Source organism: Novosphingobium sp. ERW19, from assembly GCF_012641315.1.
Taxonomy (GTDB): Bacteria; Pseudomonadota; Alphaproteobacteria; order Sphingomonadales; family Sphingomonadaceae; genus Novosphingobium.
Map to the genome: position 1 here is coordinate 113,932 of NZ_JABAIC010000007.1, position 56,135 is coordinate 170,066.

The 56,135-nt window shown below is 65.7% G+C and carries 53 protein-coding genes (2 of these 53 only partly in view); 23 read left to right on the forward strand and 30 right to left on the reverse strand.

Features of this window, described 5'->3' with window-relative positions; all coding sequences use genetic code 11:
• Positions 1–594: the 3' end of an aldehyde dehydrogenase family protein gene (locus HGI46_RS14555; protein WP_168904815.1), read on the forward strand. 915 nt of this gene lie to the left of the window's left edge; 594 of the gene's 1,509 nt are visible here — the last part of the coding sequence; the start codon falls outside the window, past its left edge; the stop codon is at positions 592–594.
• Between the two features lie 34 nt (positions 595–628).
• Positions 629–970 (forward strand): hypothetical protein, encoded by a 342-nt coding sequence (locus tag HGI46_RS14560; protein ID WP_168904816.1) that lies wholly within the window; start codon positions 629–631, stop codon positions 968–970.
• 17 nt (positions 971–987) lie between these two features.
• Here the strand turns inward: HGI46_RS14560 and HGI46_RS14565 are convergent, their stop codons facing one another.
• From HGI46_RS14565 to HGI46_RS14585, 5 genes are all read right to left on the reverse strand, one after another.
• Positions 988–1,779, reverse strand: coding sequence for an IclR family transcriptional regulator C-terminal domain-containing protein (locus HGI46_RS14565; RefSeq protein WP_144906269.1), 792 nt, complete (start codon positions 1,777–1,779; stop codon positions 988–990).
• A gap of 129 nt (positions 1,780–1,908) precedes the next feature.
• Positions 1,909–3,030: a zinc-binding dehydrogenase gene (locus tag HGI46_RS14570; protein ID WP_168904817.1), complete on the reverse strand. Its 1,122-nt coding sequence runs from the start codon at positions 3,028–3,030 to the stop codon at positions 1,909–1,911.
• Complete coding sequence (locus HGI46_RS14575; RefSeq protein WP_168904818.1) at positions 3,030–3,890, reverse strand: isocitrate lyase/PEP mutase family protein; 861 nt, start codon at positions 3,888–3,890, stop codon at positions 3,030–3,032. Before HGI46_RS14575 ends, HGI46_RS14570 begins: the two co-directional genes overlap by 1 nt.
• Positions 3,891–4,003: 113 nt before the next feature.
• Positions 4,004–5,863, reverse strand: coding sequence for a hydantoinase B/oxoprolinase family protein (locus HGI46_RS14580; RefSeq protein WP_168904819.1), 1,860 nt, complete (start codon positions 5,861–5,863; stop codon positions 4,004–4,006).
• Positions 5,864–5,875: 12 nt separating this feature from the next.
• Positions 5,876–7,924, reverse strand: coding sequence for a hydantoinase/oxoprolinase family protein (locus tag HGI46_RS14585; protein ID WP_168904820.1), 2,049 nt, complete (start codon positions 7,922–7,924; stop codon positions 5,876–5,878).
• A gap of 250 nt (positions 7,925–8,174) precedes the next feature.
• Here HGI46_RS14585 and HGI46_RS14590 point away from each other — a divergent pair, with 250 nt between their 5' ends.
• From HGI46_RS14590 to HGI46_RS14615, 6 genes are read left to right on the forward strand one after another with little or no spacing between them, the layout of a single operon-like run.
• Positions 8,175–8,468 (forward strand): DUF1330 domain-containing protein, encoded by a 294-nt coding sequence (locus HGI46_RS14590; RefSeq protein WP_168904821.1) that lies wholly within the window; start codon positions 8,175–8,177, stop codon positions 8,466–8,468.
• Positions 8,468–9,430, forward strand: a complete 963-nt coding sequence (locus HGI46_RS14595; RefSeq protein ID WP_168904822.1) for a formylglycine-generating enzyme family protein — start codon at positions 8,468–8,470, stop codon at positions 9,428–9,430. The genes HGI46_RS14590 and HGI46_RS14595 overlap by 1 nt, the downstream gene beginning before the upstream one ends.
• On the forward strand, positions 9,427–11,643 hold the full coding sequence (locus HGI46_RS14600; RefSeq protein ID WP_168904823.1) for a molybdopterin cofactor-binding domain-containing protein: 2,217 nt from the start codon (positions 9,427–9,429) through the stop codon (positions 11,641–11,643). The genes HGI46_RS14595 and HGI46_RS14600 overlap by 4 nt, the downstream gene beginning before the upstream one ends.
• 11 nt (positions 11,644–11,654) lie before the next feature.
• A complete protein-coding gene (locus HGI46_RS14605; protein WP_168904824.1) occupies positions 11,655–12,122 on the forward strand; it encodes a (2Fe-2S)-binding protein in 468 nt (155 codons plus the stop codon).
• Positions 12,123–12,136: 14 nt separating this feature from the next.
• Entirely contained in the window at positions 12,137–12,466 is a 330-nt protein-coding gene (locus HGI46_RS14610; RefSeq protein WP_168904825.1) for a hypothetical protein, read from the forward strand.
• Positions 12,463–13,614, forward strand: coding sequence for a class I SAM-dependent methyltransferase (locus HGI46_RS14615; RefSeq protein WP_168904826.1), 1,152 nt, complete (start codon positions 12,463–12,465; stop codon positions 13,612–13,614). Before HGI46_RS14610 ends, HGI46_RS14615 begins: the two co-directional genes overlap by 4 nt.
• Positions 13,615–13,622: 8 nt before the next feature.
• On the opposite strand, the gene HGI46_RS14620 is transcribed toward HGI46_RS14615, so the two are convergent.
• Positions 13,623–15,641, reverse strand: coding sequence for a c-type cytochrome (locus tag HGI46_RS14620; protein ID WP_168904827.1), 2,019 nt, complete (start codon positions 15,639–15,641; stop codon positions 13,623–13,625).
• A gap of 110 nt (positions 15,642–15,751) precedes the next feature.
• Between HGI46_RS14620 and HGI46_RS14625 the strand changes: the two genes are divergently transcribed.
• The 4 genes from HGI46_RS14625 to HGI46_RS14640 all read left to right on the forward strand — a co-directional run bounded on the left by HGI46_RS14625 (position 15,752) and on the right by HGI46_RS14640 (position 19,133).
• Entirely contained in the window at positions 15,752–16,690 is a 939-nt protein-coding gene (locus HGI46_RS14625) for an alpha/beta hydrolase (RefSeq protein ID WP_168904828.1), read from the forward strand.
• Positions 16,691–16,824: 134 nt separating this feature from the next.
• Entirely contained in the window at positions 16,825–18,054 is a 1,230-nt protein-coding gene (locus HGI46_RS14630) for a class I SAM-dependent methyltransferase (protein WP_168904829.1), read from the forward strand.
• A complete protein-coding gene (locus tag HGI46_RS14635) occupies positions 18,051–18,410 on the forward strand; it encodes a hypothetical protein (RefSeq protein WP_168904830.1) in 360 nt (119 codons plus the stop codon). The genes HGI46_RS14630 and HGI46_RS14635 overlap by 4 nt, the downstream gene beginning before the upstream one ends.
• Before the next feature lie 45 nt (positions 18,411–18,455).
• On the forward strand, positions 18,456–19,133 hold the full coding sequence (locus HGI46_RS14640; RefSeq protein ID WP_206065746.1) for a hypothetical protein: 678 nt from the start codon (positions 18,456–18,458) through the stop codon (positions 19,131–19,133).
• 51 nt (positions 19,134–19,184) lie between these two features.
• Here HGI46_RS14640 and HGI46_RS14645 read toward each other — a convergent pair whose 3' ends face one another.
• From HGI46_RS14645 to HGI46_RS22440, 11 genes are all read right to left on the reverse strand, one after another.
• Entirely contained in the window at positions 19,185–20,078 is an 894-nt protein-coding gene (locus HGI46_RS14645) for an MBL fold metallo-hydrolase (protein ID WP_168904831.1), read from the reverse strand.
• A complete protein-coding gene (locus tag HGI46_RS14650) occupies positions 20,078–20,989 on the reverse strand; it encodes a DUF1838 family protein (protein ID WP_168904832.1) in 912 nt (303 codons plus the stop codon). Before HGI46_RS14650 ends, HGI46_RS14645 begins: the two co-directional genes overlap by 1 nt.
• Positions 20,990–21,031: 42 nt before the next feature.
• The gene (locus HGI46_RS14655; RefSeq protein ID WP_168904833.1) at positions 21,032–22,243 is read right to left on the reverse strand and encodes a CaiB/BaiF CoA-transferase family protein; all 1,212 of its coding nucleotides are present in this window, start codon (positions 22,241–22,243) and stop codon (positions 21,032–21,034) included.
• Entirely contained in the window at positions 22,240–23,160 is a 921-nt protein-coding gene (locus tag HGI46_RS14660) for a hydroxymethylglutaryl-CoA lyase (RefSeq protein ID WP_168904834.1), read from the reverse strand. The genes HGI46_RS14655 and HGI46_RS14660 overlap by 4 nt, the downstream gene beginning before the upstream one ends.
• Positions 23,157–23,762: a 3-isopropylmalate dehydratase small subunit gene (gene leuD, locus HGI46_RS14665; RefSeq protein ID WP_168904835.1), complete on the reverse strand. Its 606-nt coding sequence runs from the start codon at positions 23,760–23,762 to the stop codon at positions 23,157–23,159. The genes HGI46_RS14660 and leuD overlap by 4 nt, the downstream gene beginning before the upstream one ends.
• Entirely contained in the window at positions 23,759–25,132 is a 1,374-nt protein-coding gene (locus HGI46_RS14670; protein WP_168904836.1) for a 3-isopropylmalate dehydratase large subunit, read from the reverse strand. Before HGI46_RS14670 ends, leuD begins: the two co-directional genes overlap by 4 nt.
• Positions 25,129–26,145: a zinc-binding dehydrogenase gene (locus HGI46_RS14675; RefSeq protein WP_168904837.1), complete on the reverse strand. Its 1,017-nt coding sequence runs from the start codon at positions 26,143–26,145 to the stop codon at positions 25,129–25,131. The genes HGI46_RS14670 and HGI46_RS14675 overlap by 4 nt, the downstream gene beginning before the upstream one ends.
• 4 nt (positions 26,146–26,149) lie before the next feature.
• On the reverse strand, positions 26,150–27,778 hold the full coding sequence (locus HGI46_RS14680; RefSeq protein WP_168904838.1) for an FAD-binding oxidoreductase: 1,629 nt from the start codon (positions 27,776–27,778) through the stop codon (positions 26,150–26,152).
• Between the two features lie 129 nt (positions 27,779–27,907).
• The gene (locus tag HGI46_RS14685) at positions 27,908–29,302 is read right to left on the reverse strand and encodes an FAD-dependent oxidoreductase (protein ID WP_168904839.1); all 1,395 of its coding nucleotides are present in this window, start codon (positions 29,300–29,302) and stop codon (positions 27,908–27,910) included.
• Complete coding sequence (locus HGI46_RS14690; protein ID WP_168904840.1) at positions 29,299–29,658, reverse strand: hypothetical protein; 360 nt, start codon at positions 29,656–29,658, stop codon at positions 29,299–29,301. The genes HGI46_RS14685 and HGI46_RS14690 overlap by 4 nt, the downstream gene beginning before the upstream one ends.
• The gene (locus HGI46_RS22440) at positions 29,655–30,893 is read right to left on the reverse strand and encodes a class I SAM-dependent methyltransferase (protein ID WP_346766739.1); all 1,239 of its coding nucleotides are present in this window, start codon (positions 30,891–30,893) and stop codon (positions 29,655–29,657) included. Before HGI46_RS22440 ends, HGI46_RS14690 begins: the two co-directional genes overlap by 4 nt.
• 59 nt (positions 30,894–30,952) lie before the next feature.
• On the opposite strand from HGI46_RS22440, the gene HGI46_RS14700 reads away from it, so the two are divergent.
• The 7 genes from HGI46_RS14700 to HGI46_RS14730 are packed head-to-tail and all read left to right on the forward strand — an operon-like array spanning position 30,953 to position 36,722.
• Entirely contained in the window at positions 30,953–31,303 is a 351-nt protein-coding gene (locus HGI46_RS14700; protein WP_240946788.1) for an REDY-like protein HapK, read from the forward strand.
• Positions 31,300–32,121, forward strand: a complete 822-nt coding sequence (locus tag HGI46_RS14705) for an SDR family NAD(P)-dependent oxidoreductase (RefSeq protein ID WP_168904843.1) — start codon at positions 31,300–31,302, stop codon at positions 32,119–32,121. Before HGI46_RS14700 ends, HGI46_RS14705 begins: the two co-directional genes overlap by 4 nt.
• 1 nt (position 32,122) lies before the next feature.
• On the forward strand, positions 32,123–33,505 hold the full coding sequence (locus HGI46_RS14710; protein WP_168904844.1) for an MmgE/PrpD family protein: 1,383 nt from the start codon (positions 32,123–32,125) through the stop codon (positions 33,503–33,505).
• Positions 33,506–33,562: 57 nt separating this feature from the next.
• Positions 33,563–34,453, forward strand: coding sequence for a VOC family protein (locus HGI46_RS14715; RefSeq protein WP_168904845.1), 891 nt, complete (start codon positions 33,563–33,565; stop codon positions 34,451–34,453).
• Positions 34,453–35,295, forward strand: coding sequence for an alpha/beta hydrolase (locus tag HGI46_RS14720; protein ID WP_168904846.1), 843 nt, complete (start codon positions 34,453–34,455; stop codon positions 35,293–35,295). The genes HGI46_RS14715 and HGI46_RS14720 overlap by 1 nt, the downstream gene beginning before the upstream one ends.
• Positions 35,296–35,299: 4 nt before the next feature.
• Positions 35,300–35,962, forward strand: coding sequence for a hypothetical protein (locus HGI46_RS14725; protein ID WP_168904847.1), 663 nt, complete (start codon positions 35,300–35,302; stop codon positions 35,960–35,962).
• Positions 35,963–35,993: 31 nt separating this feature from the next.
• The gene (locus HGI46_RS14730) at positions 35,994–36,722 is read left to right on the forward strand and encodes a DUF3108 domain-containing protein (RefSeq protein ID WP_168904848.1); all 729 of its coding nucleotides are present in this window, start codon (positions 35,994–35,996) and stop codon (positions 36,720–36,722) included.
• Positions 36,723–36,822: 100 nt separating this feature from the next.
• Here the strand turns inward: HGI46_RS14730 and HGI46_RS14735 are convergent, their stop codons facing one another.
• The 3 genes from HGI46_RS14735 to HGI46_RS14745 are packed head-to-tail and all read right to left on the reverse strand — an operon-like array spanning position 36,823 to position 40,629.
• Positions 36,823–37,647 carry a cupin domain-containing protein gene (locus HGI46_RS14735; RefSeq protein ID WP_168904849.1) on the reverse strand — a complete coding sequence of 275 codons (825 nt, stop codon included), beginning with the start codon at positions 37,645–37,647 and terminating at the stop codon, positions 36,823–36,825.
• A 4-nt stretch (positions 37,648–37,651) separates the two neighbouring features.
• The gene (locus tag HGI46_RS14740; RefSeq protein ID WP_168904850.1) at positions 37,652–38,995 is read right to left on the reverse strand and encodes an MFS transporter; all 1,344 of its coding nucleotides are present in this window, start codon (positions 38,993–38,995) and stop codon (positions 37,652–37,654) included.
• Positions 38,995–40,629, reverse strand: coding sequence for an alpha/beta hydrolase (locus HGI46_RS14745; RefSeq protein ID WP_168904851.1), 1,635 nt, complete (start codon positions 40,627–40,629; stop codon positions 38,995–38,997). Before HGI46_RS14745 ends, HGI46_RS14740 begins: the two co-directional genes overlap by 1 nt.
• 175 nt (positions 40,630–40,804) lie before the next feature.
• Here HGI46_RS14745 and HGI46_RS14750 point away from each other — a divergent pair, with 175 nt between their 5' ends.
• Together HGI46_RS14750 and HGI46_RS14755 are read left to right on the forward strand one after the other, a co-directional pair.
• A complete protein-coding gene (locus HGI46_RS14750; protein ID WP_240946789.1) occupies positions 40,805–42,082 on the forward strand; it encodes an MFS transporter in 1,278 nt (425 codons plus the stop codon).
• Positions 42,083–42,234: 152 nt separating this feature from the next.
• Positions 42,235–42,972: a GntR family transcriptional regulator gene (locus HGI46_RS14755; protein ID WP_346766740.1), complete on the forward strand. Its 738-nt coding sequence runs from the start codon at positions 42,235–42,237 to the stop codon at positions 42,970–42,972.
• Between the two features lie 101 nt (positions 42,973–43,073).
• Here HGI46_RS14755 and HGI46_RS14760 read toward each other — a convergent pair whose 3' ends face one another.
• The 6 genes from HGI46_RS14760 to HGI46_RS14785 form a co-directional block, all read right to left on the reverse strand.
• A complete protein-coding gene (locus HGI46_RS14760; protein ID WP_168904852.1) occupies positions 43,074–44,087 on the reverse strand; it encodes an NAD(P)-dependent alcohol dehydrogenase in 1,014 nt (337 codons plus the stop codon).
• Positions 44,084–45,010, reverse strand: coding sequence for a polysaccharide deacetylase family protein (locus HGI46_RS14765; protein WP_168904853.1), 927 nt, complete (start codon positions 45,008–45,010; stop codon positions 44,084–44,086). The genes HGI46_RS14760 and HGI46_RS14765 overlap by 4 nt, the downstream gene beginning before the upstream one ends.
• A complete protein-coding gene (locus tag HGI46_RS14770; protein WP_168904854.1) occupies positions 45,007–45,894 on the reverse strand; it encodes a polysaccharide deacetylase family protein in 888 nt (295 codons plus the stop codon). The genes HGI46_RS14765 and HGI46_RS14770 overlap by 4 nt, the downstream gene beginning before the upstream one ends.
• A complete protein-coding gene (locus HGI46_RS14775) occupies positions 45,894–46,574 on the reverse strand; it encodes an isochorismatase family protein (protein ID WP_168904855.1) in 681 nt (226 codons plus the stop codon). The genes HGI46_RS14770 and HGI46_RS14775 overlap by 1 nt, the downstream gene beginning before the upstream one ends.
• Before the next feature lie 134 nt (positions 46,575–46,708).
• Complete coding sequence (locus HGI46_RS14780; RefSeq protein WP_168904856.1) at positions 46,709–48,940, reverse strand: TonB-dependent receptor; 2,232 nt, start codon at positions 48,938–48,940, stop codon at positions 46,709–46,711.
• A gap of 75 nt (positions 48,941–49,015) precedes the next feature.
• A complete protein-coding gene (locus HGI46_RS14785) occupies positions 49,016–50,302 on the reverse strand; it encodes an MFS transporter (protein WP_168904857.1) in 1,287 nt (428 codons plus the stop codon).
• Between the two features lie 315 nt (positions 50,303–50,617).
• On the opposite strand from HGI46_RS14785, the gene HGI46_RS14790 reads away from it, so the two are divergent.
• Together HGI46_RS14790 and HGI46_RS14795 are read left to right on the forward strand one after the other, a co-directional pair.
• The gene (locus HGI46_RS14790; protein WP_168904858.1) at positions 50,618–51,661 is read left to right on the forward strand and encodes a DUF1838 family protein; all 1,044 of its coding nucleotides are present in this window, start codon (positions 50,618–50,620) and stop codon (positions 51,659–51,661) included.
• 183 nt (positions 51,662–51,844) lie between these two features.
• Complete coding sequence (locus tag HGI46_RS14795) at positions 51,845–52,915, forward strand: LLM class flavin-dependent oxidoreductase (RefSeq protein WP_168904859.1); 1,071 nt, start codon at positions 51,845–51,847, stop codon at positions 52,913–52,915.
• Positions 52,916–52,934: 19 nt separating this feature from the next.
• Here HGI46_RS14795 and HGI46_RS14800 read toward each other — a convergent pair whose 3' ends face one another.
• The 4 genes from HGI46_RS14800 to HGI46_RS14815 form a co-directional block, all read right to left on the reverse strand.
• A complete protein-coding gene (locus HGI46_RS14800) occupies positions 52,935–53,813 on the reverse strand; it encodes an alpha/beta hydrolase (protein ID WP_346766741.1) in 879 nt (292 codons plus the stop codon).
• Positions 53,814–53,878: 65 nt separating this feature from the next.
• A complete protein-coding gene (locus HGI46_RS14805) occupies positions 53,879–54,307 on the reverse strand; it encodes a hypothetical protein (RefSeq protein WP_168904861.1) in 429 nt (142 codons plus the stop codon).
• Entirely contained in the window at positions 54,259–55,251 is a 993-nt protein-coding gene (locus tag HGI46_RS14810; protein WP_168904862.1) for an alpha/beta hydrolase, read from the reverse strand. The genes HGI46_RS14805 and HGI46_RS14810 overlap by 49 nt, the downstream gene beginning before the upstream one ends.
• 25 nt (positions 55,252–55,276) lie before the next feature.
• Positions 55,277–56,135, reverse strand: partial view of an MFS transporter gene (locus HGI46_RS14815; RefSeq protein ID WP_346766742.1) — the 3' portion only. 512 nt of this gene lie beyond the right edge of the window; the window shows 859 of its 1,371 coding nt (coding positions 513–1,371); its start codon lies off the right edge, out of view — the gene reads right to left on this strand; it ends in the stop codon at positions 55,277–55,279.

Here is a 56,135-nt window from a genome sequence, read left to right on the forward strand (position 1 = left end):
AACTGCATGGCCGGAACGCGCATCTTCGCGCATGCCGCAATCCATGATGCGCTGATGGAAGGCGTCACGGCGTTCTGCAAGGTGATGACGCTGGGCCACGGCCTTGACCCCGCAACCACGCAGGGACCGATGATCTCGGACGGGCACGCGGCCAAGGTCATGGGCTATATCGAGCGGGCCAAGGCCGATGGCGTGACCTTGGTTGTCGGGGGCGAAAAGCTCGACCGGCCGGGCAACTTCATCCAGCCCACGGTGTTCAGCGGCTGCGACAACGCCATGCCGCTGATGCGCGAGGAAATCTTCGGCCCGGTCATGGCCGTGCAGAAGTTCGAGAGCGACGATCTGGACGCCATTGCCGCCCTTGCCAACGACACGCCCTATGGCCTGTCGGGCAGCGTGTGGACGCGCGATCTTTCGACGGCGCACCGCCTGGTCAAGCGCATTCGCGCTGGCCAGGTCTCGATCAACTGCCACGGCGCGGTCGGCACCAACATCCCGTTCGGCGGCTATGGCCAGTCGGGCTGGGGGCGCGAGTTCGGTCAGGAGGGGCTGGACGCCTATCTTGAAACGAAGGCCGTAACGGCACGGCTCTGATTGCGCGCGGGCATGGTTGCTGTAAGGCAGCCAGATGGCCCGCAAGCATTCAAAACATGGTCGCTACGACGACTTCGATACCCCGGACGAGGAAGAGGCGCCGCCGCCGGTACCCTGCTGGCTGTGCGGACGGCCAACCGGGAGCACCATCGTCTGGCATCACCCGATCCCCAAGAGCCGGGGCGGGCGCGATACCGTGCCGATGCACGGCATCTGCCAGCAGACGCTGACGGTGAACTTCACCAATTCCGAACTGCAGCGCATCGGCATGGATGTCGAAAAGCTGCTCGACAACCCGGCGATCCGCAAGTTCGTCGACTGGGTGGCGAACAAGGACCCCGACTTCACCGCGACGATTGCCAAGAAGCAGCGGTAATGCGGGGCCTTTGAGCCTCAGGCATTCCCCATCGGCACGTTCGACAGGTCGTGGCTGATCGCTGCGGCTGTGGCCTTGAGGTCGTCGAGGTAGGTTTCGAGCGCGGTCGAGAGCTTCATGGCGGCGACGAAGAACACCATGGTCATGGCGGCTTCGAAGTGGCCGTTGCGGAAGATCGGGACGGCGATCGACGAGGTCTTGCCCGGTGTCAGGTTGAAGTGGTTGCGGCCCTGCACGGCATAGCCATCGGCGCGGATGCGTTCGACATCGAGGCTGACTTCGGCGGTGGCGAGATAGTTGAGGTCGATATCCTGCGAGACGCGCATGAAGCGCAGGATCATCTCGCGCTCTTCCGGATCGGCAAAGGCCATCGAGACCTTGCCCGACGCGCTGTCGAGGATCGGCAGGGTGAAGCCCGGGTAGTAGTGCTCGAAGGTGAGCGATGAGTTGGCGTGGGTGCTGTCACGCAGCATCATCTCGCGGCCGACGCGGATGGCGATGGAGACCGGCCAACCGGCGCGGGCGGTAAAGGCGACGATGTGCGGGCGGGCGATGCGGACCAGTTCATCGTCGTGCTGGAAGCCGGTGGCCAGCGTCTGGACGAGGGCAGTGGCGCGGTAGCGCTTGCGGGCGGGTTCCTGCTCGATCAGGCCTTCGTAAAGCAGGGTCTGCACGATGCGGCAGGCGGTGGGATAAGGCACCTCGGCGGACTTGGCGATTTCCATCATCGAGAGCGAGCCGTGGCGGTTGATTGCCTTCAGCGCGGCGATGGATCGCGTGATCGACCGGATAGGAACGCCTTTTTCCATTGTACGACTCCCCTTGGCACTCTGTGGTTGGCCGCAGAGTGACAAGAGAATGTCATTTAACCGAATTGTTCAAGGAATTATCCGCCTGTCGGATAAACCTGTCCCCAATTCGGAACAAACATCAGCACCTCACCATCCGGGAACGATGACCTGACGGACGGCCTTGCCCTGGGCAAGCTTGTCCATGAGGTCGTTGATTTCCTCCAGCGGGCTGACCGAGGTAAGGAGCTTTTCCACCGGCATCCGGCCTGCCTTCCACAAGGCGATGTAGCGCGGAATGTCGCGCGCCGGGATGGACGAGCCCATGTAGCTGCCCATCAGCGTCTTGCCCTCGGCGACGAGAGACAAAGCATTGATTTCAAGCATTTCCGTAGGGTTCGGCAGGCCGACCGTGACGATGCGCCCGCCGCGCTTGGCAGCCTTGTAGGCTTGCGCCAGCACGGCTGCCTTGCCCACGGTTTCGATTACCACGTCGGTGCCGAACAGCGGCTGCTCCTCGCCCGGAGCGACGGCGGCAGCGGCGCCGAGTTCGAGCGCGAGCGCGCGCTTTTCCGGCGAAGGATCAACCGCGACGACCGGCTGCGCCCCTGCCGCCAGCGCGCCGAGCAGCGCGGCGAGGCCGACGCCGCCGAGGCCGAAGATCAGCACCGACTCGCCGGGCCGGACTTGCGCCGTGTTCATCACGGCGCCGACGCCAGTGAGGACGGCACAGCCGAACAGGGCTGCGGTCTCGGGCGGAATGTCCTTGTCGATCTTTACCAACGAGCGGCGATCGACCACGGCCTGCGTGGCAAAGGCGGAGACGCCGAGGTGGTGATGCACGCCCACACCGTCACAGGACAGGCGCGAGCCACCCTGCATCAGTTCGCCCTTGCCGTTGGCGGCAGCGGCATTGGCGCAGAGGTAGCCCTGTCCCGAGGCGCAGGAGACGCAGTGTCCGCATGAAGGCAGGAAGACCAGCACGACGCGGTCGCCCACTGCCAGCGAACCATCGCCTTCATCGCCCAATGCCAGCACTGTAGCGGCAGCCTCATGACCCAATGCCATCGGCATCGGGCGCGGCCGATCACCGTTGATGACCGAGAGGTCGGAATGGCACAGGCCCGCTGCGTCAATCCGCACCAGCACTTCGCCGGGCTTCGGGTCGGCCAGTTCGAGAGTCTTGACCTCGAGCGGCTTGTTCACCGCATAGGGGGCAGGGTTGTTGCCGCTCTGGTTGAGGACGGCGGCGGCGATGCGGCGTGTGGTCATCAGCCGGCCTTGCCCCACTTCTTCTCGAAGGCCCACACGTCCTCGAATCCGATCAGCGAGCAGAACTCGGAGAAATCGAACAGGCCATCGGGCTGGCCGACGCCGTTGTCCTTGAGATCGCGCAGGACCTTCTCCATCGCAGCCGCAGCGGCAAGGCTGGTGAGCGAGGGGTAGATGGCATAGGCATAGCCGATCTCGGCCAGCACTTCGGCGGGCGGCACCGGCGTCTTGCCGTGGTTCGACATGTTGGCCATGCAGGGCTTGTCGAGCACGGCGCAGGCCTTGCGCATTTCCTCTTCGCTGTGGAGCGCTTCGGGGAAGAGCACGTCGGCCCCGGCCTTCGAATAGGCTTCGAGGCGGCGCAGCACGCCATCCAACCCTTCGCTTTCACGCGCATCGGTGCGGGCGATCACGACGAAGTCCTCGCTTTCCCGCGAATCCACGGCGACCTGGATCTTCTCGACCATGTCCTCGGTGGAGATCAGGCGCTTGAACGGAGTGTGGCCGCACTTCTTGGGGAATTCCTGATCCTCGATCTGGATCGCGGTAACGCCCGAGGCTTCGTAGCCTTTCACGGTGTGGTGGACGTTGAGCAGGCCACCATAGCCGGTATCGCCATCGGCAATGACCGCCGCGTTCGACGTGCGCGCCAGCGTTTCCATGCGGTTGCGCATCTCGGTGTAGGTGGCGATGCCGGCATCGGGCAGGCCCCAGGCCGAGGCGGTGAGCCAGTATCCGGTGCCATAGACGATGTCGAAGCCGACCTTGTTGGCGATCACCGCGGTGATCATGTCCTGGATGCCGGGGACGACGAAGAACTTTCCGGAGTTCAGTTTCTCGCGGAGGATGGGATTGGCCACGGGTTTGATCCTTATGCGTTGTCCATGCCCACCCCGCTGCGACTAACTCCGCCTTCGGCTCCGTAAGTCTCGCTCCCCTCCCGCAAGCGGGAGGGGTTGGGGGTGGGCTCCTGTTAAGCGTTCGCCCAGCGCGGCGCCTTGGGGGCGGGGAGGCCCGTCTCGGCAAGGCAGTTGGCGCGCAGGGTTTCGATGTCGGGACCGAAGTTGAACACGCCAAGCTCGCCGCGTTCGGCGCGCATCTTCGTGCGCAGGGCTTCGGTGGCAGCGGCATCGACTGCGCCGTCCTTCAGCACCACGCCATAGCGCAGGGCGCCCTTTTCGGTGACGAGGCCTTGCTTGAGTTCGACCGCCAGCAGTTCGGGATCGCGTTCGAGCGGGTCGCCCCAGCCGCCGCCGCCCCAGGTGATGAAGTGGAGGCGATCACCCGGTTCGACCGGATAGTCTTCCAGCTTGTTGCCGACGACGATCTCGGTGCCATCGGCCTTGACCAGCACCTTGCGCGCACGGGCGCCCGGCTCGCCGCCGTTTACGCCCCAGGGCGGCACGAACCAGCGGTCATCGTGGATGGCGATGGTGCCGGCTTCGAGGAACTTGTAGACCATGTCGATCCCGTTGCCGCCACGGTGCAGGCCCGCGCCGCCCGAATCCGGAACGGTCTCGTAGCGCTCGATCACCAGCGGGAAGTAGCGCTCGAGGAACTCGTTGGGCACGTTGGTGAAGCCGGGGAACAGCGAGTGGCCGTCGGGGCCATCGCCCAGCGGACGGCCGGGGATGCCGCCGAAGCCGATCTGAAACAGCTGGAACCACTTTCCGGCCTTGTCGGTGCCGGCGTAGAACAGGTGCGGCGACGAGGAGAAGCCGGCGGCGTTGAGAAATTCCGGCGTCTTCTGGCCGAGCAGCCCGCCGAGGATGTCGAACAGGCGGCCGAGCACGTGGGTGCGGCCCGAGAGCGCGGCGGGGAACTTCGGCTTGAGCAGCGACCCTTCGGGGATGCGCACGTCGATCAGGTCGTAGTAGCCGTCGTTGAACAGGATCTGCGGATCGAAGATCATGATCATGTAGATGCCGAAGAACATGCGCATCATGTTCTCGTTGAGCAGCATGTTGATCGAAGCCTGGCTCTGCGGATCGGTGCCGGCGAAATCGAGCACCACGCGGCCGTCCTCGCGCCACATCGTGCACTTGATCTTGTATGGGCCATAGCCCAGGCCGTCGTCGCAGATGTAGTCTTCGAAGCTGACCTTGTCTTCGCTGATCGAACTGGCGATCAGCTGCTTCATCGCACGGTGGTTGCGTTCGAGCAGCATCGACGTGGCCGAGGTGAACACGTCGTCGCCGAAACGCTCGGCCATTTCATAGACGCGGCGCGCGGCGACGCGGCACGAGGCGATCAGGGCGTTGAGGTCAGCCTTGCACCAGTCCGGCGTGCGGGTCTGGTGCATGACCAGCTTGATCAGATCCTCGTTGTATTCGCCCTTCTTCCAGATCTTGACCGGCGGGATGCGCACGCCTTCCTGGAAGATCGAGGTGGCGTGGATCGGCATCGAGCCGGGGACCATGCCGCCGATGTCGCTCTGGTGGCCGAACATCGAGGTATAGGCGATCAGGCGGCCATCCTTGAACACGGGGAGCAGCACCAGCCAGTCGTTCGAGTGGCTGATGGCGCCCTGCACCGAGTAGGGGTCGGACAGGAAGATCAGGTCGCCGTCCTCGACCGTGCCGTCATAGCCATCGAGGAACGGGCCGATGTACGATCCGAACTGGCCGACGATCATCTTGCCGGTGTGATCGGCGATGAGCGGGAAGGCGTCGCCCTGCTCGCGGATGCCGGGCGACATCGCGGTGCGGACAAGCGTTGCGTCCATCTCGATGCGCGCATTGCGCAGCGCGTTCTCGATGATGTCGAGCGTGACCGGATCGACGGCAACCGGGTTGAAGGGCGTGGTGTTGGCCTGGATGATCTGTGCGGGCATGTGCTTAGGTCCTCAGGCGAGGTTGATCAGGATGTTGCCGACATGGTCGACGCGGCCGGTGCAGCCGGCTTCGATCAGCGTGGTGGAATCCATTTCCGTCACGATGGCCGGGCCGGGGATCACGTCCCCTGCGCGCAGCTTTGAACGGTCGTAGATCACTGCCGGAACCATGGCGCCATCGGCCCACAGTTCATGGTCGCGCACCTTGGCGGCGATCGGATCGCCGTTGCCCACTTCGAGCGGCGGGGCGGGCAGGTCGAGCGCGGGGCCCATGGCGACGGCGCGCAGGTTCACCAGTTCGTGCGCCGAATCCATGTTGAAGGTGAACAGACGCTTGTGTTCGGCATCGAAGCGGTCGGTCACGCCCTTCAGGCCATCGCGGCGCAGCACTACGGCGTCGATTGACAGCGGCACTTCGAAGGCCTGGCCTTCATAGCGGATGTCGAGTTCGAACTGGCTGGTGACATCGGCGTCACTGATGCCTTCGGCGGTCAGTTCGGCGCGGGTCTGCGCGGCCATGTCATCAAGCAGGGCGAGAACTTCGGCCTCGTCGGTCTCGTCGATGCGGCGGCTGAACGAACGCGCGGTTTCGGTGCGCATGCGCGTGGTGGCATCGCCCAGGGCGCAGAGCACGCCGGGGCTGACCGGGGAGACGGCAGGCCACGAGCCCATCAGCTTGGCCACGGCGTTCACATGGAGCGGGCCGGCGCCGCCGAAGCCCATCACCGCGAAGTCGCGCGGGTCATAGCCCTGCTGCACCGAGATCATGCGCAGCGCGCCGAACATGTTCTCGTTGACGATGTCGATGATGCCGCGCGCGGCTTCCATCAGGCCGATGCCCAGCGCGTCGGCGATGGTCTGCACCGCCTTCTTGGCGCCTTCGCGGTCAAGCTTGAAGGTGCCGCCGAGCAGGTTCTCAGGGAGATAGCCAAGCACGACGTTGGCGTCCGTCACGGTCGGCAGGGTGCCGCCCTTGCTGTAGGCGACAGGGCCGGGAACGGCGCCCGCCGACTGCGGGCCGACGCGCAGTGCGCCGGTGAGTTCCGGCACATAGGCGATCGAACCGCCGCCTGCGCCAACCGTCTTCACGTCAAGCGCCGAGGCGCGGACCGAGAGGTGGCCGACTTCGGTGGTGCGCTGACGGCGCGCCTCAAGGTTCTCGATCAGGGCAACGTCGGTCGATGTGCCGCCAACGTCCAGCGTCAGGATGTTCTTGATGCCCGAATTGCGACCAACCCAGATCGCGCCGGTGACGCCGCCTGCAGGACCCGACATGAGCAGCGAGACGGGATGCTCTTCCGACTTTTCCGAGGACATCAACCCGCCGTCCGAACGCAGCAGCGAGAGCGATCCGGCCATGCCGGCGCCGCGCAGGCTATCGCGCAGGTTGTGGATGTACTTGCGCATCACCGGGCGCACCGCGGCGTTGGCAACGGTCGTCAGCGTGCGTTCGTATTCCTGCATTTCGGGCAGGACTTCGTGGGAGAGCGACATCGGGATGCCGGGCATGATCTCTGCCGCGAGTTCGCCGATGCGCTTTTCATGCGCGCCGTTGAGGTAGGCGTTGACGAGGCTGACGGTCAGCGCTTCCACGCCGCTGTCGCGCAGGGCGACGAGGGCTTCGCGCACTTGCGCTTCGTCGAGCGGTTCCAGTTCATTGCCTTGCGCATCCATGCGGCCGCGCACTTCGACAGTGTCCTGCAGCGCGGCCAGCGGCACCGGCTTTGGCCAGACGATCCATCCGGCAAGCCCGCCCGGCACGAACGAGCGGGCGATCTGCATGACCTGGCGATAGCCATCGGTGGTGACAAGGCCGACACGGGCGCCCTTGCCTTCGAGCACGGCGTTGGTCGCCACGGTGGTCCCGTGGAGGAAAAATTCGACGTCGGACGGGCTGATGCCGGCCTTCTCGCAGATGGCGGTCACGCCGTTCAGAATGCCTTCCGAACTGTCATGCGGGGTCGACGGCGTCTTGTTGCGCCAGAATTCGCCAGTGCTCTGGTTGAACAGCAGGAGGTCGGTGAACGTGCCACCCACGTCCACGCCCAGTCGATAGGTCATGTCTACCCCGATCGCTATTGTCTTGCGGCGGAATCGCCGTCCGTTTGCAGTGGAGCGAGTGCTATTCATATCCTTCGCGCCGGGGGGATTTTCGGACAGAGTTATCCGCCAAGCGGCTTTTCAGCCCGGGAAACGGAGGTCCGGCGAACCGAAAAAATCCGCTGTTCGGATAAGGTTGCTGCTGTCCTGTTCGCTTGCCGCCGCGCGGTGTCGACTGCGCTCCAAACACATTTCGTGGAAGGATTTTGCAATGGCCGCATGGCTGGTGGTGACGGCTAAGCTCAAGGACCGCGATGCTTTCATGGCCTGCGGCTATTCACAGAAGGCGGCGGCCATCCTTGAGCAGCATGGTGGGCGCTATGTGATCCGCGCGCCGGGTGCGACGGTGCTGGAAGGCGAAGGGGCCGAAGGCGCATCGGTGGTCGTTTCGGAATGGCCGAGCCGGGAGGCCGCGCTCGGTTTCTACAACTCGCCCGAATATACCGAGGCCAAGAATCTGCGCGAAGGGCTGGCGGAGATCAACGTGACGCTGGTTGGCGCATGATGATCGGGCGCACGGGCCTGCTTGCGGTAAGCCTGCTGGCGCTGTGCGGCGTTGCAGCCGAAGCCAGGCCGGGCAAGCGCTTCAACGATTGCGGCAGGGATTGCCCCGACATGATCGCGATTGCGCCGGGCACGTTCAGCATGGGCGCGGATGCGGGCGAGGAAGGTCGTCCGGAGGGACCGGTGCGGCAGGTCACGATCACGCGACCGTTCGCGCTTGGCGTCACCGAGGTGACCAACGCACAGTATTCGCGCTTCATCGCCGCAACCGGGCGCACGCCGTCCAGGGGCTGCCGCTCGATCGTGGATGGCAAGGTCGAGATCGTGCCGGAGGGCGACTATCTGAACCCCGGGACCGGCGCGGGTGCCGGCGCGCCGGACAAGCCGGTGGTCTGCGTCTCGTGGCGCGATGCCACGGCCTATGCCGCGTGGCTTTCGGAGAAGACCGGGCAGAACTATCGCCTGCCTTCGGAAGCGGAATGGGAATATGCCGCGCGCGCCGGAAAGCCCGGCGACTATTACTGGGGCCAGTCCATCGACGCCGGATGCACCGAAGCCAACGTCTATGACAAGGACGGGGCAGCAGGTGGTGCCGTGCCGGTGTTCTCGACCGCCGAAGGTGCGGTTGCGGTGCCGCATGCGCAGTGCAGCGATGGCCATGCCGAGGTAGCGCCGGTGGGCAGCTACCGCGCCAATGCCTTCGGCCTGCATGACATGACCGGCAATGTCTGGGAGTGGGTGCAGGACTGCTATTTCGCGCCCTATTCCGCCGATGCGCCGACCGATGGCAGGCCTTACGAAGTCAGCGGCGATTGTCCGCGACGGGCGGTGCGCGGCGGCAGCTGGATGAGCTCGCCCTTCCGCAACCGCACATCGTGGCGCGGGCGCGATCCCGAAGATCTGGTGACGTGGATATTCGGCTTCCGCGTGGCGCGCGATCTGCCAGCGAAGGGCAGGAAATGACGCAGCCGTCCGGCTCGTTGGTCAATCTCAGTCGCCGGCATGTCCTGGCTGGTCTGGGTGTGGGTGCAGGTGGGCTGCTGCTCGGCAGCGCTGGTGCGGCCTGGGCCGCGACGGTCGGGGATGGCACGGACCCTGTGCAGTTCGGGCCGATGCTGGCCATCGCGCCGGACGGGGCGGTGAGGGTGGTCGTGCCGACCTCGGAAATGGGGCAGGGCACGCAGGAGGCTCTGGCGCGCATCGTTGCAGAAGAGCTCGACTGTGACTTCGCGCGGCTTGTGGTGCAGCTGCCGTGGGCGGATCCGGCCTTTTCCAATCCTTTCGCGCGCCGCCAGCTAACCGCCAATTCGATGAGCGTGACCGGCTATTACGGGGCCTTGCGCAAGCTGGGCGCGGGCGCTCGGGCAATGTTGCTGCAGGCGGCGGCGGCACGGCTGGCAGTTTCGGTGGAGAGCCTTTCTGCCAGAGCAGGCAGGATTACGGGCGGCGCCCGCGAACTGACCTTCGGCGAGGTGGCTGCCGATGCGGCGAGGCTGCCGGTTCCGACCGAGCCAAAGCTCAAGGACCCGGCCAGCTTCGGCGTGATCGGCGGCAAGACCCCGCGCAAGGACCTACGCGCCAAGGTGACCGGAACCGCGACGTTCGGGATCGACGTGGCCGAACCCGGGATGCTGGTCGCCGCGCTGGTGCTCGCGCCCCATCCCGAAGCACGCTTCACGGCCAAGGGGCTGGACGATGCGCGCAAGCTGCCGGGGGTGTTTGCTGCCGCGCCGGTCAAGGGTGGCGTGGCCATTCTGGCAGACCGCTTCTGGCGCGCGCACAAGGCGGCGCAGGGCGTATCGCTCGAGGTCAGCGCCAGCTCGATTGCCGGGCTTTCCGACGAAAGCCTGCGCGCCGGGATGCAGGCGGCGTTCGACGCGGTGGAGCCCGCGCCGTTTCCGAACATCGAAGCCGCGGGCTTTCCGCCCAAGCTGCAGCGCGCGGACAAGCCGCAAGTGCTTGCCACTCTGGCCGCAGCGCCGCGCAAGGTGGAAGCGACTTATGAAGTGCCGCATCTGGCCCATGCGACGATGGAGCCGATCTGCTGCTCTGCCAAGCTGACCGAAGATGGCCTGCTGATCCGTGGTCCGTTGCAGGATCCGGCGCTCAGCCGCGAACTGGGCGCCAAGCTGACCGGCCTGCCGCTCGACAAGGTGCGTGTCGAGGTGACGTTCCTTGGCGGCGGTTTCGGGCGCAAGTGGGGTACGGACTTCGTCGGCATCGCGGTGCAGGCAGCGCAAGCCGCGCCGGGGCGCCTGGTCAAGACGGTGTGGACGCGCGAACAGGACTTCGCGATGGACCAGTTTCGTCCTGCCTTTGCCGTTCGCTCGGTGGCTGGGCTGGACGACAAGGGCCGACCGGTGGCGATCCACAGCCGCATCGCCGGTGAATCCATCGCCGCCTATCATCGCAAGCCCGCAATTCCGGGCTTCGAAGGCATGGCCGATGCCAATTCGGCGGCGCAGCTGATCTATGGCGCCTATGCCGTGCCGCAGAAGCTGATCGAATACCACAAGACCGATCTGGACCTGCCGGTCGGCTTCTGGCGCTCGGTCACGATGTCGCAGAATGCGTTCTTTGCCGAATCCTTCGTGGACGAGCTGGCCTTTGCCGCGGGGCACGACCAGCTGGCGTTCCGGCTTGCGATGCTCGAAGGCCAGCCCCGCGTCCGTGCCGTGCTGGAAAAGGCGGCGGCGATGATCGGGTGGCAGGCGCGCAAGCCCGGTGCGGGCAAGAAAGCCGGAAAAGGGCGCGGCATTGCCTTCAGCTATTCCGACAACAGCTTCTGCGCGATTGCGGCAGAAGTGACGGTGAAGGGCAAGGCGCTGACGATAGACCGGATGGCCTGCGCCTTCGATTGCGGGCTGATGATCGATCCGGTCAGCACCGAGGGGCAGATTTCGGGCGGCATCGTGTTCGGCCTGCAGGCGGCGCTGTGGGGGGAAGTGCACTTCGAGGGCGGCCGCCCGACGGCCGAGAACTTCGGCGATTACCGCATGCCGCTGCTGGCCGACATTCCGCCGATCGACGTGGCGCTGATCCCCGGCGGCACGCGGCCGGGGCCGGTGGGCGAGGCGTCGACGCCGGTGGTCGCGCCCGCGCTGTGCAATGCCATCGCCGACGCCGGGGGGCCGCGCATCCGCGCCCTGCCCATCGCGCGCACGCTGGAAATCTGAGGGGCATCGGCATGGTCAAACTCACCGTAAACGGCGCGGAGCGCGATTGCCCGGCCGATCCCGATACCCCGCTGCTCTGGGCCCTGCGCGAGGATCTGGGGCTGACCGGCACCAAGTTCGGCTGCGGCGTGGGTGCCTGCGGGGCCTGCACGGTGCACGTCGATGGGGAGGCTGTGCGCAGTTGCCAGATGCCGATCTCCGAGGTTGGCGCTGGCAGCAAGGTGACGACCATTGAGGCATTGAGCCCGGCGCAGGCGGACAAGCTGCATCCCGTGCAGCAGGCCTGGGTCGAGGCGCAGGTGCCGCAATGCGGCTATTGCCAGCCCGGGATGATCATGGCGGTGGCGGCGCTGCTCGCCCGCGATCCCGATCCCAGTGAAGCGACGATCCGCGAACAGATTACCAATATCTGCCGTTGCGGCACATATCCGCGTATAGTTGCCGCGGTGCGGCAGGCTGCCGCCGCGGCGCGCGCATGAATACAGGAAGCATCATGAACTCTCGCAAACCCCTGCCGAGAACGCCCAACCGGCTCGACCCGATCGATGGCGCGCGGCCGATGGACGAACAGCTGCTGGCGATGATCGTCGGCCTGACCTCGGAAGTGACGATCCTGCGCGCGCGCCTTGACGCGGCGGAGCGGCTGCTGGAAGCGGCAGGCGCGCTCGCGCCCGGTGCGATTGACGGGTACGAGCCCGATGCCGCCGCCGAAGCTGCGCGCGAGAGCTATCGCAAGGCCACGCTCGACAAGGTTTTCCGCCCCTTGCGCGAGGCGGCGCTGTCCGAACTTGCCGCCACCACGACCATGGGAGATGCAGCATGACGAGGCAACTGTCCGAAGACCGCGCCGGCCTTGCTCATCCGCTGATCGCGGTGCCGAGCCATGACGAACTGGCCGAACAGCTGTTCGTGCGCGATCTCAAGCTTTACGTCATGCAGCAGATCGAGCCGGTGCAGGGCCAGATTGCCGCGCGCGAGGCTGCGGCGCTGAAGGGCGCAGAAGGCAACGGCACCGCCGCGCTGCGCAAGCGCATGGCCGAGCATGAAAGCTTCGGCACCTGGCTCGCCATGAAGCGCGAGAGCCAGCGCCAGCTGTGGCACGGCGTGGCGCGCAGCGTCGAACGTCAGGCCGAAGAGCTTGAGGAACTGGCGCGGATCGAAAACCCGAAAGGGTCGGTGCGGACCGATCCGGACTTCGTCGAGCCGGACTATATCGCGCGTGGCGACATTCACCTGATGCCCGGCGGCAATGCCCATGATGATGGCTCGTTGCTGCAGGGCGCGGTGATGGACCGGGGCGGCGCGGTCTACATGCTCGGCCGCAACGGCGGGATGCTCAACGACCTGCGCGGGCAGACGGCGATGGCCCACGTGCTGACCCGCTTCCCCGATTTCGCGCCACAGCGCATTCTCGACATGGGTTGCGGCATCGGCACCAGCACCGTGCCCGCCGCGCTGTGCTTCCCCGAAGCGGAAGTGCATGGCATCGACGTTGGCGCTTCGATCCTGCGCTATGCCCACGCGCGGGCCGAACATCTTGGCGCTGCCGTCCACTTCTCGCAGCAGAGCGCGGAAAGGACCGACTTTGCCGATGGCAGCTTCGATCTCGTGTTCTCCTGCGTGGTGTTCCACGAAACCTCGCAGGCGGCGAGCATGGCGATCGTGGCGGAAAGCCGCCGCCTGCTGCGGCCCGGCGGGCTGGCGGTGCACCTTGAGGTCCCGCTGCTGCACGACAATTCCGATCCGTGGGTAGAGCTTTCGGGCGAGCTGGAAGCGCAGTTCAACAACGAGCCCAACTGGCGCGGCGCGCTGACGACCGATTACCGCGCGCTGTTTGAGGCCTCGGGCTTCAAGGACGTGGAGATCGGCTATCAGGCGACCAGCCCGGCTGCGCGCAGCGGGCCATTCCGCTTCAGGCCAGAGAGCGAGGGCGTGTTCCGTTCGTGGTTCGTGGCCTCGGGCGTGGCCTGAGGCCGGCTTCAGGGCGCCTTGAGGTAATCGGCAATCGCGCTGATTTCAGCAGCCTCAAGGCCCTCGGCCATGGCCTGCATCTTGCCGCTGGTCAGCGCCGTGACGATGCAGGCGCGGTCCATCGCGGCGAGCACGGTGCGGGCGGGCGCTCCGGTGCCTCCCTGCTCATGGCAACTGGCACAGCGTGCGGCGAACAGGGCGAGGCCCGCCGAGGTGGTGGCCTTGACCGGCTGGTAGTCGGCAAAGGACCGCGCCGATCCGCCACGCAGCCCGAAGGCCTGCAACCGGTCGGTGCCGACGATGACCATGCCCTGCACCACCGCCGGTTCGTTGTACTTGCCCGTGGGATGAAGCGCCTGACCGCTGCTCCACAAGGGCTTGAGCGTCAGCGCATCGAAGGCGCGGAGCAGGGCGCCCGGCGCATCGGGCAGGAACACGTTGGCGCTGCGCGGCATGTTGACATCGAGCACCCAGACGATGCCATTGCGTCCTCCGTTGCTCGAGACGACCGGGGAGCCGGGGTTCTGGAAGGTGACGGTCGTCTCCTGCGCATCGCGCACCAGCCACGCCGGTTTGCCCGGTGTCAGCGCGATGGCGAGCCTGACGAGGCCGGGCGGCACGTTGGTGCCGAAATCGGCGCCGGTCTTGGAACTGCCTGCGAAGTACAGGAACTCGCGTCCGTCGGCGGCGCTGAAACGGGCGGGCGTGGCGCGGCTCTTGGCCGAATTCACCATGCCGATGCTGTCGGAATAGGGGCCGAAGACCACGACCGGCCCGCGTGACCCGAGTTCAGCTTGCGGGCCGGGCGCCAGCAGCGAACCGTCGCTGGCGGGATCGGTGCTGCACGCATGGCGGCGCTTGGTGTTGCCGGGCAAGTGATTGCGGTCGAGCAGGTAGGCGACGCCCTGCTTGCCCGAGCCCTGCGCCAGCAGATGCGGCGTGGCGGTGCGGCGCGGATCAAGCTCCATCGCCACGGCTCCGCCCGAGGCTATGTCGATATCGGCCGCGGCGGTCTGGCAATAGTTGAAGGGGGAATAGGTGCCGGTCAGCTTCAGGCCGGTGCGCGGATCGTCGGCGAACTGGAGGATCGACTGCCCCCAGGCGCCGTCGCTTTCGGGATAGACGCCGGGAATGCCGCGCTTGGCGAGCGCCGAGGCGAAGCTGGCCCCGGTGACGACATGGATGCGCCCTTGCGCGTCGATCGTCGCGCCGCTCGCGCCCCACATGCCGCCTTGCTGCATGTCGCTGCGCGGCATCGAGGAGAAGGCGCTGGCAATCGCGGGTTTGCGGGTGTTGACCGAGACGAGGAAGCCCTGCTGATCCGGGCCGAAGGTGATGTAAATCTGCGCGCCATCGGCAGAGAGGTTGAGCGCGCCGCGCTGGAAATAGATCTGGCCGGGCTCGAAGCGGGTGGTGCCGTTGCGGTTCACGCTGGCGGGCACGGTGCGGTGGCTGATCTCCAGCGGCCAGCCTTGCGCCTCTTCGCCGGTCGCAAGATCCAGCGCGTGGACGTCCCATGCCCAGTCATCGCGGCATGAGGTGACGTAGATGCGCCCCGCAGCCCTGTCGATGACCGGGGTGGAGATGCTGCCCATCTCGCCATTCTGGCAGGGGTTGGCCGTCAACTGCCTGCGCCACAGGATCGTCCCGGCAGAGAGGCTGCCCCGGTCGGCGGCTAGGACGGCATAGGCAAAGCCGGTGGAGGCAACGGCATAAGCCACTGGCACTGATTGCCCGGCAAGAGGGCCACTGCGCAGCTTCACGCCGGCAAGGTAAAGCGGCGAGGCGAACAGGCGGGGCGGGGCATTGCCTGCGGAATCGAACACCGGCGATTGCCAGATCTGGCCGAAGGCGCCCCCGGCAACCGTTTCGGGCGTCAGCACCGTTTCGGCCCGGTTCCAGCCTTCGCGCGCGGCGTTGCCGTGGAAGGTCGTCTTGTCGCCAAGCGCGGTCTTCTGGCCCGCAAGGGTCGGCGCGGCAAGGGTGAGGGTTGCAGTGAGCAGGAGGGGGATCTTGCGCATGGTCATAGTCTGTCCCGAGCCTGCGAAGTCTGCGCATCCAAGCGCCGCTTCGCCGACTGGCGGATAGGTGTGCCGCGTGCGGTGATCCGCGCGAGCAAGCGCGCAGGATCGCGCCCATGATAAGCAGGCGCGATCTTGGCATTCTGACGGGCAGCGCAATGGCGCTGGCGGCCTCGGCAAAGGGTGCTGCGGCAACCCCGGGTCTCGGCAACGCTATCCGTCCCGGCAGTTTCCCCGGTTTCTGGGACGCCGAAGGAGACGTGCGCCGCGCCGGTGGCATGCTGCACTGGCGCTCCGCTGGCAGCGCGTCGCGGCGTCCGCCCCTTGTCCTGCTCCACATGCTCGGCGGATGGAGCGACGATTGGCGCATGGTGGCAAGGCCGCTCGCCGCCGAGCGCCGCGTGATCGCGTTCGATCTTCCGGGGCATGGCCTTTCGGCATGGCAAGGCGTGCCGCCCGAAGTGCAGACGGTAGAGGAAACGGCGGCCCTGATTGCCGGGGCGATGACAGAACTGGGCCTCGGGCAGGTCGATCTGGCCGGAACCTCGCTCGGCGGGTGCGTGGCCGTGGCTCTGGCGGCAGGCATGCCCGAACGGGTGCGGCGGCTTGTCCTGCCGTCCTGTGCCCTGGGCAAGGGGCGCACTTGGGTCGACGTTCGCGCCAAGGAAGCGGACCAGTTGCGCGGCGGCATGTTCAACGCTGCGGGCGATCCCCTGCCGGGTAGGCCGGAAGCGCTGGTCAAGGTCTTCGGCGTGCGCGATGCCGCGCGCATTTCGGCAGAGCAGAACGCCAGCCGCCAGCAAGCCGGGCGCTGGATCAGGCCGCAGGAGCGAGGGGTTGCGCTGACCGACTTTCCCCGCCTGATGACCCGAATCACCGCGCCGACGCTGCTGCTCTACGGCGAGAACGACACGTTCTTTCCGTCCTATCGTCCCATCGCCGAGGCAGCCTTGCGCCATTCGCAGACGGTGGTTCTGCCGCAAGCCAGCGGTCTGCCGGTACTTGACGATCCGGTCGCAACTGCCGGAGCGATCCGGCAATTCCTCGACGCCTGACGCTGGCTGAATTTATTGTCCTATCATTGATACAAATCAAGCCGTCACGACGGCGCCCGTGTCAGGTTCCGAATCGTCGAGGCCGCGAGAGCGCATCGCTCAGCCGCCAGACGCACCGCAACCGAGGAGGGCTTATGAAGGACAAGATACCGCCACCCTATACCGCCTTGCAGCGTCATCCGATGATGCCGCAAGCCAGCCATGACGAGGCTGCGCGGTTCAACTTCCTCACGCTGTTCAATCGCTATCTTTCGGGCGAGATCGGACGCGGCAATCGCATTGCCTATGAAACGCGCGTCCTGCCGGCGTTCAAGGTCATCCACGGGCGTGAACCGGAGAACCGCGAGGAGATCCGCATCGCGATGAACCAGGACCCGTTCCACCGCATGTGGTCTGCGCTCAAGCGCAATTCGATGGAAATGCGCCAGCAGAACGGGCGCCAGATCGTGCTGCGCCAGCTCGACGAGCTGGATGCCAAGGCCAAGGCCTTCAACGAAGCGTCGGGCCTGCTGGAACTGGACCCGAGCGTGGAACAGCCGATCTACGCCACCTGCGTCGATATTCATTGCCAGCCCGGTGGCTATCACGGTGGCGAGCGCGAAGGCGACGTGACCGTGGGCGCCAACTATGACGTCGGCCTGTTCGCCACGACCGGCGGCGCGCTCGGCAGCCTCAACAATGGCGGTGGCCGGGCCGTGGTCGGCTGGGTCAAGGCCAACCGCCCCGACTGGCAACCGAAGCGCATTCTCGATGTGGGCTGCACCGTTGGCCACAACGCGGTGCCCTTTGCCGAGGGCTTTCCCGACGCCGAAGTGATCGCGATCGACACCGCGGCGGCATCGCTGCGCTATGGCGCGGCGCGCGCGGCGGGGCTGGGCGTGAAGAACATCCGCTTCGTGCAGGCCAGTGGCGAGGACCTTTCGCGGTTCCCCGACAACCATTTCGACTGGGTGCAGACGACGATGTTCCTGCACGAGCTTTCGGCGGAATCGATGCCGAAGATCCTGGCCGAATGCCGTCGCGTGCTCAAGCCGGGTGGGTTGCTGCTCCATGTCGAACAGCCGCAGTACGGTCCGGATATGCCGCTTTACGAGCAGTTCATCCGCGACTGGGACGCCTACAACAACAACGAACCGTTCTGGTCGGCCATGCATGGCGTCGATCTGAAAGCGGTGATGGAAGAGGCCGGATTCCCCATGGACCACCAGTTTGTAACCGGTGTGCGAGCAGTTCCCGACAAATCCCTGTTCCCGGCATCGCCCGATGGGGAAGAGGAAGATTACGGACGCGCTGCCATCTGGAATGCCTACGGGGCCTGGAAGCCTCAAGTAACCAGCGGAGCAGAAAAGGAGATTTCGGCATGACGCAGGAAATCGACTGGATCGCGCGTTCGGGCGCTCGCGCCAAGGGCGGAAGGCCGGCCTTCTTCGACGAGATGGCCCTCGACCGCCTTTACTCGCTGGCGTTGTCGCTGACGGCTGAACTGGCCGCCACGCGGGAGCGTCTTGATACTGTTGAACGGCTGCTGGAGGCGCAAGGCTCCCTCAGCCGGGATGCCATCGAAAACTTCAAGCCGGACATGGGTGCCGGCGAGGAACGAGGCATCGCCATGAGGGCATATATTGCCCGCGTCATGCGCGGCTTCCAGCAGGAAGTCGAAGCCATGGAGAACCCCGATCCGCCGGTCACCGACTGGGTGGAGCGGCTCTCCCGAGGCTGACGCGCAGTGGCTTAGTGGCGGCTTCCACATTCAAGGGGAAAGTCGTTGATCGAAGAAGTACTGGTACTGCGCTGGGTCCACATCGTCTCCATGGTCTATTGGCTGGGCGGCGAATGGGGTGTCTTCCAGACAAGCTTTAACATCATCAATCGCAAGCTCTCGATGGAGGAGCGCCGGCGGCACATGGAAACCGCCTATCGCATCGACATCCTGGCGCGCACCGGTATCATCATGCTGCTGCCGCTGGGGCTGCATATGGGCAATATCTATGGCCTGCAGCCGTACGGCGGCAGCTTCCTCACGGCGATGTGGGTGTTCGTGGCGGGCTGGCTTGCTCTCTGCTGGTCGGCCTTCATCTACCGCGAGACCGATCGCGGCGTGATGCTCACCAAGCTTGACGAGAAGATCCGCTGGGTGCTGATCCCGACGATCTTCGTGGTCGGCATCTCCTCGCTGCTGGGCCATGGCCCGCTCGAGGCCGGCGAAGGCTCGCGCTGGTACGCCACGAAGCTGACGCTCTATGGCTTCACCCTGTGCATCGGCCTTGGCCTGCGCTGGATCATGCGCCTGTGGACGGTCCGCTTCCGTCGTCTGGCCGAAGGTCCGAACCCGGCCGAGGAAGCCGCGCTGGAGCGTGAGTTCCTGTACGGCCGCCTGATGGCCTACGTGTACTGGATCACGATCTCGGGCATCTGCTTCCTGGGAACGGTCAAGCCGTTCTGATCGCAGCGGATACTGGAAAAAGGGAAGGGCGGCCTGATCGGGCCGCCCTTTCTATTTGGGCGCGGCGTCCTCGCGTGCCAGCTGGCCGTCGAGCAGCGCAGCGTACTTGTCGGCCATGGCCCTGCAGGCATCCGGCGCGCGCATCGGATCGGGCATGGTGCCAGCCCGCCGTGCCGCCGCGCGCAGATCGGCGCCGGAATGTTCGGCATGGTTGGACAGGAGCACATCGCAAGGCTCGTTGCGGAGCATCGCAATGCTGCGGCGGAACGCGCCCACAAGGTCCGGATGGTCCCGATAGCGATAGGTCCCGGCGGTCAATGAATTGAGGCTCGCCGCAAAGAACACGCGCGCGCAGTCATTCCCGGACAGGCAAGCCTGCCAAGACCACCCCATCGATCCCGGCGTATGGCCCGGCATGGCGCGGGCGATGATGGTGACGTTGCCGAAGCGCAGGCGGTGGCCGTCCCTGACCGTCGTGACGCGCTTGACCGGCGCATAGGCAATCAGGCTTGCCCGCTGCGGGTCTTCATCGCCGCTGATGCCGTGGCGCAGCGCCGCGGCGGCAGAGGCGGAGGCATAGACCTGCGCGCCGCTTTCGCGCACCACCGCGGCGATGGCCCCGGCGTGGTCGTAATGCGGCTCTGTCACCAGCAGCCATTTCACCTGATCGATCCGGTAGCCAAGTTCGGCCAGATGGGCGCGCAGCACCGGCAAGCCTTCCGGCAGTCCGGCGTCGATCAGGACGAGGCCCTTGCCGGTATCGATCACCGCCTGCTTGACGCGCTTCGGCCCGACATAGCCAAGCCCTGGAAAAACGCGCAGCGGCACGTCCGGCTCAAGCCAGCGCGCCGCGTCGGGGCCGGTGATGGGCCGTGTCAGCGGATCGTCCCCGCCTGTCGCCCCAATCAGGAGCCCAGCGGCGAGGATGAGCGCTGCGCGTCGCATCAGTTGCGGTATTCTTCCTGCTTCAAGGTCAGCAATTTGCGCGGATCACGCGCGCCTTCGGGATTGACGCGGGCCAGCATCGCCACCCAGTCCTTGGGCATGTTGGCGTAATTGGTTTCCTTGCGGCCAACGCTGCGCAGGCACTGCGTGCCCATGCCTGCGGGCATCTTCCACCAGCGCGCATAATCCGAAAGGTCGGTGCCATAACCCGTAGCGCTGGCGCAGTGGACACGCGGATCGAGCGCTTCCTTTGCCGGGCTGGTGATCATCGTCATGTCGTTGAGGCGGCGCGGCGAAAGGCCCGGCGTCTCGGTATCGGCGGCGGTGTGCTGCTGGAAGGTGATCTGGTCACCCATGTGGTAGAACAGTTCGGGCACGTGCTCGGCCTTGAGCGTGGTGTTGCCGATCTTGCCATCGAAGATCAGGTCGTTGGCCGCGCTGTAGCGCACCGTGGTCGGGCCGACCGGCACGAACGGTACGTCGACCATCTCGCCCGTCAGCGGATTGCGCAACTGGTCCGAACGCTCGTTGGTGCCGGGCGCGGTACGGAAGCCCAATTCGTAGGACGTCAGCTCCATGCTGCCGTCTGCCAGCGGATTGACCTTCATCACCGCGCCGAACACCAGTTCGCACAACGGGGTCAGCTTCGCGCCCTGCTGGGCGTAGTTGCGGCCACGGAACCACCAGTAGACGATGCCGGGATCGGTGCGCAGGCGCATGCGGCGGATCATGGCGATGCGCGCGGCCGGGTCGGTGGGGATGCCTTCCTCGCGGATCAGCGACGCGCCAAGCGCGGGGGCTGCGCCAAGCAGGCCCGAACCCGCCAGAGCCACGCCGGTCAGCCCGGCCCCGCCCAGCATGGTGCGGCGGCTGAGGAGGAAAGTCTCGTCGCTGCTGTCAAAATCGGTCATCGGCTTGTTCCCCACGTTAGCCTTGTGTCAGGCGGTTTCCTGTCAGGCGGTTTCTACGGCACCCTGGCCGATCAGCTCGTCGATGCGCTGCGCCGGGTAGCCAAGCTCGGCCAGGATTGCCTGCGCATCGGCTCCGGCCTTGGGCAGCGCCACGCTGCCGCCGGGGCGCTTTCCGTCCATTTCCAGCGGGATCGTTGGCAGGCGGGTCTGCTTGCCGCTGTCGAGCGTAACGTCCTCCAGCCCGCCCGAGGCCAGTTGCGGATCGTCGAACATGTCTTCGGGCCGCCCGATCGGCGCGAACGGCAGGCCGGTGCCTTCCAGCTTGGCCACGATTTCGGCCCGGGTCATCGACGCCATCAGGGCGCGGATCTGCGGCAGGATGCGGTCACGGGCGAGGACGCGCTCGTTGTTGGTACGGATCGCCTCGTCCGCCCAGAGGTCATCGAGTGCGAACAGCGCGCAGAACTTCTCCCACAGGCTGTCGGAGACGACGCCGATGAAGACCGGCTCGTCTTTCGTCTCGAACACATCGTAGATCGCCCAGGCCGAGATGCGCGCAGGCATCGGCGCGGCGGCCTTTCCGGTGACGGCGAACTGCGCCATGTGCTGGCCGACGAGGTAGACCGTGGTTTCGAACAGGCTGGCGACGACCTTCTGGCCCTTGCCGGTGCGGTGGCGTTCTTCCAGCGCGGCGAGGATGCCGATCACGCCGAACATGCCGCCGGTCACGTCGACCACGCTCGATCCTGCGCGCAAGGGGCGCCCCGGAGGGCCGGTCATGTAGGCAAGGCCGCCCATCATCTGCGCCACTTCATCCAGCGCGGTGCGGTCCTCGTAAGGGCCGGGCAGGAAACCCTTTTCGGAACAGTAGATCAGGCGCGGATTGATGGCGGAAAGCGCTTCGAAGGAAAGGCCGAGCCGGTCCAGTGCGCCGGGGCGGAAATTCTCCACCAGCACATCGGCGCTTGCGCAAAGGTCACGCGCCACCGCTTTGCCCTCGGCAGACTTGAGATCGAGGCAGATCGAACGCTTGCCGCGATTGTACATCGGGAAATAGCCCGCGCCCGAACCCAGCAGGCGGCGCGTGCGGTCCCCGCCGATGGGCTCGATGCGGATCACTTCTGCGCCGAGCCCGGCAAGGATGTGGCCCACCGTCGGACCCATGACCATGTGGGTGAATTCGATCACCTTGATCCCCGCCAACGGGGTCGGGCCGGTCTGTTGGCTACCAGTATATTTAGGCGCGGCGGTCAACGGGCAATCCTTTCGGCGTAATCGAGCATCGGGCCAGCATCGGGAGTGAAGCCGTAGAGCGGCTCATTGGGCAGCGCCTCGGCCAGAATGCTCCGCACAGCGAGCAGCTTTTCAAGGTCGATGCCGGTCTCCAGCCCCATGGAATTGAGCATCAGCACGAGGTCTTCGGTCACGAGATTGCCCGAAGCGCCCGGCGCATAAGGACAGCCGCCAAGCCCGCCCAGCGAGGAATCGAGCGTGGTGATGCCCTCATCCAGACCCGCCAGCGCATTGGCGAGGCCCAGCCCGCGGGTGTTGTGGAGGTGGAGCGTGGTCAGCTTGTCGGAGCCCACCGCTGCCTTGACCTTGCGCACCAGGCGGCGGACCTGCGCCGGATCGGCATAGCCGGTCGTGTCCGAAAGGCTGAATTCCTGCGCACCCGCTTCGGCAGCGGCAACGGCAAGGCGGACAACCTGATCCTCGCTCACCGCGCCTTCGATGGTGCAGCCGAACGCGGTGGAAAGGCCCACGGCAAAGTGCACGCCGCCTTCGCGGGCAATCCGGGCAACTTCGGCGATCTCGGCCAGCATTGCGGGATGATCCTTGCGGACGTTGCGCTGCGAATGGGTCTCGCTCATCGAGAACGGGATCGACATGCCGTGGACGCCTGCCTCAACTGCCCGCACTGCACCCTTGGCGTTGGGGACGAGCGCCACGACGTTCAGCCCTGCGATCCCGCGCGCGAAGGCGACGATCTCTGCCGTGTCGGCCATCTGCGGCAGCAGGCTCGGCGGCACGAAGCTGCCCACCTCGATCTCGCGCACCCCGGCGGCGGCTTCGGCGGCGATCCACGCCTTCTTGGCCGCGGTCGGCAGCACAGCCTTGATCGATTGCAGCCCATCACGCGGGCCGACTTCGGAAACGAGTATCTGGGTCATGCAGCTTTTCCGGCGTAGATCCATGGACGGCAGGCGCGGTCGGCAGCGGTCCATGCGTCGATTTCGGGGAGAGACTTGAGCGTCAGCGCGATGGCGTCGAGCCCTTCGAGCAGCATCTGGCGCGGCTCTTCCTCGATCGTGAAGGCGTGGGGCTTGCCATCAGCCGTCACGGTCTGCGTCATCAGGTCCACATCGACCGTCTGCCAGCCCAAGCTATCGACCACGGCGCGGTCCAGCGTGACCGGCAGGATGCCGTTGCGGATGCAGTTGCCGCGGAAGATCGGCGCGAAGCTTTCCGCGATCACGCAGCGGATGCCATATTCGACAAGCGCCCACACGGCGTGTTCGCGGCTAGATCCGCAGCCGAAGTTCGCCCCGCCGAGCAGGATCTGCGCCCCATTTGCCTGCGGCTGGTTGAGCGGGAAGGCGGGATCGGGCGTGCGCGCCACAGCGTCGGTGTAGCGCCACGGCGCAAACAGGCCATCGGCAAGGCCGGTGCGCCCGGTGCTCTTCATCTCGCGGCTGGGGATGATCGCATCGGTATCGACATTGTCGCGCAGCAGCGGGACGGCGACTGACGAAAGCGTTGTGAACGGAGTCATCGTGCCAGCTCCCGGGGATCGGCAATCGCGCCGGCAATCGCACTGGCGGCCACGGTTTCCGGGCTGGCGATGTGGGTGCGGATGCCGGGGCCCTGGCGGCCTTCGAAATTGCGGTTGGTGCTGCTGATCGTGCGGCTGCCTTCGGGGAAGCTCTCGCCGCCCGCATAGAAGCACAGCGAACAGCCGCTGGCGCGCCATTCGAAGCCTGCCGCGGTGAATACCTTGTCCAGCCCTTCGGCTTCGGCCGCGCGCTTGACGGCAGAACTGCCGGGGACGACCAGCGCCTTCCTGATGCCGGGCGCGATGTGCTTGCCGCGCAGCAGTTCTGCCGCCCGCCGCAAGTCTGAAAGGCGCGCGTTGGTGCAAGATCCGATGAACGCCGCATCAATCGGTGTGCCGAGCAGGGCCTGGCCCGCCTCCAGCCCGATATAGGCATGGGCGCGGTCCGGTCCCTTGGGCACGGTGCCGGTCACTGGCATGCTGTGCTCGGGGCTGGTGCCCCAGCTGATCATTGGCGCAATCGTCGCAGCGTCGATCACGATCTCGCGATCGAACGTCGCGCCTTCGTCCGTGGTCAGCGTGGCCCAGTATGGCGCATCGAAGCTGGCGGGGGCGTGGCGGCGACCGGCAAGGTAGGCGTAAGTCTTGGCGTCGGGAGCAATGATCGCGGTCATGGCCGAGAACTCGGTCGCCATGTTGCACAAGGTCATGCGGCCTTCGATGTCGAGCGCGGTGACGGCCTCGCCAGCGAACTCCACCACGTGGCCCGCGCCGCCGCCTGCGCCGTAAGCCGCCAGCAGATGCAGCGCCATGTCCTTGGGCGTGACGCCGGGGGCGAGCGCGCCGCTGAAGGTGACGCGCATGGTGCGGGGCCGGTCGAGCCGAAGCACGCCCGTCGCCATTGCATGCTCGGCCTCGGACGAACCGATGCCCCAGGCGAAGGCACCAAGCGCGCCTTGCGTGCAGGTATGGCTATCGGGCGCAACCAGCGTCGCACCCGGAAGGACGATGCCAAGTTCGGGCGAGATGACGTGGGTTATGCCCTGATCCGGGTCGTTCACGTCAAACAGGGTAATGCCCGCCGCCTGCGCCGCTGCGCGGGTCTCGGTGATGAAGGCGCTGCCGCCGGGCATGAGGGTATCGTCACCCCGGCCGATGCGGGTATCGACGATGTGATCCATCACCGCGAATACCCGCGCCGGATCGCGCACCACGCGCCCGCTCGCCGCCATCGATTTCAAGGCCGAGGCGCCGGTGCGCTCGTGCAGGAACACGCGGTCAATCGCGATCAGGTGCGCAGCCCCGGCGGTCTGCGCCACATGGTGCGCATCCCAGATCTTCTCGAACAGGGTCTTGTGAGCGGCGGTCATTGCTCTGCCAGATCGACCACGACCTTGCCCATCGACTTGCCTGAAAGCAGCCGCTCGATACCGTCGTAGATGCCCTCGACGCCAAGGTTGCGCTGGCTGTCGAAGGTCACGCGCAGCAAGCCGCGCGCGTAAAGGTCGAACAACCGCTTGCGGGCATCGTCCCAGTAGGGCGTGAGCAACCCGTTCATGAAGCCGCGCACCGATGCGCCCTTGTAGTAGATGGCGTGGGCAATGCGCGGGGCGGTGACGATCTCGGGCTTGCCCTCGAGGTCCGCCGCCGCGCCGCCGACGACGAGACGGCCATGGTTGGCAAGGTTGGCAAGGAAGGCATCGAAGATCGTGCCGCTGACGGTATCGACGGCAACGTCGATCCCGCGCGGGTATTCCGCAGCCAGCACGGCGCCGACGTCTTCCGAACGGTAGTCGATCACGCGCTCGGCCCCGAGAGAGGACACGAACGCGCACTTTTCCGGCCCGCCCGCCACGCCGATCACGCGGCAGCCTTTCAGCACGGCAAGCTGCACCAGCAAGTGGCCAAGGCCGCCCGCCGCCGCCGAAATCGCCACCGTCTCGCCAGTCTTCACTTCGCCGATCTGCTCAAGCGCGACCATTGCCGAAACGCCGGTGGAGGCCAGCGCCAGATGCTCGCGCGTCGCTGCCGGGGCCGGCGCAAAGCTGGTGACCGGGCCGGTGTTCTGTTCGCGATAGCCGCCGGTGAAGCGCACGGTCACGGCAGCATCGCCCACGGCATAGGCCGTCACGCCTTCACCCACCGCCTCGACCACGCCGATGGCTTCGACGCCGGTGAAGGTCGGCAGGGCGATCTTGACGTAGTCGACCGCGTTGCGGGCAATCTGGGTGTCGAAGATCGCGTTGACGCCGCAGTGCAGGTTGCGCACCCGGATCTCTCCGCGCGAAGGCGCCGCAACCGGAAGCTCGACGATGTCCGCGCCTTCGCGGAAGGACGGCGCGATCCGTTCGAGCCGGATCGCGCGATAGGTCTGCTCAGCCATCGGCTCAGTTCCGGCCTTCCCGGATCGGGAAACCGAGGCAGCCCGGATTGAACACGCCGCGCGGATCGACCACGGCCTTCACCGCATCGAGCACGTCCTTGAACGCCTCGTCGCGGCTTTCGCGATAGGCGGTGTAGGCGCGGCCGATCTGGAAGTGGGCAGCGCCATACTTCTTGCAGATCCCCTTCACATGCTCGCGCGCCTCGGCGACGATGGCGGTCGCCTCGGCATTGGGACCAAGCTGCTTGAGGTTCTTGAGGTGCGCCGGTTCGACCATTGATTCATGGATCGGGCGGTAGCCTTCGGGCCAGAAGAACACCGGCTCGATCACCAGCGCGGTGGTGGACAGCGAGGAGAACAGGAAGCCGTTGTGGATGCCGTGCTTGTCGAAGGTGTCCTTCATCGAATCGAAGTAGGCGCGAATTTCGGCAAACATCGGCGCGGCGGTGGACAGCGATGCCTGGCCATGGACCGGTGCCCAGCTTTCGCCCTCTGGCCCGAGGATCGAGTTCGGCGCGGGGAAGGGCATGGCGCGGATGACCTTGGCGATCGAGTTCTCGATCTCCACGCCTTCGAAGCGGGCCGCGATCTCGCGCGCGGTGGCGATATCGGCAGCGACTGCTTCCTTGCAGCGGCCCTCTGCCGTGATGTGCAGCGGGTATTCTTCCTCGGGAATGAAGTTGCGTCCGCCGATGGCGATCTTGGCCGCAGCCAGCAGGCCCTTTCCGAAGGACTTTTCCTTGGCGATGACCTTGCCCAGCGTCTTCACGTCGCTGGCCATCGACATGCGCTTCATGCGCACCTTGGTGAGGCCGGGATCGAAGCCGCAGGTCTCGGACGCTATCCCTGCGCGGGTCATCTCGGCCAGTGCTTCCAGCATGATCTCGCCGGTCTTGAACGAGAACGAGACCGAGTCCTCGAACGCCGGGTTGCGGATCAGGCGCAGCGTGATCTCGGCCTTGATGCCCAGCGTGCCGGAATCGCCCATGAACAGTCCGGCAAGGTCAGGCCCGTAGTGGCGATAGTGCGGCGTATCGCCATCGGGGCCGCGCGCACCGGTGCGCAGCGTGCGGCCATCGGCCAGCACCATGGTGATCGCCACCACGCTCTCGCTCGACGTGCCATAGTGTCCGGCGCCGAACATCGCGTTGAGCTGCGAAAGACCGCCGCCGATGGTCGAATAGATGCCCGACATCGGACCCCAGAACGGCGTGCGCAGCCCGTGCGGCTTGAGCGCTTCGTTGAGCGCAAGCCAGGTGCAGCCAGCCTCGACCGTGACGGTCATGTCTTCCGGGCTGACGCGCAGCACCCGGTCCATGCGGCGCATGTCGAGCGTGATCGTGCTGTCGGTGGCAGGGGTATAGCTGCTGGTATAGCTCATGCCCGCGCCGCGCGGCGCAATGTCCACGCCCGCATCGTTGGCAGCGGAAACCACCGCGGCCAGCTCTGCCGTGTTGGCAGGCGCGACCGAGAGCATCACGACGTGATCGGCGCGCGCCCAGATGTCCTCGCTGAACAGGCGCAGCGTCGCCTCGTCCGAAGTGACGTGGTCGGCACCGACGATCCCTTCAAGGCGTGCACGCAGGTCGGCAGGGGCGGTGGCAATGCGGCTGAGGGTCATGCTGTCTGACATCGTTGGTCTTCCGCTGTTGGTCTGAGGCACGGTCTGCCAGTGCCGCGATCAATTGTTATTGAAATATGTCAAATGGGGCCTGCCCGATGCCAGACGGCGCATTGGCTATCCGACTGTCGGGCATAATGTTCACGCATCGGTCAATTGCCGGGCCAGCGCGGCGGCGCCCAAGCCCGCAAGACGTCCGAAGGTCACCGCCGTGGCAAGCCCCATCGCCGGGAGATACCCCCAGTGCGCCGGGCCGGAGACCGACCGCGCCGCGCCGCCGCCTGCGAACAGGTTGGGCAGGGTAGAACCGTCGGCGCGCAGCACGCGGGCCTGCCCGTCGATCTGTAGCCCGCCCTGCGTGTGATAGATCGCCCCCACCACCTTGAGCGCGCGATAGGAGCCGGTCGGGGGCAGGTCGTCGCCCCAGACGCGGCCCTGTTCATCGGCCCGCCCGCTTGCCTGCGCGGCATGGGCTTCTTCCAGCGTGGCGCGCAAGGCATCGGCAGGAACACCGATCAGGGCCGCCAGCTCTTCGGCACTGTCCGCCTTGCGCGAGGCGTTCAGCGCGTTGAGTTGCTGGGTCTCCGGCACGTAGGCCACGGTCTCTTCAATGCGTTCGTCGAAGATCACCCAGACATGATTGCCCGGCTGGGCGAGCACGGGATGAACCATCCCGGCGATGTCCTCCACCTCGTCGGTAAAGCGGCGGCCTTCGACGTTGACGAGAATGCCACCGGCGATCGGCACACCGGGCGGCACCGAAATGCCCTGCGGATCGGTGAGCATGGCATAGCCCTGATAGGAACCCATGTCGCCGAACGCGGCGCCGAGCTGTTCGCCTACGACAATGCCGGTGCCCTGGCTGCCCTCGTGCCCGTTGTTCCGCGCGTGCGATACGTCCGGCATGTGCCGGGCCACCATCGCGTGGTTTGCGGCAAAGCCCCCGCAGGCAAGGATCAGCGTTTCGCAGCCGACCAGTTCCTGCGCGCCATCCGGCCGTTCCAGCGTCACGCCATGGACGCGACCGGTCTCGTCGGCGTGAACCTCGACCAGCCTTGCGCCAAGCAGCACGTCCACCCCGGCGTCGTCCAGCCTGCGGTGGAGCAGGTCGACCATGTCCTGCCCGCCGTGCCCGCGCCAGCCATGGACGCGGAAGGTGGAATTGCCATAGGCGGGGCGGAAGCCGGTATCGAGCTCCCATGGCAGGTCGAGCGTCTCGACCATCCAGTCCACCGTCGGCCCGGCGTGGTCGGCAATGGCGCGGGCCAGCACGGGATCGGTCAGGCCCTGGGTCTTGGCCATGATGTCGGCGAAATAGGTGTCCGCGCTGTCCTCGATGCCAAGGGCGGCCTGCGCTTTCGTTCCGGCGGCGCAGATCAGGCCCTGGCTCATGCCGGTGCTGCCCATCGGGCGCTCGTCCTGCTCCACCAGCAGCACCTGCGCTCCGGCGTGATGGGCCGAAAGCGCGGCGATGCAGCCGCACGCCCCGCCACCGATGACCAGCACCGGGATGACGTATTCGAAGTCGGGAATCATGCCTCGCGCGCCAGTTCTTCGCCGACATCGCCCGAGGCGACTTCGGCACCGGTCGTCACCGCCTCGTTCTCCTGCTGCACGATGCGCAGGATGCGGGCGATGAACTCCTGGTTCCACATCTGGCGTTCGGCCGATGCGGCGCGATCGGGCACGAAGGCGTCGATCTCGCCCGGCGTCAGCACGCCCTTTTCCAGCAGCAGGCGCTCCAGCGTATCGCTGCGCTGGCGGGCCACGGCCAGTTCCTGCGCCATGGCCATGGTGATGGCGAGGACGCGCTCGACCTGCGGATCAAGGAAGTAGGGGCGCTTGCCCGCAGGCTTGGCCCCTGCTCCGGCGAGGGCTTCGGCAAAGCTCATGCCACGGCTCCGATCACATGCCATGCGGCCTTGCGGCCATAGTCTTCGGTGTCATCCTCTTCCGCATCGGGGAAGAGTTCGCGATCGACCACGCCGGTCACCCCGCCGTGGATCAGCTTGTCACGCTCGAACCCGGCGGCGACCATCTCGGCGTCGAGGTCCATCTCGTGCATCCGGCTCCAGAACGGCTCGTTGTTGTAGAACGCGTCCCAATCGCGCATCGCCTGTTCGAACAGCGGCATTTCCGGGGCGTATTGCGGCTGCTCCACATGCAGCACGATGCCGCCGGGCTTCAGCAACCGGCGCGTCTCGGCAAAGATCGCGCGCAGGGCCTTGGTCGAAAGCTCGTGCAGGAACATCGTCGTCTGGATCCAGTCGAAGCTGGCGTCCGGATAGATCGACAGGTCCTCGCCGCTGGCCTGGACGAAGCTGATGTTGTCGACGCCCAGGGACTTGGCGCGGGCCAGGCCATAACGCAGCACCGGCGCGCCAAGATCGACCACGGTCATCTCCGCTTCCGGAAAGGCCTGCGCCAGCGGCAGCGAGGAATGGCCGACCGTGCCGCCGATCTCGAGGATCTTCTTCGGTTTGAAGTCCGGCAGGTTGCGCCTGACCCACTTGACCACGGCATGGCCGCCGCCATCGGAATACTTGCCGAGCAAGCCCCCGGTGGTGACGAACCCGGCGTGATCGTAGTTCGCGCCGTTCACCGCATCATCGGGGAAATATTCGGTGTGGTAGCTGCCGGGCATGCAGTGATGATCCACCGCCGAGACATAGCGCGGGATCGGCAGCGCAGGATCGAGCGACAGGCGCGGATCGCCTTCGGTCAGCTCTGTCGTCACAGCGTTCAGCCGCTCACGCTGGCGCAGCGCGGTCCAGCGCCCGGCCTGCTGGCGCTGTTCCATCGTCATGCGGCGCAGGGCCGACCATGTCTGGAAGGCCGGGTCTTCGAGCAGCGCGCGGCGTGCCTCGTGCCGGTCCGCCATGGGGCGGCCATGCTGCGCCTCGAACGCGGGCACGACGCGGGCATCGAATGCCGCCTTGACCCCCGGCACCACGCGCGCGGCAAGGTGGCGGTTCATCTGCGCGAGGAAGTTGATCCGCTCGATCTCGTCATGGCTGGTCTGCGGGAAAACCGCGTGGCGGCCAATGACGCGATAATCGGGAGGCCCGTCGTAACCGGCGCTAGGGTCGTTCGGGACGGGAGCGGAGGGTTTTTCTGAAGAACTCACGGCCTTCCTCATTTGTTATATTCATATGCTATATTGACGTAAGCGCCGTTGCAAGGTTCATGAAGGGAACTGACCGGCAGGCGACAAAGCGAGGACCGACGATGCACATTTTTGCCGTTTTCAACCTGAAGCCGGGCGTTTCCGAAGAGGACTACCTGGCCTGGGCGCGCAGCACCGATCTGCCCACGGTCAACGCCCTGCCTTCGATCGCCAGCTTCCGCGTGTTCCGCACCACCGGCGTGATGGGCAGCGATGCCAAGCCGCCGTTCGGCTATATCGAAGTGCTTGAAATTGCTGACATGGCCCAGTTCGAAAAGGACGTCTCGACCGCCGCGATGGGCGAGGTTGCCGCCGCGTTCAACAACATGGTCGAAGTCACTTTCCTCACCACCGAAGAGGTCACGGCGTGAAGTTCGCAGGCAAGGTTGCGGTCATCACCGGATCGGGCCGCAAGCAGGGCCTCGGTGAAGCCATCGCCCGCCGCCTGTCCGAGGAAGGCGCCACCGTGGTCATCGCCGACATCGGCGGATCGCGCGATTCGGCCACACCCGATGCGATGATCGGCGCCGAGGCCGAAATGCGCGAAGTGGCCGAATCGATGCCGGGTGCCGCCTCGACATTCTCGTGCGATGTGCGCGATCCCGATCAGGTGCGCGCGCTCGCCGCCCATGCCGTGGCCGCGCATGGCTCGCTCGATATCTGGGTGAACAACGCCGGCATCGGCTACATCATGAAGCCGCTGGGCGATGTCTCTGCAGACGAGTGGCGCGCGGTGATCGATGTGAACCTGACCGGCGCATGGTTCGGCCTGCAGGCCGCAGCAGAGATCATGATTGCGCAAGGGAAGGGCGGGCGCATCGTCAACATCGCCAGCCAGGCGGCGAAGTCCGGCTTCATGCACGCGCAGGCCTATACGGCATCCAAGCACGGTCTGGTCGGGCTGGTGCGCTCGGCCTCGATCGAGCTGGGCGCGCATGGCATCACCGTCAACAACGTCTGCCCGAACCATGTGACGACCGGCCTCGGCAAGTGGCAGAACGAACACTTCGCCGCCGTGCAGGGCATCAGCGTCGAACAGTACCTCAAGAACATGGCCGCGCGCATTCCGCTGGGCCGTCTCGGCCTGCCCGAGGACACCGCCAATGCCGTCGCTTTCCTGTGCTCGGCAGAAGCCTCGTACATCACCGGTGAAAGCATGAACGTGTCCGGCGGCGAGGAGCCGCACTGATATGCCAGAAACTGACCGGGCGGCCGCCAATCCGGCGCATGTCCTGATCGATCACGCGCTGTCGCTGCGGTGGGAGGACCTGCCAGAAGCGACGCGCAGCCGCGCCAGGACTTTCCTGCACGATTCGCTCGCTGTCGGTGTGGCGGGGCGCAATGCCGCGCATGCCGATGCCGTGCTAGCGATGGTGCAGGGCTGGGGCGCGGGCGAGGTGGCAGGCGTGCTGGGCCGACCGGGCCTGCGCCTGCCAGCGCCTTCGGCGGCCTTCGTCAATGCCTTCCAGATCCACGGACAAGAGTACGACTGCGTCCACGAACCAGCGGTGCTGCACCCGATGGCCACGGTCCTCGCCGCGCTGCTGGCAGAGCTGGCGCGCGGTGAAGCGGTCGACGGCGAACGCTTCCTGACCGCGATAGTCGCAGGTGTGGACGTTGCCGTAACGCTCGGCCTTGCCGCGCCCGATGCGCTGAAGTTTTTCCGCCCCGCCACCGCAGGCATCTTCGGTTGCGTTGCAGCGATTGCCTTACTGCGCCAGATGCCGCGCGAACAGGCGCTCGATGCTTTCGGGCACGCGCTGGCGCTGGTTTCGGGGACGATGCAGGCGCATCTCGAAGGCAAGCCCGCCTTGCCGGTGCAGGTTGCCAATGCCGCGCGCGGCAGTCTTGTCGCCATCGACCTTGCCCGCGGCGGGATGCCCGGTGTGACGCGGCCCATCGATGGCCCCTTCGGCTACTTCGCGCTGCTGGAAGTGCGCGAGGCCCTGTCACCCGCGCTTGAGCGTTTGGGCAAAGGCCACCGCATCACCGAAGTCAGCTGGAAGCCGTTCCCCACCGGGCGTGCCGGCCACGGCGGCATCGTCGCGGTGCAGCAGCTGTGTGAGCGGCAGGGACTGTCCGCCGCCAATCTCGAAGCCCTCGAATATCACGCACCGCCGCTGATCCATCGCCTCGTCGGTCGCCCGGCGCATGAAGGCATGGAGCCCGGTTATGCGCGGCTGTGCATGCAGTATCTCATGGCCGTCACGCTCCTGCGCGGAACGGTGACTTTGGCTGATTTCAGCCGCGAGGGGCTGGATGACGCTGAAGTGCTGGCACTGGCAAGGCGCATCACCGTGATCAACGATGGCAACCCGGATCTTGCTGCCTTCGTGCCTGCGCGCGCTGTCGCCCGCACCATTGACGGGCAGGAGCTGACCCACGCCGTTGCCGCGCAGCTCGGCTCCCCGGAATGGCCGCTGACCGAGCAGCAGCATTCGGCCAAGGCGCTGGGATGCCTTGATTTTGCAAGTCTTGGCGATGCGCACGAGGCGCTGGCGCAAGTCGTAGCCGGGCTTGAGCGTGAGAGCGATGCCCTGTCTGCGATCATCCGCAGCGGCGTGCTGTCATAAGCGCTTGCAAATGTATTATATCTATATCAATTAAATCGCACGCAGCGGGGAATCACCATGACCTTATTGAAGTGCGCCACGCACGTTGTCGGCAATCTCGATGATGCCATCGCCCGCTATGAACAGTGGATGGAATACCGCACGGTCGAACAAGGCGAAGTGTCTGCCGATCTTGCCGCAGCGTGGGCAGCGCCGGCCAGTGCAGGCAAGCGCTATGCCGTGCTGCAACCGGCTTCGGGCACGCAAGTGTTCCTGCGCTTCGTCGAAGGCGATCCGGTGCCGGATTACCTGCCGATCCGCACGTATGGCTGGGCGGCCATCGAACTGTGCGTCACCGATGTCGAAGCGGTGAACGAAAGGATGCTGCAAAGCCCGTTCGAGGTCATCGGCCCGCCCAAGCCCTTGGACGGCTTCGCCACGGTCAAGCCGATGCAGGTGCGCGGTGCAGACCTTGAAACCGTCTACCTCACGGAAATCCTGCAGCCCGGCGAAGGCACCGGCCTGCCGCAGCCGCAGTCGCTGGTCGACCGGCCCTTCATCATGGTGCTCGCCTGCCCCGATCTGCGCAAGACCGCGCAGTGGGTGAAGGACGTGCTCGGCCTGCCGATGATCGATCCGGTGGCGATCCGCTATTCGATGATCGAAAAGGCGTTCGGCCTGCCCGAAACCGCCAGGACCGAACTGACCACCGCGCGCGGCAACGGCCAGGTGTTCCTCGAACTCGATCAGTACCCCGAAGCGGCGACCGTGCGCCCGCGCCACGAAGGCGCGCTGCCGCCGGGCGTGGCGATCACCACCATGCTCTATCCCGATTTCGACCGCCTCGAAGGCCACTGGGCCAGCGCCCCGGTCGCGCGTGAAGGCGCCGTCTATGGCGGCAAGCGCAGCGGCGTGCTGGTAACCCCGGAAGGCGCGCTGCTCGAGATCGTCGAAGGCGGAGAGATCTGATGGCTGCAACGCCGATCAAGCGCGGGTTCGTTGACGTTCCGCATGGCCAGTTGCACTACCGTTACGCGGGCGACAGTGGCGAGCCGCTGCTGATCCTCCATGCCTCGCCCGGCAGCTCGCGCCAGCAGGTCCGCATTATCGAGGACTTTGCCGGAGAAGCGCGCGTCTTTGCCCCCGATACGCCCGGCAATGGTGACAGCGATGCGCTGTCGGACCGGGAGCCGACCATCCCCGAACTCGCCGCTGCGGCGCTGGCGTTTATCGATGCCATCGGGCTTGAGAAAGTGCGCGTCTATGGTTCGCATACCGGCGCGGCCATCGGCACCGAACTCGCCATCCTTGCGCCGGATCGCGTCTCCGCCCTCGTCCTCGACGGCGTCAGCCTGATGCAGGGCGAGGAACTGGCCGACGTGCTCGCGCGCTACGCCTTCCCCTTCGAACCGGATCTTGAAGGCGCCTACCTGATGCGCCTGTTCCAGTTCTGCCGTGACCAGTACATGTTCTTTCCGTGGTACAACCGTACCCGCGCCGGAAGGCGCGATGGCGGCCTTGGCAGCGCGGCCGACCTCCACGCCTGGATCACCGAAGTGATGAAGGCGGCCACCACCTACCACCTCAATTACCGCGCCGCGTTCAAGTGGCCTGCGGACAAGCGGATGCCGCTGCTGCAATGCCCGACGCTGGTCACGGCAGCCGTCAACGACCCGCTCTATGATTCCAGCGTCGCACTGGAAAAGCTGCTGAAGGACGGCAGCTTCGCAGAGCTGCCGCGCCTTGATGCGGCAGAGTTCCGCAGCGCGCGCAAGGCCGCGATGGACAGCTTCTTCGGCAAGAGGGCCTGAACCCATGGACATCGGCCTTTCCCTGCTGACGCTGCTGCACCTGCTGATCCCGATCTACTGGCTCGGCGGCGATCTTGGCGCGTTCTACGGCTCGCGCTTCATGATCGATCCGGCGCGTTCGGTGCCCGAGCGCATGATGGCGCTGAAGATCCTCAACAACATCGACATGGCCCCGCGCACCACGCTGATCCTCGCTTTCCCGACCGGGTTCGGGCTGGCCGTGGCCAAGGGCTGGATCGACGTGCCTGGCTCTGCCGCCATCCTTGTGTGGGTGCTCGGCCTTGCCTGGCTGGCCCTGGCGTGGACCGTCCACCTCAAGCATGGGCCTGCGGGTGCGGGATACAAGCGCGTCGACATCGCGGTGCGCTATGTCGTGCTGGCGGGCCTGATCGGCAGCGGCGTCGCCGGGCTGGCCGGGGCGATCACATTGCCGCTGTTCATCTCGCTCAAGCTGCTGGCGCTCGCCACGTGCATTTCCATCGGCCTGCTGGTCCGCCGCCAGCTGGTGCCGCTGTTCCCGGCGATCATTGCCCTGCGCGAGAACGGCCCGACGCCCGAGGGGGATCGCACCATCAAGGGCGTCATCGCCATCACCCAGCCAACCGTGATGGTGCTGTGGGTCGTGGTGCTGATCGCCTGCTTCCTCGGCATCGCCACGCCGGTCTGACCGGGCCACTCAATTCAAAGGGAGACTTCCATTGCAAAAGCATCGGACCATTTCCGGCAAGATCCAGTACACATCGCGCAAACCGGGCCGCGAAGGCGAAGAGCGCGGGCGCGAGGAGTTCACCTGGACGCATCACAGCGATGGCAAGCGCACCCTGCGCGCCCGCTGCGAGATCGACGAGCCGGCGCCGACCGTTCACCGCGATATCGTCTACAGCCTTGATGAGAACGACCGCCCGATGGACTGCTTCGTCCGCCTGGTGATCGGCGACGAATTCATGGGCGCAGGCCTGTTCATCATCAACAAGGACACGGTCGAGTGCGAAAGCTATGGCCCGTCCATCGGCCGCATTTCGCAGACCGTGCAGATCGATGCGCCGTTCGACGGCTTCGGCACACACCCGATCGTGGCTGACGCCTACATCACCCGCAAGATGGATCGCAGCAAGGGCCCGCACAAGCGCAAGTTCCCGTGCTTCCTGCCTTCGCCCGACCATCGCGGCGCCACCCCGCCGCTGATTTCCCGCACGGCCATCAACCTCGCCTATGTCGGCGACGAGACGGTGACGGTCTCTGCCGGCACCTTCGACTGCCACGTCTTCGAATTCTCGGACGAGGACGCCAGCATGATCTCCATCGGCGGTGAGGCGCACCCCGCCTATCGCATGTGGGTGACGGCCGACGATGACTCGATCTTCGTCCAGGGCGGCGTCGGTGGCTACATGCAGACCTGGTACGAACTGGTCGAACTGAAGCGCTAGAAAGTGATCTAACCTCCCTGTCGGAACCGGTCACCCGGCCGGTCCCGGCCTTGCGGCACCTGCATCTCACGATGCGGGTGCCGCCTTTTATTTGCGGCTGTTACCAGGCGTCCTGCGGCTTCAGCGCACGCGCCCATGCGGTGGGCGTCCCTTCCGGCAGTACCGGCGCATAAGCAGCACCGATGGGGAGCGGGCGCAGCTCATCGCTCCACTTGGTGACGATGGCATTGGCGCCGGGTGAGCGCATGATCTGCACGAAGCCCGTTTCGGAAACATGCGGGCCATGCAGGATGCCGGGCGGGCGATAGAAGTAGGCGCCGGTGCCCATCTGCCCTTCCGGCGCCCACATCGCGCCTTGCAGCATGAACATCTCCTCGGCGTGGTCGTGCGTTTCCGCCGGGAGCATCGTGGCTTGGGCGGGCACGCCGTGGGCCATGCCGGTCAGCAGGAACGTCCGCCCGCTGTCGTTGGGGCCAAGGCGCAGAACCTTGCGCGCCAGCCGCAGGTGGGCAAGCTTCGGGTCATAAGTCGATACGTCCCACGGCATCGCCGGGGTATCGAGCGCAATCGTGTCGGCGCTGCCCGCCATGCCGTTCGGATCGCCTGAAGCATGGCGGAACACCAGCAGCACCGCGCCGTCACACGTCGAACGCGCGCCCAGCCGCGCGCCTTGCGGCAGGAAGCCATAAGCGTGATAGCCGCGCTCCATCCCGTCGATGGTGATTGCGCCGTCGAGCACGAAGAACTCTTCCGCCCCGGCCTCGTCGGGATTGGCCCCGGCGGAAAAACCCGCCGGATAGCGCACGATCAGCGTCGCCTCGTCGCTCAGCGGGTCGGCATTGAGAACCTTTTCTTCGGCACCGTCAGCCCGCCTCGACCACCCGACGTTCTGGGCGTGGATGAATTCGATGTGGGGCCGGGCCATCGTCTCAGCCGGCTTCGTGGGCGGCGGCCGCGGCGCGGAAGCTGCGGCGGCTGGCCAGGAGGATCAGGAACGCCGCCAGCCCGCAGCCGAAGAACACGCTGCCCAATGACCACGAGATCCCGGCGGGCGAGGTGAACACCGTGTCGGACAGGAAACCGACGATGAAGTTGCCCGCCGTCAGCGCGACCAGCCCCGAAGCGATCGTCTGCAGCGCCATCATCTGCGCGCGCAAGGCGTTGGGCGTGATCTGCGCAAAGCCGCTGTAGACTGCAGAAGTGTTCCAGTTGAGGAACAGCGCGTTCAGCCCATAGCCGAGCAGGGCGAGGTTGCCGGTGGGGGCGACGCAGGCCAGCGTCCCGAACACCACCAGCGAAGCCGAACAGCCCATCGCGCACAGGATCGGCGCATCGGCATGGCCCCGCGCTTTGAGCCAGGCAATGACCCAGCCGCTGTTGACCGCCGCGAAGATCGAGAGCGGCAGCCCGACAGCCCCGAGAATCTTGCCCGTCTCTGCCGCGGTCCAGCCGTGGGCGCGGATGAACAGGGCAGGGAACCAGCCGACGATGGCATAGACGCAGACGAGGTTCAGCACCGATCCGAGCATGAACAGGCCGAACGCGCCGGGCCGGTCGATGAACAGGCGGAACAGCGGCTTGAGGCTGAGCGAGGGGATTGCCGTCGTGCCGCCCTGGCGCGCCGGTTCACGCGCCGTCAGCAGGAGGACGAGCGCCAGCAGCAGGCCCGGCGCGCCGCACAGCACGAACACCACCTGCCACGGCTGCATCGCCCCGAACAGGCCCGGAAATCCGCCGATCAGCCCGTCGGCCCAATCGAGAAACAACCCGCCCAGCGCCATTGCCGCTGCCGTGCCGAGCGAGCTGCCGGTGACGAACACGCCATAGGCCTTGGGGCGAATGTCGGGCTCGAAATAGTCGGCGATCAGCGAGGTGGCGACCGGGACCAGTGCCGCTTCGCCCACGCCAACCAGCATTCGCGCGATGAACAGTTCGTGGAAGTTGCTGGCGAGCGAGCAGCCGATGGTTGCCGCGCTCCACAGCATCAACCCGCCGAACAGCAGCGTCACGCGCCGCCGCCGGTCCGACAGCATGCCCAGCGGCAGGCCCAGCACCGAATAGACCACGCTGAACGCCATGCCCTGCAGCAGGCCGAATTGCGTATCGTTGATCGCCAGCGCGGCCTTGAGAGGCTCGATCAGCAGGGCGATCGAAACCCGGTCAAGAATCGCCAGCGCATAGGCCAGCGTCAGCAGCGAAAGGACGTACGAGGCGTAGGACCGTTTCGGCCACGGGGCAGGTGCGGGAAACGGGGCCGTGGTCGCATCGGACATCAAGTCTTCGCCTTTAGCTTCGCGTTTCTGCCCGCCTCTTCGAGAGCGCGGTTGAGCGCTTCGGGAACCCGGACAGGGTCTTGCGGGACCATGAAGGCCGTCGCTTGGGCCAGCAGCGCGATCAAGGAAGCAGAGGTTGCCATCGCTGGATCATTTCCCACGGCCACGACCGCCGGCACCTCCACGCGCTGCCAATCGTCAGGCTGGTTGGCCGCCATGGCAGCGGCAATCGCCTGTCCGTAGTTTGTCCGCTGATTGAGCAAACCGGTAAGCGCACGGTGCAGATCGTCGGCATCCGGAATTGCCGCGTCGCGTGCGGCGGAGGGTCGGGCATCGTGCCATGGCCATTGCACGGCGCCATCACGCAGCATGTGCCAGAACTGGTGGAGGTGCGATCCGGCCAGCGGGTCGAATGCGATTGCGGGAGCGAGCGCCGGGTCTTGCGACGAAAGCGCGGGCGCGCCCCAGATGACGAGTGACGCCACCAGATCAGGGCGCCGCGCTGAAAGGCGTGCCGCGATGGGCGAGGCAAGGCCGAGCGCCATCACGTCGCAACCAGCGCCCGCACCGTCAGCGATGAGCGCGGCCAGGGCATCGGCGATGGCATCGGCATCGGCTGCGTTATCGGGCAGGGGATCGGAGTCACCGAAGCCGGGCAGGTCCGGGACCAGTACCGCCCGTGAAGGCGCCATGACGCTTGCCCAGTGGTGCGCCTCGAGCGTCGAGGGTGCCGAAAGGATCACCAGCGGCCTTTGGTGTCCGGGGCCGGAATGCCGGGTCCAGTGCAACTGGCGGTGGTCCAGATCGAGGTATCCCCGCGAACCCTCAGCCGCACCGGCACCCGGCTGCCGCTCGCCCTTGGCGCATCCCTCCAGCGTCGAGGCGATCCATTCGGCCCAGTCCGTCCGGTCTGCGCCAAGGCGCTGGATCGAGAGCGCGGGATTGCGGTCTGTCGGCACCTTGTCGAGATGGGGGTAGAGCACGTCATCGCTGCGCGCGCCCACCAGCGTCGGCACCTGCACCGCAAGCAAGTCCTCCAGCGGGCTCCAGCGCATTGCCGCGGTATAGGCGTCGGCATAGTGCGGCCCGGCGCTGAACAGGTCTATGCCATAGTCTTCCAGCCATTCGGGCGAAGGCGGCTCCATCGGAATGCGGTGTCCGGCATCGACCGCGAACCACGGAAACCAGCGCAGCATGTCGCGGGTGCGGCTCCATTCCGCCGCCAGCCAGGCGCCGGTCGGTTCGGGGGCGAAGGGGCGCATGTAGGCGGTGATGAAGGCGTCATCGGCGGGCTGATCGGGGATCGACAACCCATCAAGCACCAGTTGCGGCATCCTGCCGCCGCGAACCGCCAGCGCCAGCGCGATCTTGGCGCTGGTGTGGGTGGCGTAGATCGGCGCTTGCGCAAGGCCCATGGCGTCGAGCGTCGCCCCGAGAGCTTCGGCAAAGTTGGGTATGGTTGGGTTGGCGAAAGGCAGCGGATCGGAGTTGCCATAGCCCGGCGTATCCAGCGCGAAGACGGAAAACCGGCTGGCGAGCAGCTTCATCAGTGGCATGTGCAGCCGCGACGAGCGTGGGGAATCATGCAGCAGGACCACTGCGGGACCAGCCCCGGTGGCCCGATAGTGGACCATCAGATGTTTCCCCGGGGAAACAGCAACGCTGACATAGCCCCGCCGGATGGTCACGTTTTCGCCTGCAGCCAAAGTGCTCACCGATCCCACCTAATTGATATATGAATATGACTATTGATGTGCCATCATCCGATTCTTGTCCAGCCTTCTGAACAACCGCCACACAGGAACCGCGATGGCCGCCGCAACTGACCGCCAGATGATTGCCCAAGCCATGGCGCCGCTGCCGCCAAGGGACACCGCGGCGGGCTGGGTGGTCGTCGCGGCGTCGATGGTCGGCCTGGCGATGGGGCTCAGCCCCTTGCCGTTCTACACCATCGGCATGTTCGCGCCCGAACTGCAGCGCGAATTCGGCTGGAGCTTTGCGGCGCTGATGGGCTCGATCACTGTGCAATCGGTGGTGGTCATGGGCACGGGGCCAGTCGCGGGATTTGCGGTCGATCGCTACGGGGCAAAGCCGGTGGCGCTGATCTCGCTGCTGCTGTTCGGGCTGACATACATGAGCCTGGGGCTGAGCGGCGGGAACATCTGGGTCTATTATGGCCAGTGGGTGCTGATGTCGACGCTGGGGGCGGGGACGCTCACCGCCACCTGGATGCACACCGTCAACGGCTGGTTCGAAAAGCAGCGCGGCCTCGCCATCGGCATTGCCAGCACCGGCACGGGCATCACCGGCTTCCTGATCAAGCCCTTCTCGGCGTGGTTGATCGGCAATTACGGCTGGCGCACGGCGTTTTTCGTGATCGGCGCGCTGCCGATCGTGATCGGTCTGCCGATAGTGGCCATGTTCTTCCGGGAGCGGCTGGACGCCGCCCGCAAGGACACGGGGCTCGCCGCCGAACCCGTCGTCGAAGCGGGGCTGACCTTGCGAGAGGCGCTGCGCGACCGGCGGTTCTGGATCATGACCTTCGCGTTCCTGCTGATCGCCTTTGCGCTGACGGCACCGACGCCGAACCTCGAAAATATCCTGAGGACGCAGAAGTTTACCCTGTCGCAGATCGGCACCATCACCGCGGGCTTCGGCCTTTCGGTGATTGCCGGGCGCATCGTTGGCGGCTTCCTGCTCGATCGGTTCTGGGCACCGGCCTGCGCGCTGGCGATCCTGGTCATGCCGATGATCGGCAGCTTCATGCTGTCACGGCCCGAACTGGATTCCGGCCATGCCGCGGTTGCCGTGATTACGCTGGGGTTGGGTGCAGGCTTCGAGTTCGACCTGCTGGCCTATCTCATCGCCCGCTATTTCGGACGGCGCGCCTATGGCCTGATCTACGGCACGTTCTTCACGGTCATCGCGTTCGGCGGGGGGATGGGGCCGATCGTCTATGGCCGCGTGTTCGATGCGACCGGGCGGTACGACATGGCGCTGCTTTCGGGCGTCGGCTGCCTGATCGTGGGCAGCCTCGCTCTGCTGGCGCTGGGCCGATACCCCGATTGGGCGCGGGAGGCAGCGTGAGCAAGCTGATCGAGTCCGCAGGGATCGGTTATGTTCTGGGCGAGGCGGACATTGCCAGCGACTTGACTAAGCGGGGGCGACCTCCGAAGAGCGGTTTATCCGACCAACGGACAGTCGCCTTCGCGACGCGTGCCGCCAGCGGGGGAGGGATAGTGCTCGATCGCCAAGGCGCAGTGCCGCTCTACCACCAGATCTACCTGAGCCTGCGCGACGAGATCCTTTCCGGTCAGCGGCCCTTTGGCAGCGTCCTGCCCACCGAGCAGGAATTGTCGGCCCATTACGACGTATCGCGCATCACCGCGCGGCGTGTGCTCAATGATCTGGCCGACCAGCACTATGTCGAGCGGCGGCGGCGGCTGGGCACGCGGGTAATCTTCAAGTCACCGGCCAAGCCGCTTGAAGCCAACATCGATCAGGCGGTCGACAGCCTGATGGCGCTGGGCGAGGGAACGACGGTCAACGTCGTCTCGGTCGAGCGCCGCGCCGCCACTGACATCATCGCCAATGCGCTGAAGATCGAGGAAGGCGCCGAAGTGATCCGCGCCGTGCGCGTGCGCTGCCTCGAAGGTATCCCCATCGGCTATATCGTCAGCTACGTGCGGGGCGAACTGGCCGATGTGATTTCGGAAAAGACCCTGCCGCGCGCGCCGCTGCTCAAGCTGCTGGACGAGGCGGGATTCCATGCCGAGCGTGCCGAGCAGACCATCGGCGCGATGCTGGCCGATCCGTCGCTGGTGGAAACGCTCCACGTCGAGCCGATGTCGGCGATCCTGCGGATTACCCGCACGGTCTATGATCGCAACAACGTGCCGTTCCTGCGCACTTACGCGCATTACCGCTCGGACCGGTTCCACATCCGGATGGACTTGCACAATCCTACAGCGGCGTGAGGCCTACAGCGGCGTGAGGCCTACAGCGGCGTGAGGCCTGCTGCGGCGTGAAATTCGGGGCCGCGCTGAGGCGGCCCCTTTTACCGATCAGCGTTGCCCGATCAGCTGACCTTGATCAGCACCTTGCCAAGGTGTGCGCCGGACTTGAGGTACTGGCAGGCGGCAACCGCTTCATCGAAGCTGAACACGCGGTCGACCACGGGCGCAAAGCCGGTGGCTTCCATCGCGCGGACCATGCGGGCGAGCATGGCGCGGCTGCCTTCGGCAATGCCCTTGAGCGTGATGTTCTTGCCGATGATGCCGCCGTAGTTGGGCAGCGGGCCATCGGCAGACCCCACGCCGATGATGACGATGCGAGCGTTGACCGCGCAGGCGTTGATCGACTGGGGCAAGGTGTTCTGGCCGCCGGTTTCCACGACGATGTCCGCGCCGCGCCCGCCGGTCTGGCGCTGCAGTTCGGCGGCCCAATCGGGGTGGGTGGCGTAGTTTACGGTGTAGTCCGCGCCGAGCTTGCGCGCCTGCTCCAGCTTTTCATCGCTGGACGAGGTGATCGCAACGAAGGCACCGTTGGCCTTGGCGATCTGCAGCGCGGCCATGGCCACGCCGCCAGTGCCGAGCGCGACGACGAGATCCCCGGCGCGAACCTGGCCGACTTCGACGACCGCATGCCAGGCGGTGAGCGAGGCTGCGGCGAGGGGCGCGGCGGCTTCGTCGCTCAGGCTGTCAGGCACCTTGACCAGCGCGGCGGCGGGGACCTTCACATATTCGGCCATCCAGCCATCGAGATTGGTGCCAAGATCTGCGCCGAAGTAGCGCATCTCGAACGGACCATCGATCCACGAGACGAAGTGGGCGAGGATCGCGCGGTCACCCACGGCGATGCCGGCAGCGCCTTCGCCGAGCGAGACGACTTCGCCGACGCCTTCGGAGAAGGGAATGCGGTCTTCGGCCTTCTTCGGGCCATAACGGCCTTCGAGGATCTGCAGATCGCGGTTGTTGAGGCAGACGTACTTGACCTTGAGTACCGCCTCGCCGGGGCCGGCGACGGGCATGTCGCGCTCGGCAAGGGTCAGCGATTCAAGGCCGGTCTGGCCTCCGAGTTGATAGGCTTTCAAGACTGGTTCCTCCAGGAATCGAGAATGTCTGCGCCCCGTGCAAACCATGTGGCGGGGCGGGCTTTGAGATCGGCCAGCAGGCGCTCGAAGGCGTCCATGCGATAGGGCAGGCCGATGATGTAGGGCGTGAGGTGCAGCGGCAGCAGGCGTCCGCCGCCGCCGGGGCCACTGACTGCAGCTTCACCGGCCAGCCAGTCATGCGCGTCGAGGATCTGTTCGGCATAGCTGTCGACCGACTGCTGCTGCACGTTGATGATCTGCCGGTCGGACAGTTCGTGGTTGAGCGGCAGGTTGACGAGGCCATTGCCAAAGGCCCACGGCACTTCATCATTGGCCCAGTCAACGCAGTATTCGATGCCCGCTTCGACCAGCAGGTCGGTGGTGGCAAAGCTTTGCGAGCGGGCGATGGAGTGCCACCCGCGCGGAGCCACTCCGGCAACGTCCGCCAAGGCGGCGATGCTGTCACGGATGAGGGCGCGCTCGGCGTCGACCGGCAGGGTCGAGGCGATGGTGCCGTTCATGTCGGTGGAGTGGGCGATGATCTCGTGGCCGGCATCGACGATGTCGCGGATCACCGAGGGGTAGCGCTGCGCGATGGCACCGTTCGCCGCGACCGAGACCTGCACGCCCGCCTTCGCAAAGGCATCGAGCAGGCGATAGAAGCCGATGCGCGTGCCGTATTCGCGGGCGGTGTAGTGGCGGTAGTCCGGGTAGGCCGTCTGCATGTGCCCCGGTGCGCGGAACGGGGTGTCCGAGGGCGTGATCGGGAACCATTCGAGGCTGACGACGATCCACGTCGCCACGCCCTTGCCGCCGGGCCAGGTGATCGGCTTGCGGGTGGGCATCGCCGAATAGGAATAGAGATCGTGATCGTAGCCGGTGCGGCGGCGCGGGTATTCGAGGTAGGTGGGATCGAGGCTCATGCGGCTTCTCCCGTTTGCACGGCACGCCAGGCATCGGCGATATCGCCCGAGCGGGTGATCCAGGCGCGGCCATCGGCAGCGATGTGGCGCAGCACTTCCTCGAACGCGCCGATGCGGTGCGGCTGGCCGATCAGGTACGAATGGAGCGGGATGCACATGACCGTGCCCGAAGGCTCGTCGGCCAGACGTTCGAACTGGCGGATCAGCGTGCGGGCGTATTCGCGCGGGCTCATGTTGTAGATGAAGAAGCCGTAGTGGTCGTTGACCTCGAGGCTGTAGGGCATCGAAATGAGGTCACCGCTGGCGGTCTTCACCCGCTGCGGCTGATCGTCGTGATAGAGGTCGCAGGTGTAATCCAGCCCGTACTCGGCGATCAGGTCAAGCGTGCGCGGGGTGTGGGTGAGGGCGGGGGCGAGCCAGCCGCGGATCGTCTGCCCGGTGGCTTCGCGCACGGTGCGGATCGAATCCTCGATGATCGCGCGCTCCTGCGCTTCGTCCATGCCGTAGGAATAGCGGGTGTTGTAGATGCCGTGGCTGAAGAACTCCCACCCGCGCGCATTGGCATCGGCGACCACATCGGGGTGGTGCTGGCACAGCGCGACCGACAGGCTGACCGAGCCGGGGAAGCCGTGCTTGCTCATCACCTCGGCCATGCGCCAGTGGCCGACGCGGTTGGCGTGATCGCGGTGGGCATAGCCGACCACGTCAGGGTGAGGCTTGGCCCACGACTTCCGGTGCGGGTTCGCGGGCGGATCGATCTCGTAGTATTCGAGGTTGGGCGAGACCCAGACGGCGACCTTCTTGTCGCCCGGCCAGGCAAATGGCTTCCGCCCGCGATAGGGCGAGAAATCATAGAGGCCGGGGTCGGCAGCGCCTTCGAGCATCAGCGCGCCTCCAGCCAGTCGATCACGGTCTGCACCGGTTCGACATCGGCATACTTCAGCTGCAGATCGGTGAGGTTGGCGAAGTGGTAGGACTCGTGCTTGTCGGCGCAAGTCTCGATCGGCACGATCGTGCGATAGCCGCGGCTGAGGCTGTCGACCGCCGTGGCGCGCACGCAGCCCGAAGTGGAGCCGCCGGTGACGACGACGGTATCGACCTTGTGCCACACCAGCAGGCTCTGCAGCGGCGTCTCGAAGAAGGCGGATGGCATGCGCTTGGTGTAGATCATGTCGGCAGGGTCGATTTCGCAACGCTCGTCAAAGGCGTGGCGGTCGGAATCGTACTTGATGTTCTGCAGGCTGTCGGGCGTGTTGGTGCGCGTGCCCCAGACGCCTGCGTCGCTGGCGTCCTCGGCATAGGCGACGTGCGTCCAGATCACCGGCATGCCCTTGGCGCGGGCAAGGCGCGAGATCATGTTGGTGTGCTCGATCTGGCGCGGATCGGTTTCGTAGGCGGTCTTGTAGCGGTCAATCCGGGTGTAGGCGTTCTGGAAATCGACGTTCACGATGGCCAGCTTCTCGCCAAAGCCGAACTTGGTGCGGGCCGGGTTGGCCATGACTTCTTCGAAGATCTGCCGTGCGGTCTTGCTTTCGCAGACCATCTTCGTGCCGATGATGCTCATCTTGCCGTGTTCACCTGTGCTGCGCTGCCGCCAAAGCCCGCATCCGCCGGGATGGCGAATGCGGGCGATTGGTCCGGGTATTCCATGCAGCGTGTCTGACGCGGTCAGCTACGCTGCGCCTGTCCGCTGGACGGTCAGATCTTCACGCGGAGACGACCGGTGAAGCGGCGCGGATCGCCGGGGAACAGCGAGAGGAAGTTCGCCGTGACGGTGCGCTGGTCGGTCAGGTTCGAGACCTCGAACGAAACGCGATAGCGGTCGTCGTCGGTGGTGAAGCTGATAGCTGCGTCGACGAAGTTCTCGGTCGTGGTCCGCGTGGTGTTGAGGACTGCCACCCAGTACGGCGAATTGTGGCGCCACGTGGCGCTGCCGGTGAAATAGCCGCCGAGGTTCGACACCGGAATGTCGTACGACGCGCCGCTGCTGAACTGGAAGGTGGGGACGCGAACCGGGGTCAGCTGCGTGCTGAGCGTGGTTGCCAGCGGCGAGATATAGACGTAGCGGCCATGCATGTACGACGGGTTGGCGAAGAGGCTGAGGTTGCCGAACTTCGCCGTCGCCTCGACTTCGATGCCGTAGACATCGAGCGTACCGGCGTTGAACGGAAGCGATGCGATCACGCCGAGCGAGTTGGCAACGCCAGCGGTGACCTGAAGGTCCCGCGTGCGGGCGTAGTACCCGGTCAGGTTGAAGCGCAGCTTGCGATCGAACAGCTCCGACTTGACGCCGGCTTCATAAGACCAGGTCTTCTCCGGCCGGAAGGTTACGGCGTTCTGCGGAAGCGAGGCGGTGCCGTTCCAGCCGCCCGACTTGAAGCCGTTGGTGACCGAGGCGAACAGCATCACATCGGGGTTTACCTTGTAGTCCACGGCAAAGCGCGGGGTAAAGCGCTTGATCGTCTGCTTCAGGGGAATGCCGAACGCGGTTACCGCCGAGCTGTCGTAGGACAGGGTCGGGAACTGCGTCGACTTGATCAGCTTGAGGTTCTTCTCTTCCCACGTGTAGCGGCCACCAAGCGTCAGCGTCAGCTGCTCGGTGGCGTGGAAATCGGCCTGGGCGTAGTACGCGGCGGTTTCGACCTGATGCTTGTAGAGCGCATCCTGGATGGGGCGGAACGCAGTGGTGCCGCCCGAGAAGCTGGTCTGGCGATCGTCCGAGGTTTCCTTGAGGTAGAACAGGCCGGTGACGAGGTCGATCGTGTCACCCAGCGAATAGTTCAGCTTCAGTTCGTGGCTGTGCTGTTCGTGGATGGCGTTGTCGACGAGGATGTAGCCAGCGTACTTGTTGACCGCCGAGGCGTTGTATTCGTTGATGTATCCCTGATCGAGATGGCGGTAGCCGAAGATGTAGGTCAACGAACCGTTTTCGAGATCGTAGTTTACGTTGCCACCGATCGCGAAAGTCTCGGACAGGTTGCAGTTGCCCTTTTCGAGGGTGAGCAGCGTGTTGACGTTGTTCTTGCTGCAGCCCGTTTGCGACAGGCCGGCGGCGCTTTCGTAGAAGACCGGCTGGGTGACCGCCGTTTTCACGTAGGGGTTCTTGCCGGGGATGTTGCGCAGGCCGGTGTAGGTGCTGGAATTGCTGGTGAATTCGGCCGAGACGTCGATGGTCAGCGCATCGGTCGGCAAAAAGCGCACGTCGCCGCGCACGCCGTAGCTCTTCTCGCCGTTCAGCCAGTCACCGGTGGTGATGTTCTTGAGGTAGCCGCGATCCTGCACGACGAAGCCCGAAAGTTTGGTGCGCACGGTTTCGCTCACCGGCAGGTCGACGCTCGCCTTCATGGTGTAGCGTTGATAGGAGCCTGCGGTGACTTCCATCTTGAGCCCGGCCTCGTCCGAAGGCTTGCGCATGATCACCGCGATGGCGCCGCCGGTGGTATTGCGACCGAACAGGGTGCCCTGCGGTCCGCGCAGCACTTCGACGCGCTCGGTATCGAAGAAGGCGTAGTTGTTGGCGTTCTGGCGGGCGATGTAGACGTCGTCCACGTAAGTGGTGACCGGCGCATCGAACGTCGCGGTCGATTGCGAGTTGCCAAGGCCGCGCAGGTAGAACGTGTTGGCCGAGGCCAGGCCGGCGTTGTGGTTCGAGATCATGCCTGGCACGAACTTCGAGGTGCTGATGGTGTCCGACACTGCCAGACGCTCGAGCATCTTTTCGTTGAAGGCCGACACGGTGACCGGGACCGACTGCAGCTTTTCGGCGCGACGCTGCGAGGTGACGACGATTTCTTCCAGGCCCTTCGATTCAGGGATGGCTTCGGCGTCTGCCTGGGGCGTGGACGCGGGCGCGCTTTGGGCGTGGGCGGTGCCGGCTGCAAGGGCAAGCGGCGCAAGCATCGAGGTAAGCAGGAAACGGTGGCTGGTCATGTCGGATCCCTCACGATCGGCGACGCGTGGAGCGCGTCAAACCAGCCCATATTGTTATATTGATATATCCATATGTCAAATGGCAGACTCGCCTTTGTTGCTGGGCGTAAGTTGCGGATATCGCCCGAGAAACAGGAAGCCTGCCGCGCAAAGTGGAAGAATAATCGCCGACGCCATCAAGGCCGGTGCGAAGTCCTGCGTGCGATCGCGAATCATGCCGAACACCAGCGGAGCAAACCCTGCGCCGGTGGAGAAGCAGACATAGAACATGCTGTAGATCGCGGCGTAGGCGCGCAGGCCGAAGAAGCGCGAAGTGAGGTAGGCGACGACATCGTATTCTATGCCGAGGGCGAAGCCGATCAGAATGATGGCAAAGCGCGCCATGCCGGGATCGAGCTGGCCGTTCGCCAGGATCAGGCATGAAACCGCCGGCATTCCCAGCAGGACGAACGCCACGCCCGGCGCCCAGAAGCGATCGAGCAGCCAGCCGCCGATCAGCCGTCCTCCGATGGAGGAGAGGCCGACAAGCGGGGTAAGCGTCAGGATTGTGGCCGCATCGATGCCGCGATCGAGCAGGATCGGCTCGAGGTTGGGGACTGCCCCTGCCAGGGCGAAGGAAATCGGCACGAGGATCACGGCAATGAGCCAGAAGCGCCAGTGTCGCAGCGCCTCTCCGCGCGTGAAGCCGGGCAGTTCGGCAGATTGATCGACCCGGGCGACGGCCGCCACGGCATTTGCCGGCTTGCCGGCCTGTTCGCGGAAAAGCAGAAGGACCATCGGGATGGCAACAAGCAGGGGCAGCATCCCGAGCGCCACATAGCCCCCACGCCAGCCGTAAAGCCCGATGACCCACGCCAGGAGCGGCTTGCACACCACGCCGAACAGGCCGGTGCCGGTCATGGCGAGGCCCAGCGCCAGCCCGCGATGGTGGTCGAACCACTGGTTGACGGTCCGCGTGAAGGTGATCGGCAAGGTGCCCGCGCCGAGCGCTGCGGCGATCATCCATGTGGCGTAGAACCGGATCAGCGAATTGCCGAGCGTTGCCAGCGACAGGTAAGCGAGGCCGAAACAGGCGAGCGAGGCAACGGCAACCGGCCGCGTGCCATAGCGGTCGCACAGGATGCCCGCCACGGGCGCGGCGACGATCACGGTCACGGTGGTGATGGTGAGACCGGCCATGATTTCGCCCAGCGACCAGCCAAACTCGCGCGCAAGGTGCGGGGCAAAGACGCCAGCCGTGTAGAATGGCATGGCGGCAAGGCCGCAGCCGATGCCCAGGAGCGATGCCAGCAGGATCGGCCAGCCGCGCCGGAACTCACCCTTGCCTTCGCCCAGGCTGCGTCCGGATCGTGTGCTGTCCATGTCCTGCAATCAACCTCCCGCCCATGAAAGCTGGAGAGGAACAGGTTGCAGCCGGGTTTGACAGTTGGCCTGCCATGCCATCCGCCCTTCGGATAGCGCGAGATGGCAACAGCTGCTCCCAGATGATAGAAGCGGGATGTTTCGGCGATATGGCAATGGTGCAGGGGTGGCATCGTGCTATCCGCACAGCGAACAGCGCTCTGCACTGCCGTGCGAAAGACTCGCGGAACAGGTCAAGCTGCCTGCGGACAGATGCAGCGTGGGGCGTGTCTGGACGACAGAGAACCTTCAACACCCGTATTGGATGAAGACTAGATGGATGATGTGAAAATCACCCGCCGCGGCAGCCTTGGCCTTGCCGGCCTTGCAGCTGGCATGGCCATGTCGCCCGCTGTTGCCGCTGCTGCCAAGGGCTCGCAGGGGCCGAGCAAGCTCACGCCTGCCTTCAAGACCAAGATCGATTTCAAGGACCCCGAGTGGAACCGCGACACTTACGTCCGCATCGACGCCGACATCGATCCGACGAAGGAGAAGTGCGGCTGGCTCAAGGGCAAGGCTTATGGCGTGCGCCCGAACGAGCCGATCCGCGCGCTGTTCGGGGTCGAAGGTTTCAGCTTCACCCGTACCAAGCGTCTGGAAGACGGCTCCTATCGCCGCATGCTGCGCGAGGTCGTGTTCTATCGCGATCTGCAGTCGGGCGAGATCCTCAAGACCTGGCACAATCCCTACACCGACGAGACGGTGAAGGTGGTGCCGATCGCCAATGATCCGTTCAACTTCACGATCAGCCAGTGGATGCCGGAACCGCCGTCCTACGGCGGCATGAACAAGGACAAGCCGCCGCGGCAGCCGTTCCTGCAGGATTGGGAATTCGGCCCCGAGGGCACGATGATCCTGCGCACCGACATCGACATGCAGTACCCGAACGCGCTGAATCCCGAAAAGTGGGTGCGCGAATCGTCGGGTCCGATGAACCGCGTGTCGGAACACTTCATCTTCACCGTTCTGCGCAAGGACGTGGAGAACCCGAGGCTGACGCATATCCCGCACATTGGCGCATGGACGCGCACGACGCCGTGGCTGCCATGGATGCTGATGGGGCAGGCCGAAGGCCACGTGAACTACTTCACCCACTTCCAGACCATCCCCGAAGGCGAGAAGGGCCTGCCGGCAGATCTGGTCGCCGCTGCTCGCGCGATGGACGAGAAGTGGCTTCATGCGCCGACCGAGGATTATGGTCCTTCGCTGTCGAGCCTTGAAAACTATGCCCGCGAACAGACGCCGGCCCCGGTCCCGGCCGGTTGGTCGCCCCCCAAGCCGCCGGCAGTGGCCAAGGCGCTGCAGCGCGGCGGCGAGTAAGCGCTGCTCGCACAATGGAATGGCCCGCTGGAACAAGTTTCCGGCGGGCTTTTTCGTGAGCGGCGCGTGGGCATCGGCTTGGCTCCGACAGGCGGTCAGGGTTGTGAGGCGGCTTCGTCAGCGAGAGGCAGTGCATAGACTTCGCACCATTCCGGAAACTGGGCCGAAAGCTGGGAGCGCGCGATGCCTGTCGAGATCAATGGACTGATAAACCACAACATATCGAGCGAGATCGCGCCGCTGCCGTTCGAGACGTTCGATCCCGAAGGCATCGTCAAGATGGCGCGGCTGCATGACGCGTGGGGCTATGACAAGGTGCTCGTCGCCAATGCGGCGGTGATGCCGGACAACTTCACCATTGCCGCGACGATTGCCGCCAATACGACGCGGCTGGGCGTCATGCTTGCCCATCGTCCCGGCTTCATTCCGCCGACGATGGCCGCGCGCATGCTGGCGACGCTCGACCGGCTGATGCCGGGCCGTCTTGGCGTGCACATCATCACGGCGGCGAGCGACGAGGAAACGCAGGCCGATGGCGACTACCTGACCAAGGTCGAACGCTATGACCGGGCCAAGGAATACATCGAGATCCTGCGCGCGATGTGGACCAGCGAGGCGCCGATCACGCACGAGGGCAAGTGGTTCAAGTTCACCGGCGGCTTCGCGGCGATCAAGCCGGCCAACCGCGACGTGCCGGTCTATTTCGGCGGCATGAGCCCCGCTGCGCTCGAGGTGGCAGGCCAGTACTGCGATACCTTCGCCACCCTGTCCGACACGGTTGCGGGCATGACCGAAGTGGTCGGCAAGGTACGTGAAGCGGCGGCACCCTTCGGCCGCAAGCCCGATTTCCTGTGCTCCATCCGCGTGGTGCTGGGCGAGACCGAGGAGGCCGCGTGGGCGCGAGCCGACGCTATCCGCGAGACAGTCGCCGCAAATCTCGGCAAGCTCGACAAGAACACCGCGGCGGTGAAGGCCGATGGCTTCAAGCGAACGGCTGAGCTTGCGGCGCGTGGGGACCGTCTGGAAAAGTGCTTCTGGAACGGCATCAACCAGTTGCGCGGCGGGCAGAGCAATTCGGGCGCGCTGGTGGGCACGCCCGCGCAAGTGGCCGATGCGCTGATGGACTACTACGATGCCGGTGTGAACAAGTTCATCCTGCGCGGCTTCGATCCGGTGGGCGACGTGATCGGCATTGGCCGCGACCTGATCCCGCTGGTGCGCGCAGGGGTCGCGGCGCGGGACGCTGTGGCCTGACGCTGCGGGCGGGGCGGTTTTACCGCCCCGTCACCCGATCAAGGAAAGGCAGCATGCGCGCGGCGCTCTGCACCGGGCAGTCGAGCGGCATCATGTGGCTGCAGCCGGGGATCAGCTCCAGCGTCTTGTCCTTGGCGACCGACATCGCAAAGCCCGGAATGCCGTGCGTTTCCAGCGGCGTTTCATGCTCGTCGCGGCCCCAGACGAACAGCGTGGGCGTGGCGATGTGCTTGAGATCCTCGCCCGAGCTGGCGAAGGAGAACTTCGTCTCGCGGATGGCGCGCATGGATTCGGCATCGCGCAAGGCTCGGTTGTTGAGCACGGTCCATTGTTCGACCAGTTCGGGGGTAACCTGGCTGTCGTCGGTGATGTTGGCGAGCAGGATCTGGCGCCAGAACTCCGGGCGGTGGAAGGTGGGGTGCGTGCGGTCTTCTGCCACGGCGTCCAGCAGCGCCTTGGGCATGGTGCTGAAATCGAGAGCAAAATCGGCAACGGCGATATTGGCGAGAATGAGCCCGTTGAGCCGGCTCTCGCGAGCCGCTGCATAGGCGGTGGCCAGAACGCCGGAGCTGGACGTGCCGAGCAGCACGAATTTCTGCACGCCGAGCTTGTCCATCAGCCCGTCGATCACGGCGATGCGCTGCGTGGTTGAATAGTCGCCGCGCGGGTTGCCACCGGAAAGGCCGCCGGGGGACTGGTCGAAGCGGATCACACGATACTTGCGGGAAAGCACCTTGGCCCAGCCATCGAGCTGGCGCACGTTGGCGAAGGAGCCGTGCAGCAGCAGGATTGCAGGCCCCTTGCCTTCGTCGACGTAGTGAATGTCCTCGTCCGCGATCCTGGCGAAGTGCGAACCGGGCAAGGCGTAGCGTTGGCGCAGGACGGTGTCGGATGGCACCACTGGCGCTGGTTCTGCGGTCTGGGCCTGGGCAAGGGTTGCCCAGCCCAGTGCCAGCGCTGCTGTCAGCAGGCGAGCCGTCTGGCGGAAAGTTGCATGACGACGTAGCGGCCGTTGTAATTGCATGATGAGCCCTCAGCGGTCTGGAGGTCGGGGGCGAAGGTCAGCTGCGACAGGCCGAAGAACTGGCCGGGCGCGGTGCCCTCGTGCGCGCCATCGGCTTCATAGCCATAGCGCAAGTGCCAGCCGCCTTCGGGCAGCGGCGTGAGCTTTTCGGCAAAGCTGACCGAGCGCGAGGATTTGAAGCCGCTCGTCTCGATCGCCACCGCAATGCCATCGGCGGACTGCTGGATGGCAAGGTCGGCGTCCCATTCATAGAGGATGCCGCCGTCCGGTCCCATCGTGATGCCGTGCAGGGCCCAGGCTCCGGCGAGATCGGGCGCGGTCACTTCGCGGGCCCTGTTGCGGCCGGGGCCAGCGTCTTGTCGAACCATGCGCGCAAGTCCTTCGCGGTTTCCTGCGGCAGTTCGAGCATGGGGTAGTGGCCGAGATCGGGGTAGCGGATCAGATCGACCTTGGTGCCGGAGAACTGCTTGACCGCATCGTCGGCGAGATAGGCGGGCAGGACCGGGTCGGCATCGCCCCATTGCAGCAGCACCGGCACCTTGACCCGCGCCGCATCATCGCCTGCGCCCTTTGACCAGACGGCCTTGAGGTTGGCCTGATAGTATTGGCGCACCTTTTCGAAGCCGCCGGGAATGTTGTTGGTCAGGTAGTACCATTCGACCGTCTCGTCGGTCAGGCGTTCCGGGCGGCCATAGAGTTCGGCCAGCGCGCGGCGGTAGTAGAAGCGGGGGTAGTAGTTGGGCACGAGGTTTTCGTGCGTCCATACCATCGCCATCATCACGCGGCTGAAGTCGCTGGGAGGCGGCGCCTTGAGTGGCAGGGTGGAAAGTGCGAGCGCCGTGACCTTCTCCGGATGGGCCGAGGCATAGAGCGTGGCGACAGTCGCGCCGCTGGAGGTGCCGACGATGGCGAAACGCTCAACCTTCTTGGCCTCGACGATGGCCTCGAGCAGTTTCACGACGCCGGGCATGCCGGTGGAGGGCGCGCTGTCGGTCGACAGGCCATAGGGCGGCCAATCGAAGCGGATCACGCGGTAGCGGTCCTTCAGCGCGTCGGTCCAGACGTCCCATTCGCGCAGGTTGGTCATCGAGGAGTGAAGCATGACGATGACCGGACCATCGCGCGGGCCTTCATCGCGAATGTGGATGCGGGCCGTGCCGTAAGTCTCGAAGGTGGACGGTGCGCCGGCCTGTGCCTTCAGGACGCTTTCATACGAGGGGTTCCACCAGCCCGCACGCATGGTCAGCAGGATCAGGGCAAGAAGGCCCAGCCCCACAGCCACCATGAAGCCGAACATTCGCAAGATCTTCATGTTGAGGAACTCCCGTTTGAGGTGGTCAGGCGCGCGCTTGTGCCTCGGCGGCCAGGAGGCGGGCGCATTCGGTCTCGCCCGAGGCGAGGGCGGCGCGCATGCGGCTTCGGGCAAGGGCGTAGAGCACGCTCGCCACGGCAAGGCAGGGCAGGCAGACCATGGCGATGGCCCAGCCGACCTGGGCATCGTCACCCAGCACGCGCTGGGTCAGGCTGGCGACCAGCAGCGGGCCAAGGGCCGCGCCAAGCAGGGTGTTCATCACCAGCGTCAAGGACACGGCGCTGCCGCGCATGTGCGGCGGCACCACCGATTGCAGGGTGGCAAGCATGACCGTGCCGACGACCGAGAACACGGCCGCAGACGAGGCGACGAGGAACGCGGCCACATGAACCTCGCCCGCCATGACCGCCAGCACGGAAGGAATCGCAAAGAGCGGCGTGAAGGTGAGAATGGCAAAACGGGCCATCGGCCTGCCGCCTTTCATCGAGCGGTCGAGCATCGTGCCGCCGATCAGCGGGCCGATTGCGGAAAAGGCCATGGCCATTGGCCCCAGCCACGCGGCGAGGAATGCGGGCGAGACGCCGTATCCGCGCATCAGCATCGTCGGTGCCCAGGCCGAGGCTCCATAGGCCACGGTGAAGCAGATCGCGAAGCCGAAGTAGAGCGGCAGGAGGACGGTGCGATTGCGCCAGAAGCAGCGTATCTCCTCTGTGCCCGGCGCGCGGCGGGGGCCGGTTTGCACCCTGCCGCGTGCCGGTTCGCGCGCCAGTATCAGCAGCAGGGCCGCCACGATCAGGCCTGCCGATCCGAACAGAAGGAACGCCAGACGCCACGCGGCAAGCCCGCCGATCACCGGCAGGCCTGCGAAGGCACCGGCTGCCGCA

Coding starts and splice junctions, on each gene's coding strand:
- HGI46_RS14805 (WP_168904861.1), bottom strand. CDS start 54,307: ATGGTTCGACAAGACGCTGGCCCCGGCCGCAACAGGGCCCGCGAAGTG.
- HGI46_RS14770 (WP_168904854.1), bottom strand. CDS start 45,894: ATGCTCGAAGGCGCTGCCGACCCCGGCCTCTATGATTTCTCGCCCTAT.
- HGI46_RS14775 (WP_168904855.1), bottom strand. CDS start 46,574: ATGAGCATCATCGGCACGAAGATGGTCTGCGAAAGCAAGACCGCACGG.
- HGI46_RS14720 (WP_168904846.1), top strand. CDS start 34,453: ATGGCTGCAACGCCGATCAAGCGCGGGTTCGTTGACGTTCCGCATGGC.
- HGI46_RS14670 (WP_168904836.1), bottom strand. CDS start 25,132: ATGACCGCCGCTCACAAGACCCTGTTCGAGAAGATCTGGGATGCGCAC.
- HGI46_RS14590 (WP_168904821.1), top strand. CDS start 8,175: ATGGCCGCATGGCTGGTGGTGACGGCTAAGCTCAAGGACCGCGATGCT.
- HGI46_RS14765 (WP_168904853.1), bottom strand. CDS start 45,010: ATGAGCCTCGATCCCACCTACCTCGAATACCCGCGCCGCCGCACCGGC.
- HGI46_RS14615 (WP_168904826.1), top strand. CDS start 12,463: ATGACGAGGCAACTGTCCGAAGACCGCGCCGGCCTTGCTCATCCGCTG.
- HGI46_RS14620 (WP_168904827.1), bottom strand. CDS start 15,641: ATGACCATGCGCAAGATCCCCCTCCTGCTCACTGCAACCCTCACCCTT.
- HGI46_RS14570 (WP_168904817.1), bottom strand. CDS start 3,030: ATGACCACACGCCGCATCGCCGCCGCCGTCCTCAACCAGAGCGGCAAC.
- HGI46_RS14645 (WP_168904831.1), bottom strand. CDS start 20,078: ATGCGACGCGCAGCGCTCATCCTCGCCGCTGGGCTCCTGATTGGGGCG.
- HGI46_RS14565 (WP_144906269.1), bottom strand. CDS start 1,779: ATGGAAAAAGGCGTTCCTATCCGGTCGATCACGCGATCCATCGCCGCG.
- HGI46_RS14785 (WP_168904857.1), bottom strand. CDS start 50,302: ATGGACAGCACACGATCCGGACGCAGCCTGGGCGAAGGCAAGGGTGAG.
- HGI46_RS14745 (WP_168904851.1), bottom strand. CDS start 40,629: ATGGTCCACTATCGGGCCACCGGGGCTGGTCCCGCAGTGGTCCTGCTG.
- HGI46_RS14810 (WP_168904862.1), bottom strand. CDS start 55,251: ATGAAGATCTTGCGAATGTTCGGCTTCATGGTGGCTGTGGGGCTGGGC.
- HGI46_RS14595 (WP_168904822.1), top strand. CDS start 8,468: ATGATCGGGCGCACGGGCCTGCTTGCGGTAAGCCTGCTGGCGCTGTGC.
- HGI46_RS14610 (WP_168904825.1), top strand. CDS start 12,137: ATGAACTCTCGCAAACCCCTGCCGAGAACGCCCAACCGGCTCGACCCG.
- HGI46_RS14585 (WP_168904820.1), bottom strand. CDS start 7,924: ATGACCTATCGACTGGGCGTGGACGTGGGTGGCACGTTCACCGACCTC.
- HGI46_RS14635 (WP_168904830.1), top strand. CDS start 18,051: ATGACGCAGGAAATCGACTGGATCGCGCGTTCGGGCGCTCGCGCCAAG.
- HGI46_RS14630 (WP_168904829.1), top strand. CDS start 16,825: ATGAAGGACAAGATACCGCCACCCTATACCGCCTTGCAGCGTCATCCG.
- HGI46_RS14580 (WP_168904819.1), bottom strand. CDS start 5,863: ATGCCCGCACAGATCATCCAGGCCAACACCACGCCCTTCAACCCGGTT.
- HGI46_RS14795 (WP_168904859.1), top strand. CDS start 51,845: ATGCCTGTCGAGATCAATGGACTGATAAACCACAACATATCGAGCGAG.
- HGI46_RS14750 (WP_240946789.1), top strand. CDS start 40,805: ATGGCCGCCGCAACTGACCGCCAGATGATTGCCCAAGCCATGGCGCCG.
- leuD (WP_168904835.1), bottom strand. CDS start 23,762: ATGACTCCGTTCACAACGCTTTCGTCAGTCGCCGTCCCGCTGCTGCGC.
- HGI46_RS14740 (WP_168904850.1), bottom strand. CDS start 38,995: ATGTCCGATGCGACCACGGCCCCGTTTCCCGCACCTGCCCCGTGGCCG.
- HGI46_RS14660 (WP_168904834.1), bottom strand. CDS start 23,160: ATGACCCAGATACTCGTTTCCGAAGTCGGCCCGCGTGATGGGCTGCAA.
- HGI46_RS14675 (WP_168904837.1), bottom strand. CDS start 26,145: ATGGCTGAGCAGACCTATCGCGCGATCCGGCTCGAACGGATCGCGCCG.
- HGI46_RS14700 (WP_240946788.1), top strand. CDS start 30,953: ATGAAGGGAACTGACCGGCAGGCGACAAAGCGAGGACCGACGATGCAC.
- HGI46_RS14600 (WP_168904823.1), top strand. CDS start 9,427: ATGACGCAGCCGTCCGGCTCGTTGGTCAATCTCAGTCGCCGGCATGTC.
- HGI46_RS14725 (WP_168904847.1), top strand. CDS start 35,300: ATGGACATCGGCCTTTCCCTGCTGACGCTGCTGCACCTGCTGATCCCG.
- HGI46_RS14710 (WP_168904844.1), top strand. CDS start 32,123: ATGCCAGAAACTGACCGGGCGGCCGCCAATCCGGCGCATGTCCTGATC.
- HGI46_RS14690 (WP_168904840.1), bottom strand. CDS start 29,658: ATGAGCTTTGCCGAAGCCCTCGCCGGAGCAGGGGCCAAGCCTGCGGGC.
- HGI46_RS14560 (WP_168904816.1), top strand. CDS start 629: ATGGCCCGCAAGCATTCAAAACATGGTCGCTACGACGACTTCGATACC.
- HGI46_RS14680 (WP_168904838.1), bottom strand. CDS start 27,778: ATGTCAGACAGCATGACCCTCAGCCGCATTGCCACCGCCCCTGCCGAC.
- HGI46_RS14605 (WP_168904824.1), top strand. CDS start 11,655: ATGGTCAAACTCACCGTAAACGGCGCGGAGCGCGATTGCCCGGCCGAT.
- HGI46_RS14625 (WP_168904828.1), top strand. CDS start 15,752: ATGATAAGCAGGCGCGATCTTGGCATTCTGACGGGCAGCGCAATGGCG.
- HGI46_RS14650 (WP_168904832.1), bottom strand. CDS start 20,989: ATGACCGATTTTGACAGCAGCGACGAGACTTTCCTCCTCAGCCGCCGC.
- HGI46_RS14790 (WP_168904858.1), top strand. CDS start 50,618: ATGGATGATGTGAAAATCACCCGCCGCGGCAGCCTTGGCCTTGCCGGC.
- HGI46_RS14685 (WP_168904839.1), bottom strand. CDS start 29,302: ATGATTCCCGACTTCGAATACGTCATCCCGGTGCTGGTCATCGGTGGC.
- HGI46_RS14715 (WP_168904845.1), top strand. CDS start 33,563: ATGACCTTATTGAAGTGCGCCACGCACGTTGTCGGCAATCTCGATGAT.
- HGI46_RS14735 (WP_168904849.1), bottom strand. CDS start 37,647: ATGGCCCGGCCCCACATCGAATTCATCCACGCCCAGAACGTCGGGTGG.
- HGI46_RS14780 (WP_168904856.1), bottom strand. CDS start 48,940: ATGACCAGCCACCGTTTCCTGCTTACCTCGATGCTTGCGCCGCTTGCC.